Genomic DNA, 55,871 nt, shown 5'->3' with positions numbered 1-55,871 from the left:
CTCTGCGTCGCTTCAAGCGCACCATTGAAAAATTGGGTCTGTTGACCGACTTGCGCGCTCGCGAGTTCTACGAGAAGCCAACCGCTGAACGTAAACGCAAAAAAGCAGCAGCCGTGAAACGCAACTACAAGCGCATCCGCAGCATGCAGTTGCCCAAGAAGCTGTACTAAGCAGCCTCTGCCCCGAAAAAGCTCGCTAGGGACGCCTCAGCGGGCTTTTTTTTCGAACAACTTTTCTCCCAAGGAACACACCATGAGTCTCAAAGCACAAATCACCGAAGACATGAAAACAGCCATGCGCGCCAAAGACAGCGTGCGCTTGGGCACCATCCGCCTACTGCAAGCCGCAATGAAACAAAAAGAAGTTGACGAGCGCGTGGAGCTGGACGACGTCATGGTGATCGCCATCGTGGACAAGCTGATCAAGCAACGCAAGGACTCGGTGGCTGCGTATGTATCAGCACAGCGCCAAGACTTGGCTGACATCGAAAGCGCCGAAATGAAAGTGCTGGAGGTGTATTTGCCTCAGCGTTTGAGCGCCGAAGAAATCACCGCTGCTGTGAAAGCCATCGTGGCTGAACTGGGCGCCACGGGTGCTGGTGACATGGGCAAGGTCATGGGCGCTGTGAAGGCGCAGTTGGCGGGCAAGGCTGATATGGGTCTGGTGTCTGCTGCTGTGAAGGCTGCGTTGGCGGGCTAAGGCTTAGCCGCTGCCCTTGTCTAACTGTTGTGGCTGAGGGGGAAGGACTCCCCTGCTCTTACTGTTGAAGGGGCTAGGCCCCCACAACCCTAGGCTCCTCTTCGCTGCGCTCAGAATGTCGCTACGGATTGCGGGGGCCTAACCCCTTCAACAGCGGTTTGTGTGTGCTTAGCGGTTTCGCGCCAGCTAGTGCTGTCGAAGTAAGGGCTTTGAGCGCAGCGACAAAGCTCATGCAGAGCGCCTAAAGCGAATGCGGTTTGGCGTGACTGTCCGTAGCGACATTCTGAGCGCAGCGAAGAGGAGCCTAGGGCAGTTACGCCACACCGCATTCGCGCAGAGACAAACTACAAAATCAAAATCGCAACGAACCGCAAAAGCAGCAAATTAACTGCCAGCCACCTTCATGCGATTGATAAGCACAGAACCAATCGTCTTAGCACCCATCGTGTAAGCATCCGAGCCAATGGCCTCAATACCTTGGAACATGTCTTTCATATTGCCCGCGATGGTGATCTCTTGCACAGGATAAGCAATGCGCCCGTTCTCCACCCAAAAGCCGCTGGCTCCACGTGAATAGTCGCCCGTCACGTAGTTCACGCCTTGGCCCATCAGCTCGATCACAAACAAACCGGTGCCTAGTTTTTTGAGCATGGCATCGAGGTCGTCTGCGCTTTGTGTGAGGCGTGAAGACATCACCAAGTTGTGCGAGCCGCCTGAGTTACCCGTGGTGGGCATGCCCAGTTTGCGGGCGGTGTAGCTGCTGAGGAAATAACCTTCTACGCGACCAGCATCCACCACACGACGTGCGCGAACGGTCACGCCTTCGTCGTCAAACGGCGAGCTGCCTTTGCCACGCATGACAAACGGATCTTCTGAAATATCAATGTGTTTAGGGAACACCGTGGTCCCCAACGAATCGAGCAAGAAGGTGCTCTTGCGGTACAACGCACCGCCGCTCACGGCTTGTACAAAACCGCCCAGCAAACCAGCGGCCACGGGCGCTTCAAACAACACAGGACATTCAATCGTGGCAATCTTGCGAGATTTCAAGCGGCTCAAGGCACGCTCGGCTGCGTAGCGGCCGACGGACTCGGGTGAGGCCAACTCATGGGCATCGCGCATGGAGCTGTACCACGCGTCGCGTTGCATGCCGTCGCCCTTACCCGCAATGGGCGCCACCGAAATGGTGTGACGTGAGCTGGCATAGCCACCTCGAAAACCATGAGTGTGGGCACTGAAGAAATGGCTTTGTTGCGCCGACACCGCAGCACCTTCGCTGTTGGTAATGCGTTTGTCGGTTTGCATGGCCGCGGCTTCGCAACGCAGGGCAAGCGTGGCAGCATCAGCGCTGGTGATGTTCCAAGGATGGAACAAATCTAAATCGGGGTGGTGGGTGGCAATGTCTTTTTCGTCGGGCAAGCCAGCCACGGGGTCTTCGGCGGTGAAGCGGGCAATGTCGTAGGCCGCTTGCACGGTGCGCTCAATCGCGGCTTGCGAGAAGTCAGACGTGCTGGCATTACCTCGGCGGTGGCCCAAGTACACCGTCACACCCAATGATTTGTCGCGGTTGCGCTCCACGTTTTCTAGCTCGCCTTTGCGCACCGACACGCTCAAACCGCAGCCCTCAGACGCATCGGCCCCCGCATCAGTGGCTCCCAGCTTTTTGGCGTGCTTCAGGGCTGCATCGACGAGCGACTCGAAGTGCTCGCGGCTGTAGCTGAAACCTTGGGCAGGCGTGTGGGATGAGGCTTGGGTTTTAGAGGCTTTGGTCATATCGAAGGCTATGATACTGGCCACTGCGTTTGCTCTTTGTGTTGAAGGGCAAACCGACCTATTTAAAGCTCCCCAATTTATGTCACGTAAACCCAAAAAAGGTTACTTTGTCCGAGGCCAGTTTGTGGCCGAAGGCAGCGAACTCGACCTCGAACTCAAAGCCGAACTCAAAGGCACTGAGGGCCTGAGCCGCACCGACCGCAAAAAAGACAGCGACGACCGCCAAGACTTGGGCGTCGAGCTGCTGACACTGCGCACTGAGTTGATGGACCGCCTGAACACCCAAGGCCACATCACCGACCTGCTGCGAGAAGCACTGGCCGAAGCCCGCCGCATCACCAACTTTGAAGGTAAGCGCCGTCAAATGCAGTTTGTCGGCAAGCTCATGCGCAAGCTCAGCGAAGAATCTGTGGAGGCCGTCAAAGACGCGCTCAACGAGCAACGCATGGGCAGCACCAAAGACACCTTGGCCCTGCACCTGGCCGAAAGCTGGCGTGATCGCCTGATGGCAGACGACGCAGCCTTGCAAGAGTGGATGAACGAATACCCCAGCACCGACAGTCAGCAGCTGCGTGCACTGGTGCGTCAAGCACGCAAGGATGACGTCACCACCAAAGCCGACATTGCCAAAGGTTTGCTGCCACGCCAAAGCCGCGCGTTCCGCGAAATTTTCCAGCTCATCAAAGAGCAGTTCAACCTCGTGGACGATGTGTTGCACACGCCCGATGACGACGAAGAAAGCTACAAACCATGACAGACTCCACCTTGCCTACCCCAGATGCCCGTTGCGACACCATCAAGGTTGGCATCGTGTCCATCAGCGACCGTGCCTCTAGCGGCACTTACGAAGACAAAGGCCTGCCCGCTTTGCGCGATTGGTTGGGCCATGCTTTGTACAACCCGATTGAATACGTCGAGCGCCTGATTCCCGACGAACAAGCCACCATCAGCCAAGCGCTGATTGAATTGGCGGATGCCGGTTGCGCCTTGGTTCTGACCACCGGCGGCACAGGCCCCGCAAAGCGCGATGTAACGCCTGAAGCCACATTGGCCGTGGCCCACAAAGAAATGCCAGGCTTTGGCGAACAAATGCGCCAAGTGAGTTTGAAATTTGTGCCCACCGCCATCCTGTCACGCCAAGTGGCGGTGATTCGTGACGAGTGCCTCATCATCAACTTGCCCGGTCAACCCAAATCCATCCAAGAAACCTTGGGTGGTTTGAAAGACGCAGAGGATAAACAAGTGGTGGACGGTATCTTTGCTGCGGTGCCCTACTGCATCGACTTGATTGGCGGACCGTACATTGAAACGCGCGATGCGTTTTGCAAAGGCTGGCGTCCTAAGACCGCGTTGAAATCTAAACGCGTGTGACGCAACACACGCCCACAAAAAAGCCCGCTGACTCAGCGGGCTTTTTTACTTCTGGGTGCTGCCTGCACCGATCTTTTGCACAACCGGCTCATCACCCGACATATCAAAGTAGATGCCATCAAAAAATAGTTTCACCATCGGCAGATCGTTGCCAGGTGCGCTGCGGCTAGGCATGAACTGCAACACCTCAAACACATAGTGATTGAGCGTGTCCACAAACTTGTCAAAGTGCGGCATCTCCACGTCAAACATGGGCTTCACCAGGATCTTCCACTGCCCAACCATCAGCGGGTCTTCACAAACCGTCACATCACACACGATGTCACTGGTCACCAAACCGTATTGCTCTAAGTCAAACGTGAACTGGCCCTCAAAAGCCCCAACAGGATTCAAAGTCGCCCACAAGCGCTTGGGGTACACATTCAAAAAACGCATCGTCAATCCAACAGTTGGTTGATGCGTGCCGCCTCAAAGTGCTCTTGTCGAGCAGCATCTGTAGGCACGCAATCGGGTTTGGCTTGACCTGCAGAGAGCTGTTCAATGGCTTTCCACAACAAAGCAATTTGGTGTTCTTGTGACGTAGCGTTGTCAATCAAGCCACGCATGGCTTGGCTCACAGGGTCGTCGTTTTGCGTCACGCCATAGGCTGAGAAGCCCATCTTGGATGCGGCTTCTTCACGCTTGGCATCGGTCTCGGCTTGGATGATGCGTGCGGGGTTGCCCACTGCGGTCGCGCCTGCAGGCACGGGCTTGGTCACCACAGCATTGCTGCCCACTTTGGCACCGTCGCCCACGGTGAAACCGCCCAACACTTTGGCGCCTGCGCCAATCACCACGTCTTTACCCAACGTGGGGTGGCGCTTTTCGCCTTTGTAGAGCGAGGTGCCGCCCAAGGTCACGCCTTGGTAAATCGTGCAGCCGTCACCAATCTCGGCGGTCTCGCCCACCACCACGCCCATGGCGTGGTCGAAAAACACGCGGTCGCCAATCTTGGCGGCGGGGTGAATTTCAATGCCGGTGAACCAGCGCGAGATGTGAGAAACAAAGCGGCCCAACCACTTGAAGCCGATGTTCCAGCAGCCATGCGCCAAGCGGTGCAGCAGCACCGCATGCAAGCCGGGGTAGCAAGTCAGCACTTCCCAGCGGCTTCGAGCGGCGGGGTCGCGGTCCAAAATGCATTGAACATCAGAGCGTAGGCGTGAAAACATAGTGGCGTGATTATCGTTGCCTGAATAGATGCTTTTGGGGCTGCATTTTTAGGCTTGTTTTTGGTCCGCAGTTTTGGCAGCTTGCGACATGGTTTTGGCAATGCCACGCAAGATGTGAATTTCCTCTTGCGTCACCTGCGCGCGGTTGAACAACTGGTTCAGGCGAGGCATGAGTTTCTTCGGCGCTTCTGGGTCTAAAAAGCCAATGTCCGTCAGCGACTGTTGCCAGTGATCGAGCAAGCCTGCAAGCTGTTGGACATCGGCCAAAACTGCACCGCTGCCGATACCACTACCAAGTGCGTCAGCCGTGCTCGCTTTGAGCGAAGCCGCATCCTCCGTCGATGAGAGCTCTAACACCTCTTGCGCCATGCTGGCCAAGCCGCCTATCGCCTCCCGCCAGTCATAGGCCAACACCTGCACGGCAGCGCCTAAATTGAGCGAACCGAATTGTGGGTTGGTCGGAATACGCAGGCAGGTGTGGCAGCGGTACACGTCTTCGTTGCGCATGCCAAAGCGTTCGGAACCAAACAAAAAGCCCACGCCAAAGTCGGCGTTCTGCTTGTGCTCGGCTGCCAAGGCGGCAAAGTGGGGGCGCGGCTCCAAAGTGGGCGGGCCAAAGTCGCGGGGCGTCATGGCAGTGGCGCACAGGTGGTGCAGGCCATCAATCGCTTCATCCAAGGTGGCCACCACGCGGGCATTGGCCAGCACGTCTAGAGCGCCGCTGGCACGCTGGATGGTCTCTTCACGGCGCAGCACGTTGTCCCAACGGGGCGCAACCAGCACCAAATCGGTGAAACCCATCACCTTCATGGCGCGGGCCGTGGCCCCCACATTGCCGGCGTGGCTGGTGTTTATTAGGATGAAGCGGGTTTTCATAGATGGTTTTGTAAGTCTTAGCGCGTAAAATCTGCCCCATTGTCGCCGCCCGCATCGCCGGGCGTTCATCTTCGGTCTGCCAAGGCCAGCTCTTCACAAAATCTATGTCGTCCTCTTCTTCTGTACACCCCATGCTCAATGTGGCCGTCAAGGCTGCACGCGCCGCAGGCGCCATCATCAACCGCGCCGCGCTCGACGTGGAAGCTGTTCGTATTTCACAGAAGCAAGTGAACGACTTTGTGACTGAAGTTGATCAAAACAGCGAACGCATCATCATCGAGACCCTGCTCACCGCCTACCCCGACCACGGCATCTTGGCCGAAGAGTCAGGCACCATGCACGGCAACCCCAACGCCGACCACATCTGGATCATCGACCCACTCGATGGCACGACCAACTTCATCCACGGCTTCCCCTACTACTGCGTGAGCATCGCCTTGCAAGTGCAAGGCCGCTTAGAGCAAGCCGTCATTTACGACCCCACCCGCAACGACTTGTTCACCGCCACCAAAGGCCGTGGCGCGTTCATGAACGACCGCCGCATTCGCGTGAGCAAGCGCACCCGCTTGGAAGAGTGTTTGTTGGCCACGGGCTTTCCGTTCCGTCCCGGTGACGACTTCAACAAATACCTCAGCCTGATGGGCGACATCATGCAACGCACCGCTGGCCTGCGCCGCCCCGGTGCTGCTGCGCTTGACTTGGCCTATGTGGCCGCGGGCTTTAGCGATGGTTTCTTTGAACTCGGTTTGAAGCCTTGGGACATGGCCGCAGGCGCATTGCTCATCACCGAAGCCGGTGGCTTGGTGAGCAACTTCACGGGCGAAGGCCCTTACCTTGAGCACGAAGAGTGCTTGGCCGCGCCTCCCCGCATCTACGCACAGTTGGTGCCCATCACGCAAAAATATTCCAAGTTTGCAGGCGCAGACGACAAGCGCGCGGCCAGCACAGCAGCCAAGACTTTGAGCATTTCACGCCAAGCGCCAGACGCGCCGCTGTAACTCGTTCAACACTTTCTGGCAGGCACTGCGATGCGTGATTTGTCTGGGCACACCCCCATGATGCAGCAGTACTTGGGGCTCAAAGCTGACCACCCCGAGACGCTGTTGTTCTACCGCATGGGCGACTTTTATGAGTTGTTCTTTGCGGATGCAGAGAAGGTCACGCGCCTGCTCGACATCACGCTCACCCAACGCGGCCAGTCCAACGGCGAGCCTGTGGTGATGGCCGGTGTGCCATTTCATTCACTCGAAACCTATCTCTCACGCCTCATCAAGCTAGGCGAATCCGTGGCGATTTGCGAGCAAGTGGGCGATGTGGGCGCGAGCAAAGGCCCCGTCGAGCGAAAAGTGGTGCGCGTGGTCACGCCAGGCACGCTGACTGACAGCGCCTTGCTCAGCGACAAAACCGAAGCCTATGTGCTGGCCATTCACCAGAGCGACCGCGCCGGTTGCGGCTTGGCCTGGCTCAGCGTCACGCAAGGCTTGGTGCACTTGGCCGAGTGTGAGACAGCAGAGCTGCCCAACTGGATTGCCCGCGTGGCCCCCAGCGAAATCATTTACAGCGCCGAGGTCAGCCCCGCGTTTGAGCAACAGCTGAAAAACTTTTGCAGCAACCTTGGCCTGCCCGCTCAAGTGCGCCCCGCATTTCAGTTTGATGCCGCTTTGGGTGGCCGCAAGCTGCTGGAGCATTTGCAAGCGGCGTCACTCAATGCGTGGAACGCACAAGACGTGGTGCAAGCCCACGCCGCCGCCGCTGCACTGCTGGCCTACGCCGAACACACCCAAGGCCGCGCCCTCACGCACGTGCATGGCCTGTACGTGGCGCGCAACGATGCGCTGATTGACCTGCCGCTCACCACCCGTCGCAACTTAGAGCTGACCCAAACACTGCGCGGCGAAGACTCACCCACTTTGTTCTCGTTGCTCGACACCTGCATGACGGGCATGGGCAGCCGCCAGCTCAAAAACTGGCTGCTCTCGCCAGAGCGCGACCGCACGCAAGCCATACACCGCTTGGCCGCTATTGAAGCCCTGCAAGACAACCGCACCCAAAGCTACAAAGTGCTGCGCGACGCCCTCAAAGGCTCGGGCGATGTGCAGCGCATCAGCGCCCGCGTGTCGCTGCGCCAAGTGCGTCCGCGTGAATTGGTGTCCTTAGGTCAAGCGCTGCAAAAGGCGTTGCGCATTCAGCCGCTGATTCCCAGCAGCCCCTTATTGGCGCAAATCGCACAAGACATGGGCGTACCGCCTGAATGCGGTGCATTACTGGAGCGCGCATTGCTGCCCGAACCCGCCGTCTTGGTGCGCGATGGTGGCGTCATCGGCCACGGCTACGACGCTGACCTGGATGAGCTGCGCGCCATCCAAAACAACTGCGACGGCTTCTTGCTCGAACTCGAAGCCCGCGAACGCGAACGCACCGGCATTGCCAACCTGCGTGTGCAGTTCAACAAGGTGCACGGCTTTTACATTGAGGTCACGCAAGGCCAGATCGACAAAGTGCCGGCCGACTACACGCGCCGCCAAACCTTGAAAAACGCCGAGCGCTTCATCACGCCCGAGCTCAAAGCCTTTGAAGACAAAGCCCTCAGCGCCCAAGAACGTGCCTTGGCCCGCGAGAAGTTTTTGTTCGAGCAACTGCTCGACACCTTGCAGCAGTTCGTGCCCGCACTCACCCGCTTGGCGCAAGCCGTGGCCACGCTCGACGCACTGTGCGCCTTGGCCGAACGCTCGCTCACGCTGGGCTGGTGCGCACCTGAGTTTGTGAAAACACCGTGCATTGAAATTGAGCAAGGCCGCCACCCCGTGGTGGAAGCCCGCTTGGCTGAAACGCATGGCGTGGTGGCTGGCGGCGCAGCCAAAACCTTCATTGCCAACGACACGCGGCTGGGCCATCTGCACCGCATGCAAGTCATCACCGGCCCCAACATGGGCGGTAAGTCGACCTACATGCGCCAAGTGGCCATCATCGTGCTGCTCGCCAGCATTGGCAGCCATGTGCCCGCAACGGCTTGCCGCTTAGGCCCGATTGACGCCATCCACACCCGCATTGGCGCAGCCGACGACTTGGCCAACGCGCAATCGACCTTTATGCTCGAGATGACCGAGGCCGCGCAAATCTTGCACGCCGCCACACCGCACAGCTTGGTGCTGATGGACGAGATTGGCCGCGGCACGTCCACCTTTGACGGCTTGGCCTTGGCCAGCGGCATTGCCACCCACTTGCATGACAAGACCCAAGCCTTCACGCTGTTTGCCACGCATTACTTTGAACTCACCGAATTCCCTGCCAACCACCGCGCCGCGGTGAACGTGCACGTGAGCGCGGCCGAGAGTGGCGCGAGCATTGTGTTCTTGCACGAAATTCAGCCTGGCCCCGCCAGCCGCAGCTACGGTATTCAAGTGGCCCGCTTAGCTGGCATGCCTTCTGCTGTACTCAGTCACGCACGCCATGCGCTGGCCTCGCTTGAAGCGGGGGCTGACGCATCGAAGGTACAAGTCGACCTCTTTGCCCCACCGCCGTTGCAAGACGATGTGGGCCCCAGCCCCCTACAAGCCAAGCTGGCAGAGATCGACCCCGACAAACTCAGTCCACGCGATGCGTTGGACGCCCTGTATCAACTGAAGAAACTTTTATGACCTACTGCGTCGGCATCAAACTCAAAGCGGGCCTCGTGTTCTTGTCTGACTCGCGCACCAACGCGGGCCTCGACCAAATCAGCACCTTCCGCAAAATGATCGTGTACGAGAAGCCGGGCGACCGCTTCATGGTGTTGTTGTCGGCAGGCAATTTGTCCATCTCGCAATCGGTGCGTGAGATCTTGCAAGTCGAGCAACTCAAAGACACACCCGAAAGCGAACCCATCACCATCTGGAACGCCAAGAGCATGTTTGATGCGGTGCGCGTCTTGGGCGCTGCCATTCGCCGTGTGCACGACCGTGATGCCGCGGCCCTCAAAGCCTCGGGCGTGGACTTCAATGTGTCGCTCATCTTTGGTGGGCAAATCGCAGGCGAAGGCATGCGTTTGTTTCAGGTGTACTCGCCCGGCAACTTCATCGAAGCCACAGCCGAAACGCCTTACTTTCAAATTGGCGAATCCAAATACGGCAAGCCCGTGCTCGACCGCGTGTTGCACCCCGACACCCCGCTGGACGAAGCCGCCAAATGCGCGCTGGTCTCGATGGACTCCACCCTCAAATCCAACTTGTCAGTCGGCTTGCCTTTAGACATGGTGGTGTACGAAGCCGACAAGTTTGAAAGCGACAAGGTGGTTTGCATTGACGAAAACAATCCGTATTTCCAAATGATGCACAACACGTGGGGCGTCAAACTGCGCGAAGTGTTTGACGGCATTGAAGATCCCGTGTGGGACGGTGCAGCCACCGCCACGCCACTACTGCAACCTGCACAGCGCGTGCAAGCCTTGAAGAAAATACAAACCCCAGACGAAAAGCTGATCTGAACGGCATGACACAACCGCTCATCGTTTTCTCGCACGGCAACAGCTTCTCCGCCAGCACTTACCGCGTCATGCTCGACGCTATTCGTGCACGCGGCTTTCGTGTAGAGGCCATCGATAAATTTGGCCACGACCCACGCTACCCCGTCACAGACAACTGGCCGCACTTGGTGCAGCAGCTGACCGACTTTGCCTCGCCATTGGCTGCGCAAAGTGGCCCCGTGTTTTTGGTGGGCCACTCGTTGGGCGGCATCCTCAGCATGATGGTCGCTGCCAAGCATCCCGAGCTGGTACGTGGCGTGGTGTTGCTCGATTCGCCCATGCTGGGCGGCTGGAAAGCCAAGCTGCTCAAAACGGTCAAGCGTGTGCCTGGCGCTGAGGTGTTTTCACCGGCGGCCATCAGCCGCAAACGCCGCACCACTTGGGCCAGCGAAGCTGAGGTGATGGACCACTTTCAAAGCAAAAAACTGTTTGCCAAATGGCATCCACAAGTGCTGCAAGACTATGTGAAATACGGCACGCACGACGAACAAACCGCCCAAGGCACACGCCGCGTGCTGAGCTTTGACCGCGACGTGGAAAGCGCCATTTACAACGGCCTGCCCGACCATTTGGAAACCTATTTCAAACGCCACCCGCTCAAATGCAAAGCTGCCTTGGTTGGCGGCTTGCAATCGCGTGAGTTGAAACAAGTGGGCTTAGATTTCAGCCGTCGTGTCACGCACGGCCGCGTGATGAAGATAGATGGCACGCATCTGTTTCCGATGGAGCATCCATTGGTGGCAGCGGCGGCTGTAGAAACCGCGCTGCTGAATTTGATTGGCTGATTAAGCCGCCCAAGTCACCGTGCCGGTCCACGCAGTGGCCAGCACCACAATGCCAAACACAATGCGATACCAAGCAAATGGAATGAAGCTGTGGCTGGCGATGTAGCGCAGCAACCAACGCACACAAATCCACGCGCTGATGAATGAGAACACCAAGCCCACGGCAAACACAGGCGCATCGGCCATGCTCAGCAGATCGCGTTCTTTGTAAAGGCTGTACGCACCCGCGCCAATGAGCGTCGGGATGGCCAGATAAAACGAAAAATCTGTCGCTGCTTTGCGCGACAAGCCCAGCAACATGCCACCAATGATGGTTGCGCCGCTGCGACTTGTGCCGGGAATCATGGCCAAGCACTGCACCAGGCCCACTTTCAAAGCGTCGGTAGCCGACATGGCTTCCACCGTTTCAATGCGCGCTGGCTCAACTGCTGGCTCTTCTTCGCCCTCAGGCTTGGCACGGCCCCAGCCTTCGGCCCACAAAATGATGAAGCCACCCATGATGAAGGTGCTAGCCACCACGGTGGGCGTGAACAAATGCGCTTTGATGAACTTACCAAACAACAAGCCCAACACCACGGCGGGCACAAAGGCGATGAACACGTTCAATGCAAAGCGGCGGGCCTCGACCTGCGTAGGCAAAGCCACCACGGTGCTGAAAATCTTTTGCCAATACACAATGATCACGGCAAAGATCGCGCCGGTCTGAATGGCGATGTCAAACACCTTGGCTTTGTCATCGTCCATGCCCAGCAACGCGCCAGCCAAGATCAGGTGGCCTGTCGATGAAATAGGCAAAAACTCGGTCAAACCTTCGACCACACCCATGGCTGCAGCTTTGAGCAATAAAACGATATCCATACAACTCCTTAAACTTGCTCAATTATCGAGGGTATGCCCGCCTAAAATCACCCTATGACGAAACCCGCCAACCCCGCGACAGAACAAGACCACAAGCCCAGCAACTTTTTGCGCCAAATCATCGAAAACGATTTGGCCCAAGGTACTTACGCCAGCCGCCGCTGGGCGGGCAGCCCAGGGGACGCAGCGCATCACGCCAAGGGCGAGCCAGACCCTGCCAAGATTCGCACGCGTTTTCCGCCAGAGCCCAATGGCTACTTGCATGTGGGCCACGCCAAAAGCATTTGCATCAACTTCGGTTTGGCGCGTGACTACGGTGGCGTGTGCCACCTGCGCTTTGACGACACCAACCCCGAAAAAGAAGACACCGAATACGTCAACTCCATCATCGACGCGGTGCAATGGTTGGGCTTTAGCTGGAGCCAGCCCGGCAACGATGCGGCTTACCAAGCCAGCGACTACTTCGACTTCATGTACCGCGCTGCCGAGGCCTTGATTGAAGCGGGCCACGCCTATGTGGACGAACAAACACCAGAAGAAATGCGCGTCAACCGTGGCGACTTTTCTAAGCCCGGCGTCAACAGCACTTTCCGCTCACGCACACCCGCTGAAAACCTCGCACGCTTTCGCGAAATGCGCGATGGCAAGCTGGCCGACGGTGCAGCCGTGCTGCGTGCCAAGATTGACATGGCCTCGCCCAACATCAACCTGCGCGACCCAGCCATCTACCGCATTCGCCGCGCCACACACCACAACACGGGCGACACCTGGTGCATCTACCCGATGTACACCTTTGCCCACCCCATCGAAGACGCGCTGGAGCAAATCACCCACAGCATTTGTACGCTGGAGTTTGAAGACCAACGCCCGTTCTACGACTGGTTGATGGACCGCCTGTGCGAGTGCGGCCTGCTGGCTGCACCTGCACCCAAGCAATACGAGTTCTCGCGCCTCAACCTCACCTACGTCATCACCAGCAAACGCAAACTCGCGCAACTGGTGAACGAAGGCAAGGTCAACGGCTGGGACGATCCGCGCATGCCCACCATCGTCGGCCTGCGCCGCCGTGGCTACACACCCGAGAGCCTGCAGCTGTTTGCCGAACGCATTGGCGTGACCAAGAGCGACAGCTGGATTGACTACAGCACGCTCGAAGGCTGCTTGCGCGAAAGCCTAGAAAACACTGCACACCGCGCCATGGCCGTGCTGGACCCCGTCAAACTCGTGCTCACCAACTGGGACGACGTGATGGGTGCGGGCCACTTAGAGCCGTGCACACAACCTGCACTGCCCCACGCAGAAGAAGGCGCTGAAGTACCCACACGCCATTTCAAAATTGGCAAAGAAGTGTGGATTGAGCGTGACGACTTCGCCGAAGTGCCGCCCAAAGGCTACAAACGCCTCTACCCCGGCAACAAAGTGCGCCTCAAAGGCGGCTACGTCATCGAGTGCACGGGCTGCACAAAAGATGCGGCTGGCAACATCACAGAAGTGCAAGCTACTGTCATCCCCGACACCAAGAGCGGTACACCCGGCAGCGCCACCGTCAAGGCCAGCGCCGCCATCACCTGGGTGGGCGTGAACGATGGCCTGCAAGCCGAAGTACGCATGTATGACCGCTTGTTCACCGACGCACAACCCGACGCAGGCGGCAAAGACTTCCTTGCAGCCCTCAACCCCGACAGCCTGAAAGTGGTGACCGCGTATGTAGAGCCGTCATTGGCACACGTACCCGCCGGTGCGCACTTTCAGTTTGAACGCCACGGCTATTTTGTGACTGACCGCGTGGACCATGCGGGGGGTAAGTTGGTGTTTAACAAGATCACGGGCTTGAAGGACACCTGGGCGAAGTAAACCTCCAAGAGTTGTCCCATGCCTATGTGCATGAACCTGTGGGCAACATCTTGGATATCTCTTCAAGCCTAGATCCCATAAGGCTTGGCAAGCATTGCCTTGAAAACAGGCAATCAAACACCACCTACTGATACCAAACAACCCAATATCTCCAAGCTAGCAAACCACTGCTGGCTTGGCTATGCTTCCCCGACGTAAAGGAACTTATTCAATGTCTACTCTTCTCGATAAATTGCAATGGCGCTACGCCGCTAAAAAAATGGATGCCACCAAAGTGGTGCCTCAAGACAAAGTGGAGCGCATCATCGAAGCGGCTCGCTTAGCACCTACATCGAGCGGCTTGCAGCCGTTTGAAATTGTGTTGGTCACCAACCCCGAAGTGCGCGCCAAGATTCAAGCCAGCGCACACGGCCAAGCGCAGATCACCGAAGGCTCACACCTCTTGGTGTTTGCTGCGTGGGACAACTACACGGCTGATCGCATCAACATGATGTTTGACCTGACCAACGCCCAACGCGGCGGCACCAACGAAGGCTGGGAAAACTACCGCCAAATGTTGTTGGCCAACTACCCTGCGCGTGACGCACATGTGAACTTTGAACACGCCGCTCGCCAGGCCTACATTGGCTTGGGTGCATCGTTGATCGCTGCAGCGTTTGAAGAAGTGGACGCTACGCCAATGGAAGGTTTCGACCCGAAAGCCGTGGACGAAATTTTGAACTTGCACGCACGCGGTTTGCGCAGCGTGGCCATCATGCCTTTGGGCTACCGCTTGGCTGAGCAAGACTGGCTCGCACCACTCAAAAAAGTGCGCCGCCCACGCGAGCAGTTCGTAACCGAAGTGAAGTAATTACTTCTTCTCGACGGGATTGGCCGTCAACAAGTTAGCCGAGTAAGCGCGCATAAATTCGCGGGCTTTCTCAGGCTTCGTATTGAGCCACGCGTCATACGCGCCCTCGCCCAAGATGACGGGCATGCGCTTTTCGTTGCCGTTTTGTTGGTAGCGGTGCAGCAAGGCGTGGCTGTTGGCATTGACTGTCAGCAGCGTGAAGCTGATGATTTCTGTGCCGTCCTTGGCCCACCGCTCCCAAATACCCGCCACGCCCATGGGCTTGCCGTCCACACGGGTGATGCGCGTGGGCACAGCTTTGCCGGTGCGCCAGTCATCTTCAAAAAACGCCATCATGGGCACGATGCAGCGCTGGCCTGCGAGCCATGCATCGCGAAAGTTGTTGGACGTGGTGACGGTTTCGGAGCGGGCATTGACCATCTTGGTGGAGCGAAGCTTGGCGTCCGATGCCGACTTGACCCACTGGGGCACAAAACCAAACTGACCCACAGCCAATTCGCGCACCGGCGCTGCAAGCGCCGTTTCATCAAGCGATGCATCGGGTACAGCGCCTTCAACCGCAGGCGCATTGCGCACAAACACGCCCAGTTTGCGCGGCCACAGGTCGCGCTCAAAGGCAATTTCGGGGGCTGCCACATCAAAGGCATCGGGGTACATCGCGGCGTTTTGCACGCTTTCAAAATGGGCAGTCATGCGGCCATGGTAGCCGCGTGCACCAAAGCACTGCAGCGCGCCTGATACGCTCTAGCCTTCGTTCGCTTTTCATCTTCCATGCTGATTCGTTTTAACAAGCCCTACGGCGTGCTCAGCCAGTTCACCCCCGAGGGGAAATGGCGCGGCCTGAAAGATTTCATCACCCTGCCCGGCGTGTATGTGGCCGGCCGCTTAGACGCCGACAGCGAAGGCCTGCTGCTGCTCACCGACGACGGCCAGCTGCAAGCCAGCATTGCCGACCCGCGCTTCAAGATGGAGAAAACCTACCTCGCGCAAGTCGAAGGCATGGCCGACGAAGCCGCGCTGCAAGCCCTGTGCAACGGCGTGATGCTCAACGACGGCATGACCCTACCCGCTCGCGCCCGCGCAGCAGAAGCCCCCACCTACCTGTGGGAGCGCGACCCGCCCATCCGTGTGCGGCAAACCAAACCTACGTCTTGGATAGAGCTGACCATCCGCGAAGGCCGCAACCGCCAAGTGCGCCGCATGACCGCCGCTGTGGGTTTGCCCACCCTGCGCCTGATACGCACAAACATCGGCCCCTACAGCTTGATGGACCTGCCGCTGGCAACTTGGCAAGAAACACGATAAAACCCAAATAGGGTACGATATACCCCATTATGGGTATTTCAAACATTTCCAATCTGGCAGATGCGCTGTTCCCGAAAGTGCGCCAACGCGTGCTGGCAGTGCTGTTTGGACAGCCCGACCGAAGCTTTTATGCGAACGAGGTGATTGCACTCGCGCAGTCAGGCACAGGCGCGGTGCAGCGCGAGCTGGCAGATATGGCACAAGTCGGCTTGATCACCGTCACCAAGGTGGGTAACCAAAAACACTTCCAGGCCAACACGCAGTCACCGGTGTACAACGAGCTGCGCGGCTTGGTGCTTAAAACCGTGGGGCTGGCCGATGTGCTGCGCAGCGCCCTAGCCCCTTTGGGCAATCGCATAGACACCGCATTTGTGTATGGCTCAATGGCCAACCAACAAGACACCGCTCAAAGCGATGTGGATGTGATGTTGATCAGCCCCAACCTCAGCTACGCCGATGTATTTGGCGCACTGGAAAGCGCCAGCCAGCAGCTCAAGCGCAACATCAACCCAACGCTATACACACCCGACGAATTTGCCCAACGCCTAGACCAAGATCAGGCCTTCATCACCCGCGTGATGCAGCAGCCCAAGATTTGGTTAATCGGCAAGTTGGAGCAAATGAATGGACAACACCGCACTTGAGAACCTCAGTGGTCCCGGCAAAGCACTCAAAGTAGAAGCACCCGACGAGGCAGAGCTTGCGGGCCTGATACGCACCGGCACAGCCCGCTTGCACGATGCACACAACGAAGACCTGGCGCTAGAAAGCCAATTCGACTTGGCCTACAACGCAGCGCACGCGCTTTGCTTAGCCGCACTCAGGCGCAAGGGCTATCGGCCCAGCAACCGCTTTATCGTGTTTCAGGTGTTGCCCCACACACTGGGCCTTGGCCCAGAGGTTTGGCGTGTGCTTGATAAATGTCACAACACGCGCAACCTCGGCGAGTACGAAGGCATGCTGGATGTGAATGCGCGCTTGGTGGCCGACCTGATCACCGCCACACAGCGCGTGCTTGACGCGCTGAACGCGCAGCCTTGCTGATGTGACTTACCATTCCACTATCTCAATCCGAGACAACTACAACGAAGGTGATATGGCCAAAGGCGAACAACACAGCAACAAAATGACAAAGAAGCCTAAAAAGGACACGTCACCTCCTAAGACCTCCACCTCGGATCGTCCCAACCCTCCCACTACTTACGTCGCGCCACGCGGCAAGATTAAGAACAAGTAATGTCTGCCACCCTTGCTCTCGCCACCCTTCGCATTGCACTGACCGATTTGCGCAACAACGCGCTGACCGACCGTGCGTTCATACAAACCGCCCGCTCGCAAGAGGCATTGTTCAAAGCCCTGCCGCCCAAGTTTGAAGAGGTGTGGTTAGAGCTGGTAGACCGACTGGAATCGAGCGCTTTGTTCAGCGAAGAAAGCTGCTCATTCAGCCAAACCGATTTGCTAGACAACCTCGCGCTGGTGCTGGACAAAGCCGAAGCGAAATTAACTGCCTCGAACTGACAGCCTGACCATGACTGCCCCAGAGAATTTTGAAATCTTCACCGTCAAGGTGGAGCCCGCTGGCCTGCAATACGACGTCGAGGGTGACCTCACCCTGCTAGAAGCCGCTGAAATGTCGCGCATCGAGCTGCCCAGCTCTTGCCGCAATGGCACATGCCGCACCTGCGTGTGCCGCCTTGTGAGCGGCGAAGTGACCTACACCATCGAGTGGCCAGGCCTGAGTGCCGAAGAAAAAGCCGAGGGCTATGTGCTGCCCTGCGTGGCTAGACCCACCTCTAATGTGGTGCTAGAGCAAACACAGGCTCGCGCTACATAAAGCCCATTTAAGCCACTCACACATGAACCCGATTTACGAAGACGAACACCTGCTGGTGCTCGAAAAACCCAGCGGCCTGCTGTCTGTGCCGGGCCGTGGCCCTGAAAAGCAAGACTGCCTATCCAAGCGCGTGCAAGACATTTACACCGACGCGCTGGTGGTGCACCGCCTCGACCAAGACACCTCGGGCCTCATCGTGATGGCGCGTGGCATTGAGGCGCAGCGCCGCATCAGCCGCTTGTTTGAAACACGTCAGGTGAGCAAGCGCTACATGGCGGTGGTAGCAGGCAACCCGCTGCTCACCCAAACGCATGTGCCTACCAATGAAGAAGGCTGGCGAGCGATTGAGGGCAACATCATGCTCGACTGGGAGCGTCGCCCCATTCACATCATTCACCCTGACGGCAAACCCAGCCTGAGCCTATGGCGCATGGTGCAAACGGGCGACACAGCCAGCTTGATTGAACTAGAGCCCTTCACTGGTCGCACACACCAATTGCGCGTTCACATGCAAAGCCTTGGGCACCCCATGCTGGGCGATTCGCTGTATGCGCCGCCAGAAATCAAAGCGCTCACACCGCGCCTGATGCTGCACGCGCAAGACATTGGATTTCCACACCCGTTTACAGAAGAACCGCTGTTTTTCAGCGCACCCGTGGCTTGGTCTGCGGCAAACCCCTACGTTTTAGGGCCTCAAACGTAAGACATCTGTAGCCCAAACGGCGCAAACTCATTTGGTTCTAACTTTTATAACTGGAGACAGAAATGCGTGAAGTAGTTGTGGTCAGCGGTGTTCGTACAGCAATTGGTACTTACGGCGGCAGCCTGAAAGACATTCCCCCCACCGAGCTGGCCGCCCAAGTGGTGCGCGAGTCATTGGCACGCGCTAACGTCGAAGGCAAAGATGTGGGCCATGTGGTGTTTGGCCATGTGGTCAACACAGAACCCAAAGACATGTACCTGTCTCGCGTGGCAGCCATCAACGGCGGTTGCGCCGAAGGCACGCCAGCTTTCAACGTGAACCGTTTGTGCGGTTCAGGCCTGCAAGCCATCGTGTCTGCCAGCCAAGCCATCATGCTGGGTGACTGCGACATCGCCATTGGCGGCGGCGCCGAAAACATGAGCCGCGGCCCTTACGCCTCTCTCAGCGCACGCTGGGGCGCACGCATGGGCGACACCAAGATGGTCGACATGGTGGTGGGCGCTTTGCACGACCCCTTCCAAAACATCCACATGGGCGTGACTGCTGAAAACGTGGCCGCCAAATACGGCATCACCCGCGAGATGCAAGACGCAGCTGCGGTAGAGAGCCACAACCGCGCCCAACGCGCCACTGAAGCTGGCGTGTTCAAAGACCAAATCCTGCCTGTGATGCTAAAGAGCAAAAAAGGCGACGTGGCGTACGCCACCGACGAGCACTTCCGCCCCAACTGCAAGCTCGAAGACATGACCAAGCTGAAGCCAGTTTTCATCAAAGAAAACGGCACAGTCACTGCAGGTAATGCATCGGGCATCAACGACGCCGCTGCCGCAGTGGTGTTGATGGAAGCTAAAACTGCCCAAGCACGTGGCGCTAAGCCATTAGCACGTTTGGTGTCCTATGCCCACACCGGCCTCGACCCAAAAATCATGGGCATGGGCCCTGTGTCGGCGTCTCGCCTTGCTTTGCAAAAAGCAGGTCTGACCACCAACGACATGGATGTGATTGAAGCCAACGAAGCCTTTGCAGCACAAGCTTGCGCCGTGAGCAAAGAGCTCGGCCTCGACCCCGCCAAAGTAAACCCCAACGGTTCTGGCATTTCTTTGGGTCACCCCATCGGTGCAACCGGCGCTTTGATTACAGTCAAGGCCCTGTACGAACTGCAACGCATCAACGGCAAGTACGCTTTGGTCACCATGTGTATTGGTGGCGGCCAAGGTATCGCTGCTATTTTTGAGCGTCTTTAAACCCACATGAACCGCCCTACCGACGACAGCTTTATCCAACGCGAAGCCAACCAGTTCGCCCTGTTAAATCAACGTCGGTTTGGGCCGTTCTTCTGGACGCAATTTTGCGGTGCGGCGAACGACAACCTGTTCAAGTTCGCCTTCACCGTGATGGTGACCTACCAGCTCAGCGTGAGCTGGTTGCCCGTCTCTTTAGCGGGCTTGGTGATTGGGGCGCTGTTCATCCTTCCCTATTTGTTGTTCTCGGCCACCAGTGGGCAACTGGCTGAAAAGTATTCAGACACGACCATCATGCGGTGGGTGAAGAACTGTGAAATCGCCATCATGCTGCTCGCAGCTGTGGGTTTTATGACCCAGCAAGCCGCCGTGCTGTTGGCCTGCACTTTCTTGATGGGCCTGCACTCCACCGTGTTTGGGCCTGCTAAATATTCGTACCTGCCACGCGTGCTAGACGAGCATGAACTCACAGGTGGCAACGGCATGACGGAGATGGGCACGTTTGTAGCCATCTTGCTGGGCAATGTGGCGGGTGGTTTGTTGGTGGCTATTCCTGACATTGGCCACGCCTCAGTGGCCGTGGCTTGCGTGGCCGTAGCGGTGTTTGGCCGCTGGATGAGTGGGCGCATGCCTGCGCTCACAGCAACGCACCCAAATGAGGCCATCAACTGGAACCCCATCACCGAAACCATGCGCAACCTGCGCTTGGCACGCGCCAACGCCAAGGTGTTTCAAACGCTGCTGGGCATCAGCTGGATGTGGTTTTTTGGCGCTGTGTTTTTAAGTCAGTTTCCTAGCTTTGCCAAAGAGGTGTTGCACGGCGATGCACAAGTGGCTTCGCTGTTATTGGTATTGTTCTCGGTTGGCATTGGCGCGGGTTCGCTCTTGTGCGAATACCTCAGCCGCGGTCGCGTGGAGATGGGGCTGAGCCCTTTGGGCGCAATCGGCATGACACTGTTTGCCGTGGACTTGTATGTGGCCGCTAGCAATTTGCCTGTGTCTGAACTGATGGGCGTCAGCGCCTTTGTGGCACAAAGCGCGCACTGGCGCATCATGGCTGACTTGCTGCTGCTGAGCCTGTTCACCGGCATTTACAGCGTGCCCATGTATGCGCTCATTCAAATCGAGAGCAAAGCTCATGAAGTGGCCCGCATCATTGCAGCCAACAACATCATCAATGCCATCTTCATGATTGCCAGCTCGCTCATTGCAGGGGCCATGCTAAGCGCTGGCATGAGCATTCCCGACATCTTCTTGTGGACCGGCGTGGCCAACGCGGCGGTGACGCTGGCCATCTTCATGGCCGAGCCCAGTTATTTGTACCGATTTGCAGCTTGGCTGCGCGGGGTTTGACGCAGCGCAAGGATGTGGCAGCTTCTTACAATTAATATTGTTGCAATTCAAGCATCTTGCGATGATCGTGCGACACCAACTTAGCGCATGGCCTATTTGCCAACGCTCAAGCAAGCGCTAAACGTAACCTCTCTCAAAAGCTCTTATGACCGACACACTCACCGCCACACTGCCCACCCGCGAAGTCACTCTCGCTTGGTCTGACGCCTTGTCACTCGAGCTGGACTTCATGGACGACACGCACCGTGAGTTTGTCGACTTGCTGGCCGCCACCGAACTGGCCGATGACGACACCTTGACCGAGCGTTTTGCTGCTCTGATCGAGCACACCGAAGAGCACTTTGGGGGTGAAGATAAGTGGATGAAAGACACCAAGTTTTCATCCAGCAACTGCCACACCATGCAGCACAACGTCATCCTCGAAGTGATGCGCGAAGGCTTGCGCCGTGGCCGAGAAAAAGGCGACATGGCGGTGATGCGCCAAATGGCACATGAGCTGGGCATTTGGTTTCCGCAACACGCGCAAACTATGGATGCCGCTTTGGCCCTGCACCTGCGCCGTGTGGGCTACGACGCTGAGACTGGCATCGTCTCAGCGCCTGAGGCATTGCCTGAAGATGAAATTCACGGCAGCGGCAGCTGCGGTGACAGCGGCTGCGCTTAACTGCTCTTTGTTGCTGCTGTTGTCTTCGTTGGCGTTAGACGGCTCACGCATCTTGGGCGCCTTGTTACGCTCATGTCCCCCGAGAGGCGCTAAGCGCCCCTCTCCTCCTTGACTTCGCTTCACAAGACACCCAAGCTGCATGAGCCTTTGGGCTGGTGGACGACTGTCAGTAAGCAAAAACGTTGGCTGCAAACAGGGAAGTTTGACGCTTGCAAAGCCAAAGGCGAGCAAGCATCTTCGTGAGCGAAGAGAGGGGTTTGGGTATCTGTTGTAGCGAAGTCAAGGAGGAGATTCAGGCTCCGCCTGAATCGGGGGACATGAGCGTAAACAGGTGCCCAAACCCCTCGCCCCCTAACTAAGAAAAAACATCAGGCGTAACGCGTACGCGCCAACGCAGCCCCAGCCGCCAGCGCTTGCAGCTTCTTCATCGCCACCTCGCGGCTCATATGCGCCAAGCCGCAGTTGGTGCACGCAATCAAACGGTTTTTAGGTACGTATTTCAACGCCATGCCAATGGTGTCGGCAATTTGCTCTGGCGTTTCAATCACATCGCTGGCCACGTCGATCACGCCCACCATCACGTCTTTGCCTTCTAGCAACGCCATCATCTCTGGCGGTACGTGTGAGTGATAACACTCCAAGCTCACCTGTTGGATGCTGCTCTTGGCCAAGGCGGGCAATACTTTTTCGTATTGACGCCATTCGTCGCCCAGTGTCTTCTTCCAGTTGTTATTGGCTTCGATGCCGTAGCCGTAGCAAATGTGAACAGCCGTGGTACAGGTCAAACCTTGCGCGGCGCGCTCTAGCGCTTTAACGCCCCAATCGGCAGCTTCCTCTAGATAGACGTTGAACGCAGGTTCGTCAAACTGAATGATGTCCACGCCATCGGCTTGCAAAGCCAAGGCTTCTTGGTTGAGCAGCTCAGCAAAAGCAAACGCCATGTCGATGCGGCCTTGCACAGCGTCTTTGCCCTTGCCATAAAAACGATCGGCCACGGTGTCGACGATGGTCATGGGGCCGGGCAAGGTGAACTTGAGTTTCTTCTTGGTGTGGGCACGGGCTAGCTGCGCTTCAAACGCATGCACGCGACCTTTCAACTTCAAAGGCGCAATGACTTGCGGCACTTGCGCGTCGTAGCGGTTGTTGCGAATGCCCATCGTCACTTTGTTTTCAAAGTCGATGCCTTCGACTTGCTCTAAAAAGCCGTGCACAAAGTGTTGGCGCGATTGTTCGCCGTCACCAATCACGTCGAGGCCCGCGTCTTCTTGCGCTTTGATCCACAACAGTGTGGCATCGGCTTTGGCTTGCAAGAGCGCATCGCCTTCGGCCTGCCACTTGGGCCAGAGTTTGTTGGTCTCGGCCAACCATTCGGGTTTGGGCAAGCTACCTGCGATTGCGGTTGAAAACATGGTTTGGTCTCCGTTTTGGTTTTAGGTTGATGTCGTCAATGAAAACTCTTTGGCCAGCAGCTCATACGAGCGGGCCTGTGCTGAAGGCTCGTGCGTCCAAGTGATGATGACCACTTCGTCAAGCTGCAAACGCTCGGCCAACCTTCGCAGTTTATCGGCCACTTGTGGGGCACTGCCTACCAAAGCGCCAGCACGCAGCTCGGCCATGGCCACTTGCTCTGAGGCGTTGTAGTCGCGCACAGCTTGATCGGGTGGCAACAAAGCGCCAATGCGACCTGTGTTGCGGTCCATCTTCCAGCGGGCGCGGCTTTGGAACAAACGCCACGCCTCGTCTTCGGTGTCCGCAGCCAAAGCCCACACGCACACGGTGGCGCGCGGTTTGGGGTTGCGTTCGTTGGGGCGGTAGTTGGCGCGGTAAAGGTTAAAAGCGTTGTCCACACCCTGCCCTTCGGTGATGAAGTAGGCAAAGGCATACGGCAGGCCCAAATGAGCGGCTAGCTGTGCGCCGTAATCTGAGCTGCCCAACATCCACACATCGGGCGATGTGGGGCCGCTGGGGTAGGCATACACGCCGTGGCCGGGGTGGCCTGCGGGAATTGGCTCGCCCGTGACCCAAGCCTGCAACTCCATCACTTGCTGAGGGAAGTTGTCAGAGGCGTGGCGGTCGGGGTTGAGCAGCTGGGCCGTGCGGCCATCGCTGCCAGGAGCACGGCCCACGCCAAGGTCGATGCGACCTGGGGCCAAAGCATCGAGCACACGAAATTGTTCAGCAACTTTGAGGGGCGCGTAGTGCGGCAGCATGACGCCTGCACTGCCCAGCCGAATGCGCGTGGTGCGCGCGGCAATGGCCGCCATCAATACCTCAGGCGCCGTACCCACGATGCTGGGGTGGCTGTGGTGTTCGCTCACCCAAAAGCGGTGATAGCCCCATGCCTCGCACTGAGTGGCAAGGTCTAAGGTTTGACGGATGGCTGCGTCTTGGCCTCGGCCAGTAGCAGCGACAGATTGATCGAGGACAGATAGTTTGAGCACGGGGCAGAGCTTAACTGGCCCTGCATCGTTTAGCTGTCACTCAGGCACAAGTCCTGTGGTTTAAGCAGGTTGAGCGCGTGAGCGACGGTTGATTTGACGCACAGACATCAGCGCATCAAAGAAGCCGTGTAACCAGTCCATGTCGATGGGCTTTTGCAACATTTGCACGCCATCTGGCAAGCCACCCTTGGCACGCACGTCCTCAGGGCTCATGCCGGTCATCACGACCACCGCCAAATTGCTGAACAAATTGTGGGTGCTGAGGGTTTTCAAAAACTCAAAACCGTCGACATTGGGCATTTTCAAATCGGTCAACAGCACTTGCGGCTGCAAGCTGGGCATGTCCAGCAAAGCTTCCATGGCGGATGCGTACATGACCGCATCCAAAGGCAAACCCCACTGATCAAAGTTGGTTTGCAACATCAAGCGGGTACTTTCATCGTCTTCGACCACCAACACGCGCAAGCGGTCTTCGCCTTGCATCATGGAGGCGGGAGCCAAGTTGTGGCGGCGTTGGTAGTCTTGAATGGACTGCAATGAAATGCGGCGGTGACCGCCTTGGGTCTTCCAAGCTTTGAGGTCACCTTTTTCGACCAAGCCTTGGACAGTTCCTACAGAAATACCCAACATTTTGGCTGCATAACTGGTACCACAGTAACCGTCGTACGGTTCTTTTGAAGGGGGCATATTCATTACAAGTTCCTATTCTCTTAACTAATCTGAGGAAAGCTACATACATCAATGCAACCATTTGTATGCATTGTATCGTCGATTAAAACCATCAAAGTATTAAAAATGATGAAGCAAAGCTTTACAAGCTACAAACTCATACCCTCAGAAAGTGCAAAAGCCCAGATGCCTAAGACATCTGGGCTTGCAGTAGCTCAGAAAAAATTACTTCAATGCTTTAAAGCGCACTCGCTTAGGCTTGGCACCTTCTTCACCCAAACGCTTCTTCTTGTCCGCTTCGTACTCTTGGTAGTTGCCGTCAAAGAACACCCATTGGCTATCGCCTTCAGCGGCCAAGATGTGGGTGGCAATACGGTCGAGGAACCAACGGTCATGGCTGATCACCATCACAGAGCCCGCAAACTCCAACAGCGCGTCTTCCAACGCACGCAAGGTTTCCACGTCCAAGTCGTTGGATGGCTCATCGAGCAGCAACACGTTGCCGCCTTCGATCAAGGTCTTGGCCAAGTGCAAGCGACCACGCTCACCACCAGACAACATGCCGACTTTCTTTTGCTGATCGCCGCCGTTGAAGTTGAAGCGGCCGCAATACGCACGGCTTGGCATTTGGAACTTGCCGACGTTCATGATGTCCAAACCACCTGAGATGTCTTCCCACACGGTTTTGTTGTCGTTCAGGTCGTCGCGCGACTGGTCCACAAACGCCATCTTGACGGTTTGGCCAATCTTCACTTCACCGCTGTCTGGCTGCTCTTTGCCAGCAATCAGCTTGAACAAGGTCGACTTACCTGCACCGTTGGGGCCAATGATGCCCACGATCGCACCTGCAGGCACTTGGAAGCTCAGGTTGTCGATCAACAAACGGTCACCAAAGGACTTGCTGACGTTCTTGAACTCAAACACTTCATGGCCCAAGCGCTCTGCCACTGGAATGAAGATTTCCTGTGTTTCGTTGCGCTTTTGGTATTCGTGATCGGACAACTCTTCAAAGCGGGCCAAACGGGCCTTGCTCTTGGCTTGACGACCTTTGGGGTTTTGACGCGCCCATTCCAATTCCTTCTTCATGGCCTTGCTGCGTGCGTCTTCGGTTCGCTGCTCAGTGGCCAAACGGGCTTCTTTTTGCTCCAACCATGTGGAGTAGTTGCCTTTGTAGGGAATGCCGTGGCCACGGTCGAGTTCCAAAATCCATTCAGCGGCGTTATCGAGGAAGTAACGATCGTGGGTAATGGCCACCACAGTGCCTGAGAAGCGGGCCAAGAACTGCTCCAGCCAATCCACCGATTCGGCGTCCAAGTGGTTGGTAGGTTCGTCAAGCAACAGCATGTCAGGCTTAGACAACAACAAACGGCACAAGGCCACGCGGCGTTTCTCACCACCAGACAGTTTGCCAATGATGGCGTCCCATGCGGGCAGACGCAGCGCATCGGCAGCGATTTCCAGCAAGTGGTCTGAGCCGTCACCCGCGCCAGAGGCGGAAATGATGGCTTCGAGTTGGGCTTGTTCAGCGGCCAAGGCATCGAAATCAGCATCTTCTTCGGCGTAGGCGGCATACACCTCTTCAAGGCGAGCTTGCGCTTCTTTGACCTCGCCCATGCCGCTTTCGACCGATTGGCGCACAGTGTGCTCAGGGTCGAGCTGTGGCTCTTGGGGCAAATATCCAATCTTCAGGCCCGTCATGGGAATGGCTTCACCCTCGATCTCTTTGTCGATGCCCGCCATGATTTTGAGCAGGGTGGACTTGCCTGAACCGTTGGTGCCCAGCACGCCAATCTTGGCTCCGGGAAAGAAAGACAGAGAAATGTCTTTCAAGATCTGACGCTTGGGCGGCACGATTTTGCCGACGCGGTTCATACTAAAAACGTACTGAGCCATTTGTTTTTCTTTCGGGTAGCAGAAGCAATAAAACGTCGATTATCCCTGCTATCTGGATCCGTGCGACAATCATGTCCGTTGCCGCCGCCAGTTGCCGCAACATCAGCACTTCTGCTGGAGCTGGTTCCAAACACTTCTGTTTGTGATTTTTGAGCTCACCTGTAAATATTGCCGACCTTTGACTGGGTGGCCTTCGGGCCAAGCGGGTTGGTGTCACGCGCTGACATAAAGCGCTCCATCATGAAATTTGAAGATTTAAATTTGGCTCCGGCCATCCAAAAAGCTGTGGCCGAACAGGGCTACGAAACCCCAACCCCTATCCAAGCCCAAGCCATTCCAGCGGTTCTCGCCGGACACGACTTGTTGGCAGGTGCCCAAACCGGCACGGGTAAAACAGCGGCATTCACCTTGCCCATGTTGCACAAGCTCACCATGAGCCGCAGCAAAGAAAACAAGTTTGGCGTGTACGGCGTGCGCGCCTTGGTGCTGACCCCCACCCGCGAACTCGCGGCCCAAGTGGAAGAGTCGGTGCGCAACTACGGCAAATACTTGCAACTCACCTCCACCGTCATCTTTGGCGGCGTGGGCATGAACCCTCAAGTCGCCCGCATCAAAAAAGGCGTGGACATTTTGGTGGCCACACCCGGCCGCTTGCTCGACTTGCAACAGCAAGGCTTGCTCGATTTGTCCACCGTGGAAATCTTGGTCCTCGACGAAGCCGACCGCATGTTGGACATGGGCTTCATCCACGACGTCAAGAAAATCTTGGCCTTGGTGCCCAAAGACAAACAAAGCTTGTTGTTCTCAGCCACCTTCAGCGACGAAATTCGCGAACTGGCCAACAACCTGCTCAAAGACCCACAAAGTATTCAAGTCACGCCCAGCAACACCACGGTGCAACGCATCACGCAAGTGGTTCACCCTGTGGGCCGCGGCAAGAAAAAGGCTTTGCTCGCGCACATCATCAACGAACACAACTGGAGCCAAGTGCTGGTGTTCACACGCACCAAGTTTGGTGCCAACAACGTGGCCGAGTTCTTGACCAAGAACGGCATCAGCGCCATGGCGCTGCATGGCAACAAGAGCCAAACTGCACGTACCCAAGCCTTGTCGGGCTTCAAGACCGGCGAAATCCGCGCCTTGGTGGCCACCGACATTGCCGCACGCGGCATTGACATTGACGAGTTGCCACACGTGGTGAACTACGAAATCCCCAACATCAGCGAAGACTATGTGCACCGCATTGGCCGCACAGGCCGCGCTGGCTCAAGCGGTGAAGCCGTGAGCTTGGTGTCTTTGGACGAACAAGGTTTCATGCGCGACATCGAAATCTTCACCAAACAACAAGTGCCCGTGGTGCCTGTGGCCGACTTTGGTCCAGACGCTGACGAAAAAGCAGAACCCATTGCCATGGGCCGTCAAACCTTGTGGGGTGGCATTGGCAAGCCCCCAGGCCGCGACGTAATGGCTGCAGCAGCCAAGGCTGCACGCGGCGAAATGATGCAACGCATTCGCGACACCAAAGCCACTGGCGGCGGTCGCAATGGCGGTGGCGGTCGTGGTGGTCAAGGTGGTGCTTCTGAAGGTCGCGCACCTCGCCCTAATAGCCATGTGAGCCGTGACCGTGTGGGCGATCGTCCCGCACGCGATGGTGAACGCGCCCAGTTTGGTGACCGTCCTGCACGCAGCGGTGAACGCCCAGCACGTGATGGCAATCGACCACAAGGCCAAGGTCAGCGTGCACCCCGCCAGTTTGATAACCGTGGCCCACGCAACGATGCACCACGTCCACCACGCGACTTTGACGCACCTCGCGCTCCACGCCGTGACGACGACGACTTCCAGCCCCGCGCCAACGCGCACTTGGGCACCCAAAGCGGCGTGAACGCCTTTGGCCACAAAACACAAGGTGGCGGTCAGCGCCAGCCTGACCCCACACGCACCAGCGTGGACCTTATGACCGAACGCAAACGCGGTGGTGGTGGCGGTGGTTATGGCCGTCGTCCTAGCGGCGGCGGTGGTGGTGGCAATCGCTCAGGTGGCGGTGGCCGTTCAGGCGGTGGTTTCGGTGGTGGTGGTGGTGGCGGCGGTTACAGCCGCTAAGCTTCTCACGGCCCTTGGAGGCAAACGAGAAAAGCCAGCTTAAAGCTGGCTTTTTATTGGGCATTTAGGTGCAAAACCTCAAGCACAACACTCCGGCACCGGGGTCAGCAGAGGTTTCTTTTGATAAAAAGCGGCCAAATTGGCCATCGTCAGCGCAGCCATGGCGCGACGCGTTTCCTCGGTGGCGCTGGCAATGTGCGGCGTGAGCACCACATTGTTCAAACGACGTAACTCTGGGTCAATCACAGGCTCGTCCCAGAATACATCCAAGGCCGCGCCTGCGATCTGTTTTTCTTTCAAGGCCAGCACCAACACCGGTTGATCCACCACCGAGCCACGCGCGATGTTGATAAGGTATCCCTTGGGGCCCAGTGCTTGGAGCACAGAAGCACCAATCAAATTCTTAGTGCCGTCACCGCCGGGCACCGCCACCACCAAATAGTCCACCTCGGCCGCCAAGGCCGTGGCAGTTTTGTAGAAGGCGTAAGGCACATCGGCCTTGGCTTCACGACCGGTGTACGCAATACGCATGTCAAATGCGGCCGCACGCTTGGCAATGGCACGGCCAATGCGGCCCATCCCCACCACACCTAAGCGTGCACCCGAGACTTTGCGGGTCATGGGAAACGTGTCGTTCACCCAATCACCGTTGCGCACAAAGCGATCGGCTTGTGGAATACGACGGCCAATCGACAACACCAAGCCCAACGCCAAATCGGCCACATCGTCGGTCAGCACGCCTGGCGTGTGCGTGACCATGATGCCTTTTTCTTTGGCAGCAACCACGTCTACACCGTCGTACCCGACGCCACAAATGGCAATCAACTTCACGTTGGGCAGCATGCTCAGCAATTTCTTATCCACCACCGCCGCACCTGTGCCGACCAGTGCTGTCACTTTGACCAGCGCGCCTGGGTCTTTGATGTGGGTGTGGTCGTGCACGATGTAATCGGCTTCTTGCAGCGCGTTCATCATGAACGGGGGCAAGGGCGACACTTGCATGATCTCTTGTGTCATGGCGGAATCCTCCAGCAGTCTTTTGTACTGACCCTTACTCTACTCCGTGATTGGCTAACATCACAGACTATGACTGAAGGCACCCCTCTCCTCGACATCTCTGGCGCTGTGGCCACCCTCACCTTGCGCCGTCCCTCGCAGCGCAACAGTTTGACGGACGATGACCTCAATACCTTGCTGGCTCACTTTGAAACCATCAACCGCAATACGGCGATACATGCGGTGGTTTTACGCGCTGACACCAGCACACAAAAACAAGCCGTGTTCAGCGCAGGCTACAACGTGGGTGGGTTTGACAACGACCCCATGGCGCCTTTGTTCTTTGAAAAGATCCCAGAGGCTCTGGAGCGTTTACGTCCTGTGACGATTTGTGCCTTGAATGGCAGCGTGTATGGCGGCGCGACAGACTTGGTGCTTGCCTGCGACTTCACTGTGGCGCAGCGCGGCTACACATGGCGCATGCCTGCAGCCGCACTGGGCCTGCACTATTACCCCAGTGGCTTGCGCCGATACGTCAATCGCTTTGGGTTACAGGCCAGCAAACGTGCGTTTTTGCTCGGGCAATCCATGCCGTACGAAGTCTTGGAGTCGCTGGGCATTTTTGAAGCCTTGGTCGAGGCCGATGCGTTTGAAACCCACGTCCAAAGCTTGGTCGACGCCCTCAGCCAAATGGCCCCCTTGGCTTTGGCTCACACCAAAAAAAGCTTGAACGAAATCGCTGCTGGGCTGTACAACGAGCCTGCGCTCAAAGAACGTTCCCGCCAATCGGTGTACAGCCACGACTTTGCAGAAGGCCGTGCCGCATTTGCCGAACGGCGTACGCCTAAATTCACGGGCGCTTAAACGGGTACCGAGCATAAAAAATGGGAGCCTGTGGGCTCCCATTTTGTTGCAGCCTTTGAAAAGGCCAAGGCTGAAATTAAGCCTTCTTGGCGTAAGCCGAACACCAACCTTTGCCAGCCACTTGCTTACCTGCAAACAAGGGGCAGCCGCCTGCGGCGTCTGCTGCTTTGCCTTGGTACAAAGCGCAGTTGCTGCACTGTTGGCCAGCCGCGTATTTAGGTTGTTTGGCTTTGTCCACTTTGGTGGCATCAGCTTTGTAGCTCAAGCCAGCGGCTTGTGGGTCTTTCTCGTCCACCATCGCTGCTTGTGCAGCAGTTGTTGCAAAGGCGGCAACGCCAGCAACAGAAATGGTTTGCATCATGAATACGCGACGGTTGGTAGGTTTGTTCATCAATGTCCCCTTGGGAAAGTTTGAAATTGGGCCAGAAGATACTGGCAGCGCGTATCTTAACGAGTGTTCCTAACGTTCAATTGACAGACATCAATTGGCACCACCTTTTTGTATACCTCTGTCTTGAATACGTAGTTCAGCAAGCGCTAAGGCGTCGACCGTGTCTACATCCATCACACACCCCTCATCGTCAACGTCTAGGCGGAACACGGTGTGATGCGCGACCACCGCACGCGCCCCAAAGTCACCCGTGAGCTGCAACAAGGCCGCACAGCACGACAAACCAAATCCCACAGGGTGGCCCTGTTGTCCTTGGTAGCGCGGTACCACTACCTCATGGGCTTGCAAGGCCTTGGCAACGGCCAACAAGGTACCGGCTTGAATCAACGGCAAATCAGCAGGCAAGATGAGCCAGCCATGCGCATCAGGCGTTGCAGCCACACCGCAGGCGATGCTGTCGCCCATGCCCGGGTTTGTTAGATCCGCCGTATGTGTTCGCGCCACCACGTGCCAGGGCAAGCCACTGGCACGCACGGCTGCCAACACGTGTTCGCGCACAGGTTGACCACACAACAAAGATTGGAGTTTGTCTTGCGTGGCACCCGACGCCTTGAAGCGTTCGCCCTTGCCAGCCGCTAAGACGATGACCGTCGGCAGCGCTGTCACGCTTTGACGCAGGAAGATTCAGTCGCTACGGGCGCTGCCGCTGCCGCGTTTTTGACTTGCACGATTTGCGCAATGATGGACACCGCAATTTCGGCTGGCGTTTTGGCACCGATGTTCAAGCCGACAGGGCCGTGCAAACGCTCAAGTGCCTCGGCACTGATGCCAAAGTGCTCCATCAACCGCTGCTTGCGTGTGGCTTGGTTGCGGCGCGACCCTAAAGCGCCCACATAGAACGCATCTGAATTCAAGGCCTCCATCAAGGCCATGTCATCCAACTTTGAATCATGCGTTAAGGCCACGATGGCGGTGTGTGCATCAGGCTTCAGCTCTAGCACCACGTCATCAGGCATGCCCATGACACGGGTCACGCCTTCGAGTCCAAGCGTGGCTGCGTATTCTTCACGCGGATCACACACCAGCACCTCAAAATCCAGCAGCTTGGCCATGTGTGCCACGGCTTGGCTGAGCTGACCAGCGCCAATCAACAACAAGCGCCAGCGCGGGCCAAACAAACTCGTGAGTGTGATGCCGTCAAACTGCAGTGCATCGGTGCGAGCAGCTTCGCGCAAGGTCACCTCACCCGTTGACAGCTTGACGGTACGTGCTACCAATTGGTGTGACGAGGTGCGTTGCAACACCTCTTCAATCCAAGTCACATCTTTGACTGGCTCTTGCACCAAACGCAAGGTGCCGCCGCAGGGCAAGCCAAAGCGTGCGGCCTCTTCTTTGCTCACGCCATAGGCCACCATGGATGGGTGCTCGAGCGCGGCGTATTCGCCAGCTTTGATGCGGGCAATCAAGTCGTCTTCGACACAACCACCCGACACCGAACCACTGACCACGCCGTCGTCACGCACCGCGAGCAAAGCCCCAGGTGGGCGTGGCGCACTGCCCCACGTTTCCACCACCGTGACCAAGGTGACGCGCCGCCCAGCTTGTCGCCAAGCCAGCACATCCCCTAATACACGCAGGTCTAAGCTCTCCATGTCACGCCTTAAGCGACAGCGGTTTGCTTGAGTGCTTCAGCCGTGATGGGCAAGCGACGCACACGTTTGCCTGTCAACTTGGCCACCGCGTTGGCAATGGCAGGTGCCACCACCGCAGTGGCAGGCTCGCCAATGCCACCAGGCTTCTCGGTGCTCTTGACCAACACGATATCAATCTTCGGCGCCTCGTTCATGCGCACGGGCTGGAAGTTGTGATAGTTGGTCTCTTGCACGCGGCCAGCGGTCATGGTGATTTGGTGCTTGAGTGCCGCGCCCATGCCAAAGATGATGCTGGACTGAATTTGCGCTTCCACCGTATCGGGGTTGACCATGTGGCCCAAGTCTGCTGCGACCGTCACACGATGCACCTGCACCTCGCCGCTGTCGTTCAGGCTCACCTCGGCCACTTGGGCCATGTAAGTGTCATAGCCTTCCATCAGGGCGATACCCAAGGCACGGCCTTTGGCCAGTGGCTTACCCCAGCCTGCTTTGTCAGCGGCAAGTTTGAGCACATGGGCAAAACGTGGCTTACCGGCGAGCAAGCTCATGCGGTACTCGTAGGGGTCTTTGCCTGCGGCTTTGGCTAACTCATCCATGAAGCTTTCGTTTGCGAAAGCATTCATGTTGTGGCTCACAGCACGCCAGTAGCCCACGCGAATGCCAGTGTCGTGAATCACCAAGTCGTGTTGGGTGTTGGCAATGTTGTAACCAGTCACAGCAGCTTCGGCCATGAAAGGGTCCATCGTGTCTTTGGGCAAACCAAAGGCGCGTTGCGTGACCGACTGAGAAGCCACTTTGAAATGCATCGCCACAGGCTTGCCTGACGCATCCAAACCGGCCTTGAGTTGGTTCACACCAACTGGGCGGTAGAAGTCGTGGGTCATGTCGTCTTCGCGGGTCCACAGCAGCTTGACAGGCTTGTTGACAGCCTTTGAAATTTCTGCCGCTTGCACGATGAAGTCGAGCTCCAAGCGACGGCCAAAGCCACCGCCCAAGAAGGTGGTTTGCAGCGTGACGTCTTCAGGCTTCAAACCCAAAGCGCCAGCCACTGCGCCTTGTGCGCCTTGTTGGAACTGGGTCGGGCCAATCAGCAATGCTTTGTTACCTTGCACATGGGCCGTGAAGTTCATCGGCTCCAGCGGCGCGTGCGCTTGCATGGGGATGACGTACTCGGCTTCCAGCACTTTGGCAGCGCCTTTGAGTGCTGCTGCCACATCGCCTTGGGGCTTGGTGATTTCCAACACCTTGCCAGTTTTCAAAGCTTGGCGTGTGCCATCAATCACGCTGGCATCGCTCAAGGCAGCACCTGCACCCTCGTCCCACTGAATGCTCAGCAGGTCGCGAGCCTTCTTCGCTTGCCACCAGCTGCTGGCCACCACGGCCACGCCGTCGCTGATTTGCACCACGTCAATCACGCCAGCAGACGCTTTGGCTTTAGCGCCATCAAAGCTCTTGACCTTGCCGCCAATCACGGGGCACTGTGCCAGTGAGGCGTACACCATGCCTGGCAACTTCACGTCAATGCCAAACTCGGCTGTGCCGTTGACCTTGGCGGGTGTGTCCACGCGCTTGGTGCGCTTGCCCACGATTTTGAAATCTTTGGGGTCTTTCATCGGTGGTTTGTCTGGCACGGGCATGCGTGCTGCAGCCTCGGCCAATTCACCATAGGTGGACTTCAAGCCCTTCGGGCCATAGACCATGCCTTTGTCGGCGCGGATCAAATCTCGGTCCACCGCCCAACGTGCAGCAGCAGCGGTGATCAACATTTCGCGCACTTGCGCACCTGCGACGCGCAGCTTGAGCCAACCGTCACGCACCGAGGTAGAACCCCCGGTGATTTGCGCACCCAACAATGCGTTGACATACACCGCATCAGGCGGCGCAGCAGCCACTTTGATTTGACTGATGTCGACATGCAGCTCTTCGGCGATCAGCATGGGCATGGAGGTGTACACGCCTTGACCCATTTCAGAGCGCGCCGACAGCAAGGTGATGACGTTGTTGTCGGCAATGTGCACCCACGCATTGGGCGTGTGCACCGTGCCTGCGGCCATGGCTTCGCCAAGTGTGCCGGGCAAGTTAAAGCCGAGCATCAAACCGCCCGTGACGGCAGCAGATGTTTTGAGGAATGAACGGCGAGAGGTATTTGTGTGTGTCATGGTGTGTCTCCGGCGGTTCAAGCTTTGCGCATCGTGGCGGCGGCATCTTTGATGGCGGCACGCACACGGGTGTAGGTGCCACAACGGCACAGGTTGGCACTCATGGCTTGGTCAATTTCTGCATCGCTGGGGTTTTTGTTTTTGGCAAGCAACGCAGCCGCGCTCATCAACTGGCCCGATTGGCAGTAACCGCACTGAGGCACGTCGTGTTTGATCCACGCCACCTGCAGTGGGTGGCTGTTGTCTTTGGAGAGGCTCTCAACCGTAGCAACTTTTTTACCAGAAACACTGGAGAGTGGGGTTTGGCACGAGCGCACAGGCTGACCATCCACATGCACGGTGCAAGCACCGCACAACGCCGCGCCACAACCAAACTTGGTGCCTGTCAGGCCCAGCTCATCGCGAATGACCCACAACAAGGGGGTATCTGTTTCGGCGTTGGCCTTGGCGGCTTTGCCGTTGATTTGAAAATCGACACTCATCAACGTCTCCTCAATAAAAGTACAGTCGAGTATCAAGGAAAAATCTTTACGATGCGTGAGACCTCGTGTCGGGTTTTCCTTTTAACTGTCACACAAGACACACAGATTGACCATGAGCCACATTTCCAACCTTCGCAAAAGCTACGAACGCGCCGAGCTCAACGAGTCGGCCTCTGCAGCTGACCCCATGCAGCAGTTTGACCAATGGCTCAAAGAAGCCATTGACTCCGAAGTGCCCGAGCCCAATGCCATGACCCTGGCCACCGTCAGCAGCGACTTGCGTCCCAGCACGCGCGTGGTGCTTATCAAGGGTTATGACGCGCGCGGCATTGTGTGGTTCACCAACTACAACAGCCGCAAAGGTCAGCAATTGGCAGGCAACCCCTTTGCGGCGTTGCAATTCCATTGGGTTGAGCTAGAGCGCGTGGTACGCATCGAAGGCCGCGTGGAAAAAATCAGCGATGCCGAGAGTGACGACTATTTCAACAGCCGGCCACTTGATTCGCGCATCGGCGCATGGGCCAGCCCGCAAAGCCAAGTGATTGACGGGCGCGGCACCTTGGTCGCCAACGCTGCCAAATACGGCGCACAGTTTTTGCTGCAACCCCCTCGCCCGCCGCATTGGGGCGGCTATCGCTTGGTACCTGAGCAGTGGGAGTTTTGGCAAGGGCGCAAGAGCCGTTTGCATGACCGCTTGCGTTATCGCCAATCGGCTGATGGCGATTGGATTCGCGAACGACTCGCCCCATAAATCTTCAGCCCACACAACGTGACACAAAACAAAAGCGGCACTGAGGCCGCTTTTTTTTTGGTGCTTCTGAGTCTTAGAAGCTCACTTGAGCGCCAACCTTCAAGCTACGCCCAGCAATAGGCGGGGCATTGGTGCCCATGGTCTGCGTCAACACAGACGTGGACGAGTACGCCAGCTTGTTGGAGATGTTGTCGAGCTTGGCAAACAACAGCCAGTGCGTCGGGCCATAGGTGTGTGCGTGGTAGTTGATGCCCGCATTCCACAGCGTGTGGCCTGCCGTGGTGACGCCACCATCAGGCACTCGGTTTTGAGCCGCTGCATGCATGAAGCCAAAACGTGCACCCCATGCGTTGCGTGACCACACAGCATCCGCCCCCAAGCGCATCGGCGCTATGCGTGGCAAGTAGCTGTTGTGCGTGAGGTCTTTGGCACGCACCACATCGGCACGCATCTCGAGGTCCATCGCACCATGAGTTGCATTGGGCGACACCAATGCAGATTGACCGCCGACCATGCGCAGTTTGGCGGTGGACTCTATGCCGTAGAAGCGCGCGCGGACGCCTTCAAAGCGGTAGGCCGGCATTTCTGTACCAACGGGCGTCACAAAGCTTGTGCCATCCCAACCCTCACCTGTTGGGCGCAACGCCAAATAGTTTGAGAACTGCGAAGCAAAACCAGTGATACCAAATTTGTGTGGCCCTTGCTTCCACTCGCCACCCATATCCAGTTGCGTACCTTTTTCTAAACCATTGCTAGGCTGACCAATCTCATAGGCTGCTGTGGCCACGTGCGCACCATGGGCAAACAATTCGTAGTCTTTGGGGGCGCGCTGACTGGCACTGAAGTTGGTGGTGAGCTGCCAACCGTTTTGCGCCTCACCCACACGCAAGTTGCGCATGGCACCCAAAGCAAAACTGAGGGGTTTGAATTTTTTAGATTGAGCCGCATTGTCATTGTTCGGGCCAATGTCCTCGAACGAGGCCACCTCCACCGTTTCAGCTCGCGCACCCGCACTGAGTTGACCCCATGATGTTTTCAGCGCTTGATAGGTAAACAAGCCTGTGCTTTGCGTGCGACTGGTTGGCAAAAACCGCTCTGCGCCTGTGGCACCCAATTTGTTACGTTCGCGTTGAAGCCCCACAACCCCCTCAAGCTGCATGCCATTGCTCAATCGAACAACACGCTGGCGACCTTCCAATCTCAGGTCATGCCCCTTGTTGTCAAAACGTGTACCTGCGTCCGCACCTTCGTATTCGGTGTGCGTGTAGTTGGTGTTACCCAGTTGAAATTTGAGATCTTGAAATACGCCTACATTTCGCAACAAACCTTCTAATACCTGATGACGGCGCAGCAAGCCAATGCGCACTTCAGGCTCTGCCACCGTGCCGTAGGTGCTGCGGTATTCGCTGGTCGACAAACCCAAATAACCACGATCAAACAACAATGTGCCGCCCACTGCGCCACCTTTGCTATCGCTGGCTGAGTTACACACGCGACGACCGTTGGGTGTTGCGGCAAGACCTTCTCCGCAATTCATGTCTTTGGGCACACGTAAGTTTTGGGTGCTGCGGTCAAACGCATCGACGTGCAACACCAATTTGTCGTTACCCGCTTCCACCAGAGCGCCGGTACTGCGCTCATCAGCTGCGCCACCCACGCGCACTTCGGCTTTACCCATCACGCCACCTTTGGCATCAAAGATGCGTTCACGCGCGATGCGGTTGTCGATCACATTCACCACACCGCCGATGGCACTGCCGCCGTACAGCAAAGTGGCAGGACCACGCAACACTTCAATCCGCTCGGTGGTAAGCGGATCGATCGGAACGGCGTGGTCATTGCTGAGGCCCGACACATCCATGTTGGCACCACTGTTTTGCAAGATGCGTATGCGGTCACCTTCCATGCCGCGAATGATGGGGCGGCCCACATTGGGACCGAAAGAGCTGTTGGCAATGCCCGGCAAGTTGTCCAGCGTTTCGCCCAAGGTGCTGCCCTGGCGCTGGGTGAGCGCTGCACCTGAAAGCTGCTGCGCGGGCACCAACACACCGCCACTGTCTAGGTTACGAGCGGTGATGGTGACCTCATCCAAACGATGGACCTCATCGGTATGCGCCGTTTGCGCCCATGCGTTGCCAATCGAGAGCGAGAACAATGAGTAAGCAGCGGCAGCCACGGCGCTGCGTTGAAAAACGTGTGTCATGTGATGTTCCTGCGGGGCATGCACTTAGCCCCTATGTTTTGCAATGAGAAGTCAGCACGCCCGATCTAAGCTGGGTGCGCTGATGGGGTGTTCAAAGCAAATCAGCAGGTGGCCCTCGGGCCGCATAAAAGCGTTCAAACAGCGCAAAGCGCTCGCGCAACACAGCAGTCACCCAAGTGGGCACGGCTGATACAGCTGGCAACGTCCAAGCAGGAGCGTGCAACAAATCGGGGCAGGTTTGGTCAAACAGTTGGCACTCGGCCGAATTGCTGTGATCACCCCAAATGGCAGCCAACACACTCACATCGTCTTGCGCCACAGCAGGTGCAACATGAGAAAAAACACTCGCGCTTTGCTGCGCATGCGCCACACGGTGCAACACGCCCACCGTTTGCACCATGATCAAGGCAGCGAGCAACACCAACACCACTCGCTGCAAGCTGCGCAGGGTCAGCGCGATGGGCCAGTAGCGCAGCGCGTTAGTCACGGCGGACCTTGTCTGCAAAGGACTGCACAAACTTTTGCACCTTGGGTGCCACCACGAAGGCGCAATAGCCTTGGTTGGGGTTGTACTGAAAATAGTCTTGGTGGTAGTCCTCGGCCGCGCAATAGTTGTCCAAAGCTTGCAGCTCTGTCACCACACGGCCAGACAGTGCGGCATTGACCTCGTCCAACACTTGCTGAGCCACAGCATGGTCGGCTTCGTCCGTCCAGTAAATACCGCTGCGGTATTGGGTGCCCGCATCATTGCCTTGACGGTTCAGGGTCGTGGGGTCGTGGATGACAAAGAAAATTTCTAACAACTCACGCAAGCTGATGACCTGCGGGTCGTACACCAAACGCACCACCTCGTTGTGGCCGGTGTCGCCCTCGCACACTTGCGCATAGGTGGGGTTGCGCGTGTGGCCGTTGCAGTAGCCAGACTCCACATCCACCACCCCTTTGACACGCACAAAAACCGCTTCGGTGCACCAAAAGCAGCCACCGCCCAAGGTGATGATTTTGTGCGTGTGGGTGGGCTCGGTGTGTGTGGTCATAGCGCTTGATTCTATGATTGCGTGCGCCACAGCACAGATGCCCGCACCGCGGGCAGGCACACTGGAAACTCATGGACACATTGCTCGCTCTCAAAGCTATTCTCACCACGCTGGTCTTGCCCGCGACCAGCGGCTTGTTGGCCATCTTGGCCTTGTTGGTTTGGGCTTGGCGACGCAGCGCGCGTGCGCACAGTCGTTTGCCAGTTGCGGTCGCAGGTGTCACTACATTGGTGCTTTGGCTTTTGAGCTGCCAAGCCGTGGCCATTTGGCTGTCGTTGCATCTGCTGCCACAAGTCAGCCCTATCCACCATGAAGACTTGAAGCGTCTGCAGGTGCAAGCCATCGTGGTGCTGGGCGGTGGCGTTGAAAACGAAGCGTTGGAATACAACGGCCCCACCTTGTCGCCCGATGCCATGTCACGCCTGCTGTATGGCGTGCACTTGTCGCGCAACACACAGCTGCCGATAGCCTACACGGGCGGCATCGGTTGGGCGGGACAAAGTCGGCAAACCTCTGAAGCCGAAGTGGCCGCTTTGGCGCTGACTCGCCTAGGTGCCCCCGCATTGCGCTGGCAAGAAAACCAATCACGCGATACGCGCGAAAACGCTTTGCTCACTGCCGCTTTGCTGAAAAACGATGGCATCACACGCATCGCCTTGGTCACCCATGCTTGGCACATGCCACGCAGCGTGCGCCAGTTTGAAGCGGCAGGCTTGCAAGTCACGCCCGCACCCATGGGTTACATCCGCAGTGACTCATCGCCTCTGCTGCAATGGCTGCCCAGCGGCAAAGGCCTGCGCGACACGGGTTGGGTCATTCGCGAATGGCTGGGTCTTTTGCTCACCTAAGTGCTTCTAAAGGATTAAGCTGGTACATTACTAACCAATCAGTCATTAACAGCTTATGACCACCGACACCCTCATCCAACGCGCAGAACAGACGCCCAAACGCGAGCGCCGCAAAGAAGCGCGCCCAGGCGAATTGCTGGATGCGGCGTTGGACTTGTTTGTTGAAAAAGGTTTTTCTGCCACCCGCGTGGAAGAAGTGGCTGCACGTGCTGGCGTGTCTAAAGGCACGCTGTTTTTGTATTTCCAAAGCAAAGAAGATTTGTTCAAAGCGGTGGTGCGTGAAAACATTGCCAACAAATTTCCAGCGTGGCAAGAAGAGTTCGTCACGTTCAAAGGCACCAGCGCAGACATGCTGCGCTACGCCCTGGTGTCGTGGTGGGAGCGCATTGGTAAAACACGCGCCAGTGGCATCACCAAACTGGTAATGAGCGAGGCGCAGAACTTTCCTGAGATTGCGGCCTTCTACCAAGATGAAGTCATCAAACCGGGCAACGCCATGATCCACAGCATCTTGGAACGCGGCGTGCAAAGTGGCGAATTTCGCGACATGGATCTAGAGCAAGCCGTTCATATCATCGTGGCCCCGATGATTTTTCTGATGATGTGGAAACACTCCATGGGCGCCTGCGCGGCCTCGGCCAAGATCGTTGACCCCGAACAATTCATTCACATGCAAGTCGATGTGCTGCTGCACGGCATGACTGCAAAGAAAAGCAAATGAAAAACATCAAACCCCGTTGGATCGTCATTGGCGTCATCGTCTTGGCCTTGGTTGCCGGTGTGATTCGCGCCATGAGCAACAAACGCGCACAACAAGTTGCGGCAAGTGCCCCAGCCAGTGCCGTGACACAAGTGGAATTGACCAACACCGATGTGCTCAAAGCCGAGTTGCGCGACATCACCCAAGGCTTGGCTGTGTCGGGCACTGTCAAAGCAGTCAACTACGCAGTCATCAAAGCCCGCGTGGCCGGTGAGCTCAAAGAAGTGTTGGCGCGTGAAGGCGATGCGGTCAAAGCTGGTGATGTGCTCGCCCGTATCGACCCCACCGAGTACCAACGCCGTTGGCAGCAAGCAACCGAAACTGCCAGCGCCGCCAAGTCACAAATGGAAATTGCGCAGCGTCAATGGGACATCAACAAATCCTTGGTCGACCGCGGCTTCATCTCCAAAATTGCCATGGACAACTCAGACGCTTCCTACCAAGGCGCCGTGGCCAGCCACAAAGCCGCCATCGCGGGGGCCGACGTGGCCCGCAAAGCGCTGGACGACGCCACCTTACGCGCGCCTTTTGCTGGCATCGTCTCTGGCCGTGCCGCGCAAGTAGGCGAACGTGTGGGTGTTGACGCCAAGATCATGGAGTTGGTCGACTTGAACCAACTCGAAGTCGAAGTGCCTTTGAGCCCCAGCGAATCTATGGATGTACGCGTGGGCCAAGTGGCCGCATTGCAAGTGGAAGACCGCAAAGACACCATCGGGGCCAAAGTCAAACGCATCAGCCCCAGCGCCCAAACCGGCAGCCGCAGCGTGTTGATTTATTTGGCACTCGACAAAGCCGAGGGTCTGCGCCACGGCTTGTTTGCCAAGGGCATTTTGGGCATGGGCAAAAGCCAAGTGATGGCCGTGCCTTTGTCTGCTGTACGCACCGACCGCGCACAACCTTATGTGCAAGTGGTGGAGCAAGTGGGCGGCCAACTGCAAGTGATGCACAAAACCGTCACGCTGGGCGTGCGCGGCATGGACTTGGCTCAGCCCGAATCCGAAACCATGGTGGGTGTGACCGGTTTGACTGAAGGCAGCACCGTGCTCAAAAGCCATGTGGGTGCCTTGCGTGAAGGCATGGCTGTGAAGTACACCGCAGCTGCAAGTGCGCCAATCGCCAGCGCCAGCAACGCCAACTGAATCGACTGACACAACATGTGGTTCACCAAAGTCAGTTTAAAAAACCCGGTCTTCGCCACCATGGTGATGCTCGCCTTTGTGGTGCTGGGTTTGTTCTCGTACCAGCGCCTCAAGATTGACCAGTTTCCCAACATCGATTTTCCCGTGGTGGTGATCACCACCGAATACCCAGGTGCATCGCCTGAGATTGTGGAAAGCGAAGTCAGCAAGAAGATTGAAGAAGGCGTTAACGCCATAGCCGGCATCAGTGCCCTCACCTCGCGCAGCTACGAAGGCATGTCGGTGGTGGTGATTGAGTTTCAACTCCACATCGATGGCCGCAAAGGCGCTGACGATGTGCGCGAAAAAGTGGCCGCCCTGCGCCCCACCCTGCGCACCGAAGTGAAAGAGCCCAAGGTGTTGCGCTTTGACCCATCCAGCCGTGCCATTTGGTCGCTGGCTGTGGTGCCCGAAACGCCACAAGGCGGCAAGCCACTCTCAGCAGTTGAACTGACCAACTGGTCGGATCAAGTCTTGAAGAAGCGCATTGAGAACGTGCGCGGCGTGGGTTCGGTGTCGTTGGTGGGCGGAACAAAACGCGAAATCAATTTGTACTTGAATCCGCAAGCCATGGAGTCGCTCGGCATCAGCGCCGATCAGGTGGTGAACGCGGTCAAAACCGAAACCCAAGACTTGCCCGTGGGCAGCCTGCGCTCGCTGCAACAAGACCGCGTGATTCAAATTCAAGGCCGCATGTTGCGCCCAGAAGACTTTGGCCAAATCATCGTGGCACGCAAAAACACCACACCGATTCGCTTGAACCAAGTGGCTACGGTGAATGATGGTGCGCAAGAGGTAGAGAGCTTGGCGCTCTACAACGGCCAACGCACGCTGTTGATGACGGTGCAAAAAGCACAAGACGAAAACACCATTGACGTGATTGACGGCCTCAACAAAACCGTGGCCGAAATGAAAGCGCAGCTACCCCCAGGCCTGCGCCTAGAGCAAGTGCAAGATGGCTCACGCCCCATCCGTGTGGGTGTGGCCAACGTGCGTCAAACACTCATTGAGGGTGCACTGTTAACGGTGTTGATCGTGTTCTTGTTCTTGAACTCATGGCGCTCCACCGTCATCACAGGCCTCACGCTGCCCATTGCCATCATCGGCACGTTTTTGTTCATGTACATCTTTGGCTTCACCATCAACATGATCACGCTCATGGCCTTGTCGTTGTGTGTGGGCTTGTTGATTGACGACGCCATCGTGGTGCGCGAAAACATCGTCCGCCATGTGCAAATGGGCAAAACGCCTTACCAAGCGGCGATGGACGGCACACAAGAAATTGGCTTGGCCGTTTTGGCCACCACGCTATCGATCGTGGCGGTGTTTTTGCCGATTGGTTTCATGGGCGGCATCATCGGCAAGTTCTTCCACGAGTTTGGCATCACCATCGTGGCAGCGGTGCTCATCTCCATGTTTGTGAGCTTCACGCTCGACCCCATGTTGTCGTCTATCTGGCACGACCCCACCATTCATGCGCACGGCAAACACGGACACAGCAACAACTTTTACGACCGCACCATCGGCCCAGTGACGGCTTGGTTTGAAACCACCACCGACAAGCTCATTGCGCTGTACCAACGCATTTTGAAATGGTCTCTCATTCATAAGCGTGCAACTGTTGGTCTGGCTATCGGCACATTTGCGTTAAGTATTTTCATGGTCCCACTCCTTGGCACTGAGTTCGTACCAAAAGCAGATTTCTCAGAAACCAGCGTTAGCTTTTACACACCAGTCGGCTCTTCACTCGAAGTGACCGAGACCAAAGCCAAACAAGTCGAAGCCATCATTCGTGAGTTTCCAGAAGTGCGCTACACGCTGTCCACCATCAACACGGGCTCAGCCAATGGCAAGATCTACGCGAGCATCTACGTGCGCTTGGTCGACCGCAAAGACCGCAAGCGTAACGTCGACCAAATGTCGGCCATCCTGCGCGAACGCCTGCGTCAAGTGCCGGGTATCACCGTCACACATGCGGGCTTGCTTGATGCCGTGGGCGGCAACAAACAAGTGGAGTTCTCGTTGCAGGGCAGCGACCTGCGCGAGCTCGAACGCCTGACCACCCAAGTGATGGACAAAATCCGCAACGTTCCCGGCTTGGTCGATTTGGACTCCAGCGTCAAACCCAACAAGCCCACGATTGAAGTCAAGGTCGAGCGCGAAGCAGCCAGTGACCTTGGCCTGTCGCTTGGCAGCGTGACCAACCAACTGCGTATCTTGGTAGCCGGCTCCACCCTCACCAACTGGCGCGCTGCAGATGACCAAACCTACGACGTGAACGTGCGCTTGGCCCCCAACGCCCGCAACGCCATACAAGACCTTGAGCGCCTGCCCTTCACCATCGGAACCAACGCCGACGGCAGCCCCCGTGTGGCCCGTCTGAACCAAGTGGCACGCGTGGAAGAAGGCACAGGCCCCAACCAAATCAACCGGCGCGACCTGATGCGCGAAGTGGCCATCAACGCCAACGTGTACAACCGCTCCGCTGGTGAGGTGTCGGGCGACATTCGCAAAATCATGGACGGCATGCAGCTGCCTCCCGGCTACCGCTACCAATTTGGCGGCTCCACCAAGAACATGGCCGAGTCATTTGGCTACGCCATCTCGGCCTTAGTCTTGGCCATCGTGTTCATCTACATGATTCTGGCCAGCCAATTCAAAAGCTTCTTGCAGCCCATGGCCTTGATGACGGCCTTGCCTCTCACCCTCATTGGCGTGGTGCTGGCCTTGCTGATGTTTGGCTCTAGCTTGTCGATGTTCTCCATCATTGGCGTCATCATGCTGATGGGCTTGGTCACCAAAAACGCAATTTTGTTGGTCGACTTTGCCATCCGCTCGCGTGAGCCCCAAGAGCAACCCGATGGCTCCATCAAACCGGGCCTGAGCCGTCACAATGCCTTGCTGTTGGCCGCTGAAGTGCGTTTACGCCCTATTTTGATGACCACACTGGCCATGATTTTTGGCATGGTGCCCTTGGCATTCGCACTGTCCGAGGGCTCAGAACAGCGCGCCCCCATGGGCCAAGCTGTGATTGGCGGGGTGATTACCTCGTCCTTGCTTACTTTAGTGGTCGTGCCCGTGGTGTACTGTTATTTGGACGATTTGGCCGAATGGATGAAACGCAAATGGTCGTCAGGCTCTGACAGCCCCGCCCGTTAAAATTTTGCCCAGCTTTAACTGAATGATTTCGGAGTTTTGAGATGAATACCCAACAAGCCCGCTTCAACATGGTCGAACAACAAATCCGCCCTTGGCAGGTGCTCGACCCACAAGTGCTGACCGTGTTGTCTAACGTGCAGCGTGAACTGTTTGTGCCACAGGCTTATCAAGCCTTGGCTTACACCGACACCGACATTCCTTTAGGCCACGGCGAATTCATGGCGCCTCCCCGTGTGGCTGCGCGTTTGATGCACGACCTGCACTTGACTGGCACAGAAAAAGTTTTGGAAATCGGCACGGGCAGCGGCTACATGGCTGCTTTGTTGGCAGGCCGCGCCCAACGCGTGGTGAGTTTGGAAATCAACCCCGAGCTGGCCAGCAACGCCCGCAACAACCTGCAACGCGCTGGCATCACCAACGTGGACGTGCGCGTGGCTGACGGCAGCACCGGTGCGTCTGGCGATGCTCCGTTTGACGCCATCGTGCTCGGCGGCTCTGTGGCCGAAGTGCCGCAAGCTTTGTTGCAACAAATCAAAGTCGGTGGTCACTTGTTGGCCATCGTGGGCCAAGACCATGTCATGGTCGCCACCCTCTACACACGCACCGCTGACGCCGCATGGAGCAGCAAAGCCTTGTGGGACCACACTGCCCCACGTTTACAAGGCTTTACAGAGCCTACACGCTTCAAGTTCTAAAAGCGCGGCATGATTGATCAAGTCCAACCCGCTCAGTTGCAAGACTGGATCGCATCACAAGCACCCAACGGCTCGACCGTGGTGCTCGATGTGCGTGAAGCATGGGAAATCCAAACCGCCTGCGTGACTGCGCAAGGCTTCGATTTGGTGAAGATTCCCATGCACCTCATCCCGCCTCGCTTGGCCGAACTGGACCAAGATCAACCGATTGCGGTGTTGTGTCACCACGGTGGCCGCAGCATGCAAGTGGCGGCGTTTTTGGTGCAACAAGGCTTTAGCCATGTGGCCAACATCGCAGGCGGCATCAACGCATGGTCTTCGCAAGTGGACACCTCTGTGCCCACGTATTGATTTTTGAAAGAACTGAATGTCGCTCTCTCGCACTGTGTTTCGTACCCTCCCCCTCACCGCTGCGGTGATGATGGCTTTTGCGTCAAGCGCGCAAGCACAAAGCTTGGTTGAGATGTACGACGCAGCGCGAGGCTATGACGCCGGTTTTATTTCAGCCAAAGCGCAGTTTGAGGCGAACTTGGCGAAGGCCAATCAAACGCTGGGCGGCATCTTGCCCAACATTGCGGTATCGGTGAGTCAAGTCAGAACAGACTTTCAGCGACAAGCAGAAGGTGCCGCTAAATCTGCAATCACAGAGCTAGAAACTAAAACCACAGCTGCCACGTTGGTGCAACCCATTTACCGCCCTGCGGCATGGGCCACTTACCGACAAGGTGGCCGCCAATTGCAACAAGCCGCTGCGCAGTATGAAGCCGCTGAGCATGATTTGTTGGTTCGCGTGTCGCAGGCTTACTTTGATGTGCTCACCAGCGAAGACAACTTGGAGCTGGTACAAAACCAAAAGAAAGCCGTCAGCGAACAACTGGCGTCGGCCCAGCGCAACTTTGAAGTGGGCACGGCCACCATCACCGGCGTGCGCGATGCACAAGCCCGCTTTGACTTGGCCAACGCCCAAGCCATTGCCGCTGAAAACGAGCTGCGCACCAAACGCTTAGCGCTGAATATGGTGGCGGGTCTGAGCGATGCCAAACCTAGACGCCTAGCGAAAAGCACCGTCTTGGTTGAGCCCCCCAAAGAAGACGTCAATGCGTGGGTCAGTCAAGCACAGACCAACAGTCCTGCTGTGCGCCAAGCGCAACTGGCAGTGGAAGTAGCCGATTACGAAATGGACAAAGCCACTGCCGTCCATAAGCCTACGCTGGATGCACAGATGACCTATGGCCGCACTGAAAACTTAAAAGGTTCGTTTGTTGGAACAACCTATGCGTCAACACCAACAACCACTTGGAACCCATCCGTCGGCCTCGTCTTGAATGTGCCGTTGTTCACCGGTTTCAGTGGCGTTTACAAAGTCAAAGAAGCGATTGCTTTGAAAGACAAAGCCCAATCTGATTTAGAAAATGCACGTCGCGGTACCGAGCAAGCCACACGCAACACCTACTTCGGTTTGCTTGCCGGTTTGAGCCAAGTCAAAGCCTACGAAGCAGCAGAGGCATCTAGCCAAAGCGCATTGGATGCCAACAAGCTCGGCTACTCAGTCGGCGTGAACATCAACATCGATGTGCTGAACTCGCAAAGCCAGCTCTACCAAACCAAGCGTGACTTGGCCAAAGCCCGTTACGACGTGTTGGTGACCAACCTGAAACTGCGCCAAGCCGCAGGTACGTTGACGCCTGCAGATTTGCAGCCGATCAACGATTTGCTCGTCCCTTAATTCGTTTTCAAATAAGGCAGCAACGCCTGCGCGGTTCGCTGCGCTGCGCCTCGGTGGGCTTGAGAAAAAGTCATGCACGCTTGCACGTGTGCATTTTCATCAGGGGCGAAACGCACCATTTGCAACGCAGTGGTCACAGCTTGCGCCATGTCTTCGACACGCAAAGCGGCCCCCACTTCTTCGGCCAACTGCGCCGCTTCTGCAAAGTTAAACGTGTGTGGTCCCATGATGACGGGGCAGCCACAGGCGGTGGACTCAATCAAGTTTTGTCCGCCCAAGGGCGCAAAGCTGCCACCCAACAAAGCAGCATCGGACAGGCCGTAATACAAAGCCATTTCACCCAACGAGTCGCCCAGCCAAATGGTGTTTGCATCGTCTGGTTGGTCGGCATCTGGTCCGTCCATCCATTGACTGCGGCGTGACACGTGCCAGCCTCGCTCTTCAATCAAGGCGGCCACTTCATCAAAGCGTTGTGGATGACGCGGCACGACCAACCAATGCACGGCATGGATATGGTCTTGATGATCGCGCGGTACGTCTTTCAAGGCTTGCAGCGTGTCTAGCCACATCACCTCTTCGCCTTCGCGTGAGCTGGTGAACAGCACCACGGGGCGCTTGAACTTTTGCTTCCACGTCTTCGCCAATGTCAGTTGTTCAGCATCAGGCTTGGCATCGAATTTCAAGTTCCCCAGCACCGCATCCACCTTGGCTCCCAAGGTTTGCAAACGATCGGCGTCCGCCTGCGTTTGTGCAAGTACGGCCGACAAGCCTTGGTAGGCGGGGCGTGACAACCACGACAAGCGCTGCGCTTGATGCATGCTCTTCTCGCTCATGCGTGCATTCACCAGCACCAGTGGCACACGGGCCTCGTTGCACTGTGCGACCCAGTTGGGCCACAACTCGGTTTCTAAGATGATGCCCACGCTTGGCTTGAACTGCGTCAAAAAGCGTTGCACGGCGGCAGGGCTGTCCCACGGTTGCCACACTTGCACATCACCTTCTTGCAGCAAGCTCACGCCTTGCGCACGCCCTGTGGCTGTGCCGTGGGTGAGCAAGATGCGAATGCCAGGCTGCGCAGCACGCAGAGCTTGCAGTAATACGGCAGCGGCGCGTGTTTCGCCCAAAGACACGGCATGCACCCACACATAGCCGCCATCAGTAGAGACTTGTGTGTAATGGCCAAAGCGCTCTTCAATCGCGTGCAAATAGCCTGCCTCTTCTCGGCCCCGGCGTTGCAGCTTGCGACGCAACAAAGGCTGCAAGGCCCACATGACCGCGCTGTAAATTGGCAGCATCACGGTTCTGAACCTTCAGCGTGCAGGCACGCTTGCCACGCATCCCACACGGCATCCACGCTGGGCGTGGGGCAATCGACCACGCTGCGTTGACGCGTCAAACCTTCGGGGCCTGTGCGCCATGCGGTGTCGAAGTTGTAAATCTGAACGTGCGGCAAATCCAGCGCCACAGCGATATGGCTCAAACCGCTGTCCACCCCGATCACACCCGTGCATTGCGCCATCTCGGTGGTGAGTTGGTCCAGCGATAAGCGCGGCCACACCACAGCGCCCGGCAGCATCTCGGCCATGGCCACGCTGCGCAAGCGTTCAGCCTCACTGCCATGGGGCAATGCCACATCAAAGCCTTGTTGTTTCAAACGCAACCCCAAGTCATGCCAATGCGACAAGGGCCATTCTTTGTCGGCACGCGATGTGCCATGCACCAAAGCAACCAAGGGCTTGCGCTGCGTTGCCGCTTGACCCAAGCCATAGTTCAAATGCGTGGGCACGTCGTAGCCCAAAGCTTTGGCGCACAACACACGACCACGCTCAACCGCGTGGATGTGCGGCGTGATGGACACAGCCACATCAGCCACCCAACGTGTGGGGCGCTCGTACCCCGAACCGTCGGTTCGGTTGGCCAAGGCATAGCGCTTGCCACCTTTGGCTTTACGTGCCAGCCATACCACCAAGGCCGACTTGGTCAGGCCTTGTAAATCGAGGATGACGTCATACGCTTCTTGCTGCAAATCAGCTTTGAAGGTTTGCCACTCGGTGCGTGTTTGTGCGCGTGTCTCAGCTTTGAGAAACGCTTTGCGCCAGCGACGTATTTCGCATGGAATGACACGGTGCACCGCTGCACATCGTGCGGCCAATGGTGCAAAGCCACGTTCCACCACCCAATCAATTTGGGCATTGGGAAACGCGGCTTGAATGTCCATCACCGCTGGCATGGCATGTACGACATCACCCAGTGATGAGAGCTTGACGATGAGCACCTTCAAGGGTGCTTGTCGGTCATGCAAGGCAGGCAAGCTCAATGCGCAGCCTCTTGAAACTTCGCATCAGGCTTGACGCGGCGCAACAGCGTCAGCATGTCATGCTCAATGCGGTCCAGGGCAGCTTGGGTTTGGCCTTCAAAACGCAGCACCAGCACGGGCGTGGTGTTGGATGCGCGAATCAAACCAAAGCCATCGGCCCAGTCGATGCGCAAGCCGTCAATCACACAGGCCTCGGGCTTAAATTCGGGTGAAGGCAATTCACCGGAAGACACCAGCTGCTGCAACTCAGCGCTCAAACGATGTGGCTCGCCTTCGGCACAGCCCACGTTCAATTCAGGCGTGGAGAAGCTGGTGGGCAATGCGTTCAGCACCACATTGGCATCGGGGCTGCGGCTCACGATTTCGAGCAAGCGGCAACCGGCGTAGGTGCCGTCGTCAAAGCCGAACCAACGCTCTTTGAAGAAGATGTGGCCGCTCATCTCGCCGCCCAAAGGCGAATCAACTTCTTTCATCTTGGCTTTGATGAGCGAGTGGCCAGTTTTGAACATCAAGGCTTGGCCGCCTGCTTCGCGAATGGCGGGGGCCAAACGCTGCGAGCACTTCACGTCAAACACAATCGCACCGCCGGGCACGCGCGACAGCACATCGCGGGCAAACAAAGCCATTTGGCGGTCGGGGTAAATGTTGTTGCCGCCTTGGGTCACGATGCCCAAACGGTCACCGTCACCGTCAAACGCCAAGCCCAACTCGGCGCCCGAAGTTTTTAGGGCAGCGATCAAGTCTTTCAAGTTTTCAGGCTTGCTGGGATCGGGGTGGTGGTTGGGGAAGTTGCCATCCACCTCGCTGAACAGCTCAATCACTTCGCAGCCCAAAGCGCGGAAGATGCCAGGCGCTGTTGCACCGGCAATGCCGTTGCCGCAATCGACCACCACTTTCATGGGGCGGCTCAAGCGCACATCCCCCACGATGCGGGCCACGTAGTCGGCCGTCACATCCACGTGTTGGATGCTGCCGCCGGCTTTGAGCGTCCAGCTCTCGGCTTGCATGATCTCTCTCAAGCCTTGAATTTCGTCACCATAAATGGCGCGGCCACCGAGGACCATTTTGAAACCGTTGTAGTCCTTGGGGTTGTGGCTGCCCGTGACTTGAATCCCGCTCTTGCACAAGGTGCTGGCTGCGAAGTACAGCATGGGAGTTGTCACAGCGCCCACATCAATCACTTGCACGCCTGCGGCGACCAAGCCACGCATCAGCGCTTCAACCAATGAAGGGCCGCTCAGGCGTCCGTCTCGGCCCACGGCAACGGTGGTTTCGCCACATGCAGCGGCATGTGTGCCAAAGGCTTTGCCGAGGGCTTCGGCGACTTCAACATTGAGGGTGGAGGGAACGACACCGCGGATGTCGTAGGCTTTGAAGATAGAGGCGTTCACTTGCATAGTGATCAGATTGTAGAGAGCCAAGTCATCGCTTTTGCAGGCCCACTATGATGGAGCAAACATCGCCTCAAAGCCCATTTCACCGTGTCCGCCAAGCCCGCAACCCTCATTTACCAAAGACACACCACCTCGCCACTCGGTGATGTGCTGCTGGCAGCCACCCCACAAGGTTTGGCGGGCGTATGGTTTGTGCATCGGCAAGAGCATTTGCCCGACAGCAGCCAGTGGGTCACCGACAACGCACACCCCACCTTGATGGCTGCGGCAACACAACTGTGTGAGTACTTTGACGGCCAACGCCAAACTTTTGAAATTGAGCTGCAACCAGCTTGGGGCACCCCGTTTCAGCGCGCCGTGTGGCGAGCCTTGCAACGCATCCCTTACGGCCACACCAGTACCTATGGCGGCATCGCGCACGACATTGACAAATCCAAGGCCGTGCGTGCCGTGGGTGCTGCGATTGGCCAAAACCCACACAGCATCATCGTGCCGTGCCACCGGGTGTTGGGCGCCAACGGTTCGCTCACGGGCTTCGCTGGTGGCTTAGACCGTAAAAAACATTTGCTGGCACTTGAGGCCACCCACGCATGACCGAACGGCATTTGCATTGGCGCGAATGGGTGCCTGAGTTTGTGCTGCTGGCACTACTGTGGGGTTCGTCGTTTTTGTTCATGCGCGAAGGTGCGTATGCGTTTGGCCCCTTCCCCACGGCTTGGGTGCGCATCACCTTGGCGGCGGTCATCCTCACACCGGTGTTGATGTGGCGACGCGAGGTGGGTGTGTTGCAACAGCACTGGCGCCCTGTGATGTCATCAGGCTTGCTCAATGCTGGGCTTCCTTTCGCTTGCTATGCCTATGCACTGATGCACATCAATACCGGGCTGACGTCGATCTTGAATGCCACCACGCCGCTCTTTGGCGCGCTCATTGCTTGGTTTTGGTTGGGCGACAAACTCAATGCCACGCGTGCGTTGGGTTTGGCATTGGGCTTCACAGGCGTGGTCTTGCTCGCCAGCGATGTGCCAGGTGGCATTTCGTTCAAAGCAGGCGGCTCAGGACTGGCGGTGGTCGCTTGCTTAGTCGCCACGTTTTGCTACGGCATTGCTGGCAGCTTCACCAAACGTTATTTGCAAAACGTGCCCTCGCTGGTCACCACCACCGGTAGCCTGTGGGGCGCAAGTCTTGGGCTCACCATTCCAGCCTTGCTCACGTGGCCCAGCGACATGCCATCGCTACACGCCTGGGGCGCACTTGGCATTGCAGGCCTGCTGTGCACCGCCTTGGCCTATGTCTTGTATTTCCGTTTGATGACGCGCACCGGTCCTGCACGCGCCATGACTGTCACTTACTTGATTCCGGTATTTGCCAATGTGTTTGGCATGGTGTTCCTCGATGAAGTCGTCACCCATTGGATGATGGGCTGCGCCGTGGTCATTGTGATCGGCACGGCCTTGGCCTCTGGTTTGGTCGGGCGTCGACCTAACTAAACAAAAAATCCCATCACCTGTTACAATAGTTGATCGCTTTAGTCGACTTCTAGCACGCTACCTCTACCTTGCGCGTGCCAGCCCCTTAGCAAAGGGGCGTTTTAAGTAAATTCCCACTTCTTCGCGTATTTCAACCAGTTCATGCAGGACTGTGTTTTGTCGTTCTATTTTTAAGATTTTCATGATTTCAGCTATTCATACCCAACATACCGCCATCACAGTTGGCAAATACCGCATCGCGGCCTGCCCGCGTGCCTTACCCAGCGGCCGGTTTGCGGCCCAAGTCTCGGTCGCCAGCGGCCAAGGCAGCGCCAGCACAGCACGCATCATGTCATTCGTTGATGACTTTGCTACCCACGATGACGCAACCCAATACGCCTTGGCTCAAGGCATGGATTGGGTCAACGGCGTCACCCCCACGCATTGACAACGCGTTTCTTATCAAAAAATAACCATAGTTTTTATAGAACATCATCGCAGCGCCACACGCAAACTGAATGTGAGACTTACACTTTCGGTAACTTGAGATTCCGATCAAGTTGAAAGATGCCAGTGCGCAATCTCCACGTCGATCAACCGTTAGTCACCGATGAAGAGCTGAATGCGCTCATGGGCGAGGATGTGCCTGCTGCTTCCAACACCGATACGTGGTTCAAATACCGCAACTTATTTTTGTTGGTGGTGGTGACTTCTCAAGTCATCAAGTTACTGTTCTTCTCACACCTAGCCATCGGAAACTTTGAGCTAGGCACACTAGATCCACAAGCGTTTGAGCGTTACCTCGTTTTTAGAGCTTGCTTCATCATCGGCATCAGCGCTTTTTATCTCTTCAGTTATTTGAAAAACTGGTATTTTGAAAAAGTGTCTTTGCTCTACGTCGGCATCGCCATCACCGCCTTGGTGATGGACTACTTCAATGCCTATGTTTATTTGAGCGAAAACCCCTTGCAATGGATGACAGGTTTGATTGCGCTGAGGTTTATGGCTGTCTACTGCTTGTGGATGAATGCGCTGCGTGCGCCACGTGCACCGGCCATGCCAAGGTACCTTTGGTCATGAATAAATAATTAATAAGAATTAAAATTAGTCAACTTAAATAAACTATTAAGCGTTACTTTCTTTCTCATCACTCTTTGAAAGAAAGTTCGCCATGCAAACGTTACGCAAACACGCCTTGATCGCTTTAGGCGTTTTGACCCTTGCTTCATTTGCCAACATTGCCAATGCCGCCAATCCGCTTGAGCAAATCAACCAAGAAGTTGATAAATACCAGCAACGCGGCAGAGAACGTGCCGATGAGGTTGATCAATACCGCCACCATCGCGAACACGGCCGCAAACGTTACGACCACGAAGGGCAACAACAAAGCGGCGCATCCAGTTCTTGCCGTGATGAACGCAACCTGCGATCCGTGCAAGGCAATGTGCACACCAGCATGAAGTTTTTGAATAACAGCAACCAGGAGGTTCGCACCTACTGGTTGGACTACAGTGGCCGCCGCGTGTTTTACAAAACCATTCCAGCGCACGGCCAATACACACAACCGACCTTCCAAACCCATCCATGGGTGGTGACAGATGCACGCGACAACTGCATCAACATCTTTGTGTCTAACCAGCCTTCGGCTATCGCAGAAATTCGCTGATCACGGATGGATAAATTCCGCATGAATACCCACTGCTAAATTGAAAAAGGCCTTGAAACCGAAGTTTCGAGGCCTTTTAATTTGGCTCAGCACAAAGCTGAGTCAAGAGATCTGCAGGGCTTAGTAACCGCCGCGACCGCCACCGCCGTAACCGCCTGAACGATCACCGCCGCCGTAACCGCCACCGCCTGAGCGATCGCCACCACCGTAGCCGCCACCACCTGAACGGGGAGGACGTGGCTCCATCGGACGGGCTTCGTTCACAGTGATGCTACGACCACCCAATGATTGACCATTCATGCCTTCGATAGCAGCTTGCGCTTCGGCATCGCTGCCCATTTCGACAAAGCCGAAACCTTTTGAACGGCCAGTGTCGCGTTCCATCATGACTTTGGCGCTGGTCACAGCACCGAATTCACCGAAAGATTGCTCGAGGTCGCCATCGCGAACCGTGTATGGCAGATTGCCGACGTAAAGTTTATTGCCCATGGGGACTCCTTAAATACATGAAATAGCGATGGGGTCCCGAAAGCACAACTAACCCGAGAAGTAACGCCGTAGCGCACGAAACTGACCTATCACCAAAATTGCACCGATTATTTAAAACCGGCGCCTGCGGATTATGCGCTTCTTTTTAAGGTTTCGAATATAAAGAGGAGTTTTATTCGAATATAGAGTTATTTCGTAAATCATGCACCAAAGAAAAAAGCCTAAATAGCGAACTATTTAGGCTTTCTCGTTTTGGCGGAGTGGACGGGACTCTACGCAAAACTAAAAAGATCGTTGATTTCAAAGGACTTTTTTGCAGTTCACTCTACAAAAATCTGCTACCACTTGTGCTACCACTGCCTAGCAGGGCCACAGAGACCAGCAGCTTGTTGAATTGCATCCAATAGTGAGCCACTAAACCTAGGTATTTGCATCCAAATTTGACCCACGTAGTCAAACTGTCCTGCTCAGCATTGAGCAGGAGGCACAGGAGTGATCAACGTGGCGTTATTAAGTGTGATCAGGCGGTGGCACCTGAGAGATGGAATGAGCATTCGGGAAATATCCCGACGAACGGGTTTATCGCGCAACACCGTGCGCAAGTACCTAACCAGCGGCGTGGTCGAGCCCAAATATCCGGCACGCTCCGTTGCC

General features: G+C 56.7%; 57 protein-coding genes and 1 pseudogene (1 of these 58 running past the window's edge). 35 read left to right on the top strand and 23 right to left on the bottom strand.

Annotated elements, in window-relative coordinates; genetic code table 11:
• Both rpsU and C5F52_RS14810 read left to right on the top strand, forming a co-directional pair.
• On the top strand, positions 1-170 hold the 3' portion of the coding sequence (rpsU, locus tag C5F52_RS14815) for a 30S ribosomal protein S21 (protein ID WP_006296472.1). 43 nt of this gene lie to the left of the window's left edge; 170 of the gene's 213 nt are visible here — the last part of the coding sequence; its start codon lies off the left edge, out of view; the stop codon is at positions 168-170.
• A gap of 82 nt (positions 171-252) precedes the next feature.
• Positions 253-699, top strand: a complete 447-nt coding sequence (locus C5F52_RS14810) for a GatB/YqeY domain-containing protein (protein ID WP_104799142.1) — start codon at positions 253-255, stop codon at positions 697-699.
• A 384-nt stretch (positions 700-1,083) separates the two neighbouring features.
• On the opposite strand, the gene pmbA is transcribed toward C5F52_RS14810, so the two are convergent.
• Positions 1,084-2,472, bottom strand: a complete 1,389-nt coding sequence (pmbA, locus tag C5F52_RS14805; RefSeq protein WP_104799141.1) for a metalloprotease PmbA — start codon at positions 2,470-2,472, stop codon at positions 1,084-1,086.
• A 79-nt stretch (positions 2,473-2,551) separates the two neighbouring features.
• On the opposite strand from pmbA, the gene yjgA reads away from it, so the two are divergent.
• Together yjgA and mog are read left to right on the top strand one after the other, a co-directional pair.
• Positions 2,552-3,226 (top strand): ribosome biogenesis factor YjgA, encoded by a 675-nt coding sequence (gene yjgA / locus C5F52_RS14800; RefSeq protein WP_104799140.1) that lies wholly within the window; start codon positions 2,552-2,554, stop codon positions 3,224-3,226.
• Complete coding sequence (gene mog, locus C5F52_RS14795) at positions 3,223-3,843, top strand: molybdopterin adenylyltransferase (protein WP_104799139.1); 621 nt, start codon at positions 3,223-3,225, stop codon at positions 3,841-3,843. The genes yjgA and mog overlap by 4 nt, the downstream gene beginning before the upstream one ends.
• A 45-nt stretch (positions 3,844-3,888) precedes the next feature.
• Here the strand turns inward: mog and C5F52_RS14790 are convergent, their stop codons facing one another.
• The 3 genes from C5F52_RS14790 to C5F52_RS14780 are packed head-to-tail and all read right to left on the bottom strand — an operon-like array spanning position 3,889 to position 5,927.
• Entirely contained in the window at positions 3,889-4,278 is a 390-nt protein-coding gene (locus tag C5F52_RS14790; protein ID WP_104799138.1) for a hypothetical protein, read from the bottom strand.
• Positions 4,279-4,280: 2 nt separating this feature from the next.
• Positions 4,281-5,051 carry a serine O-acetyltransferase gene (cysE, locus tag C5F52_RS14785; protein ID WP_104799137.1) on the bottom strand — a complete coding sequence of 257 codons (771 nt, stop codon included), beginning with the start codon at positions 5,049-5,051 and terminating at the stop codon, positions 4,281-4,283.
• A 48-nt stretch (positions 5,052-5,099) separates the two neighbouring features.
• The gene (locus C5F52_RS14780; RefSeq protein WP_104799136.1) at positions 5,100-5,927 is read right to left on the bottom strand and encodes an RNA methyltransferase; all 828 of its coding nucleotides are present in this window, start codon (positions 5,925-5,927) and stop codon (positions 5,100-5,102) included.
• A gap of 104 nt (positions 5,928-6,031) precedes the next feature.
• On the opposite strand from C5F52_RS14780, the gene C5F52_RS14775 reads away from it, so the two are divergent.
• The 4 genes from C5F52_RS14775 to C5F52_RS14760 are packed head-to-tail and all read left to right on the top strand — an operon-like array spanning position 6,032 to position 11,213.
• Positions 6,032-6,925, top strand: a complete 894-nt coding sequence (locus tag C5F52_RS14775; RefSeq protein ID WP_104799135.1) for an inositol monophosphatase family protein — start codon at positions 6,032-6,034, stop codon at positions 6,923-6,925.
• Between the two features lie 30 nt (positions 6,926-6,955).
• Entirely contained in the window at positions 6,956-9,565 is a 2,610-nt protein-coding gene (mutS, locus tag C5F52_RS14770; RefSeq protein WP_236657883.1) for a DNA mismatch repair protein MutS, read from the top strand.
• Complete coding sequence (locus C5F52_RS14765; RefSeq protein WP_104799134.1) at positions 9,562-10,389, top strand: proteasome-type protease; 828 nt, start codon at positions 9,562-9,564, stop codon at positions 10,387-10,389. Before mutS ends, C5F52_RS14765 begins: the two co-directional genes overlap by 4 nt.
• Positions 10,390-10,394: 5 nt before the next feature.
• Entirely contained in the window at positions 10,395-11,213 is an 819-nt protein-coding gene (locus C5F52_RS14760; RefSeq protein ID WP_104799133.1) for an alpha/beta hydrolase, read from the top strand.
• Here C5F52_RS14760 and C5F52_RS14755 read toward each other — a convergent pair whose 3' ends face one another.
• The gene (locus C5F52_RS14755; protein ID WP_104799132.1) at positions 11,214-12,071 is read right to left on the bottom strand and encodes an undecaprenyl-diphosphate phosphatase; all 858 of its coding nucleotides are present in this window, start codon (positions 12,069-12,071) and stop codon (positions 11,214-11,216) included.
• Positions 12,072-12,125: 54 nt separating this feature from the next.
• Between C5F52_RS14755 and C5F52_RS14750 the strand changes: the two genes are divergently transcribed.
• Both C5F52_RS14750 and C5F52_RS14745 read left to right on the top strand, forming a co-directional pair.
• Positions 12,126-13,925 carry a glutamine--tRNA ligase/YqeY domain fusion protein gene (locus C5F52_RS14750; RefSeq protein WP_104799131.1) on the top strand — a complete coding sequence of 600 codons (1,800 nt, stop codon included), beginning with the start codon at positions 12,126-12,128 and terminating at the stop codon, positions 13,923-13,925.
• A gap of 211 nt (positions 13,926-14,136) precedes the next feature.
• Positions 14,137-14,775 carry an NAD(P)H-dependent oxidoreductase gene (locus C5F52_RS14745; RefSeq protein ID WP_104799130.1) on the top strand — a complete coding sequence of 213 codons (639 nt, stop codon included), beginning with the start codon at positions 14,137-14,139 and terminating at the stop codon, positions 14,773-14,775.
• Here the strand turns inward: C5F52_RS14745 and C5F52_RS14740 are convergent, their stop codons facing one another.
• Positions 14,776-15,468, bottom strand: a complete 693-nt coding sequence (locus tag C5F52_RS14740; protein WP_104799129.1) for an SOS response-associated peptidase — start codon at positions 15,466-15,468, stop codon at positions 14,776-14,778.
• 78 nt (positions 15,469-15,546) lie between these two features.
• Between C5F52_RS14740 and C5F52_RS14735 the strand changes: the two genes are divergently transcribed.
• The 9 genes and pseudogenes from C5F52_RS14735 (at position 15,547) to C5F52_RS14690 (ending at position 21,875) form a co-directional block, all read left to right on the top strand.
• Positions 15,547-16,080: a pseudouridine synthase gene (locus C5F52_RS14735; RefSeq protein ID WP_104799128.1), complete on the top strand. Its 534-nt coding sequence runs from the start codon at positions 15,547-15,549 to the stop codon at positions 16,078-16,080.
• A gap of 29 nt (positions 16,081-16,109) precedes the next feature.
• Positions 16,110-16,724 (top strand): nucleotidyltransferase domain-containing protein, encoded by a 615-nt coding sequence (locus C5F52_RS14730; RefSeq protein WP_104799127.1) that lies wholly within the window; start codon positions 16,110-16,112, stop codon positions 16,722-16,724.
• Positions 16,705-17,124, top strand: coding sequence for a hypothetical protein (locus C5F52_RS14725; protein WP_104799126.1), 420 nt, complete (start codon positions 16,705-16,707; stop codon positions 17,122-17,124). Before C5F52_RS14730 ends, C5F52_RS14725 begins: the two co-directional genes overlap by 20 nt.
• Positions 17,125-17,316: 192 nt before the next feature.
• Entirely contained in the window at positions 17,317-17,598 is a 282-nt protein-coding gene (locus tag C5F52_RS14715; protein WP_104799124.1) for a hypothetical protein, read from the top strand.
• Positions 17,599-17,608: 10 nt separating this feature from the next.
• Positions 17,609-17,914 carry a 2Fe-2S iron-sulfur cluster-binding protein gene (locus C5F52_RS14710; protein ID WP_104799123.1) on the top strand — a complete coding sequence of 102 codons (306 nt, stop codon included), beginning with the start codon at positions 17,609-17,611 and terminating at the stop codon, positions 17,912-17,914.
• 22 nt (positions 17,915-17,936) lie between these two features.
• Positions 17,937-18,617: an RluA family pseudouridine synthase gene (locus C5F52_RS14705; RefSeq protein WP_104799122.1), complete on the top strand. Its 681-nt coding sequence runs from the start codon at positions 17,937-17,939 to the stop codon at positions 18,615-18,617.
• Between the two features lie 62 nt (positions 18,618-18,679).
• Entirely contained in the window at positions 18,680-19,861 is a 1,182-nt protein-coding gene (gene bktB / locus C5F52_RS14700) for a beta-ketothiolase BktB (protein WP_104799121.1), read from the top strand.
• A gap of 6 nt (positions 19,862-19,867) precedes the next feature.
• Positions 19,868-21,199, top strand: a pseudogene (locus C5F52_RS14695) (MFS transporter); the annotation flags it as partial.
• Positions 21,200-21,356: 157 nt separating this feature from the next.
• On the top strand, positions 21,357-21,875 hold the full coding sequence (locus C5F52_RS14690; RefSeq protein ID WP_104799119.1) for a hemerythrin domain-containing protein: 519 nt from the start codon (positions 21,357-21,359) through the stop codon (positions 21,873-21,875).
• A gap of 368 nt (positions 21,876-22,243) precedes the next feature.
• Here C5F52_RS14690 and C5F52_RS14685 read toward each other — a convergent pair whose 3' ends face one another.
• The 4 genes from C5F52_RS14685 to ettA form a co-directional block, all read right to left on the bottom strand.
• Positions 22,244-23,284 (bottom strand): methionine synthase, encoded by a 1,041-nt coding sequence (locus C5F52_RS14685; protein WP_104799118.1) that lies wholly within the window; start codon positions 23,282-23,284, stop codon positions 22,244-22,246.
• Between the two features lie 21 nt (positions 23,285-23,305).
• Entirely contained in the window at positions 23,306-24,316 is a 1,011-nt protein-coding gene (locus tag C5F52_RS14680) for an LLM class flavin-dependent oxidoreductase (protein WP_104799117.1), read from the bottom strand.
• A gap of 60 nt (positions 24,317-24,376) precedes the next feature.
• On the bottom strand, positions 24,377-25,009 hold the full coding sequence (locus C5F52_RS14675) for a response regulator (RefSeq protein ID WP_104799116.1): 633 nt from the start codon (positions 25,007-25,009) through the stop codon (positions 24,377-24,379).
• 201 nt (positions 25,010-25,210) lie between these two features.
• Positions 25,211-26,878 (bottom strand): energy-dependent translational throttle protein EttA, encoded by a 1,668-nt coding sequence (gene ettA / locus C5F52_RS14670; protein ID WP_104799115.1) that lies wholly within the window; start codon positions 26,876-26,878, stop codon positions 25,211-25,213.
• Positions 26,879-27,118: 240 nt separating this feature from the next.
• Here ettA and C5F52_RS14665 point away from each other — a divergent pair, with 240 nt between their 5' ends.
• Positions 27,119-28,981 carry a DEAD/DEAH box helicase gene (locus tag C5F52_RS14665; protein WP_104799335.1) on the top strand — a complete coding sequence of 621 codons (1,863 nt, stop codon included), beginning with the start codon at positions 27,119-27,121 and terminating at the stop codon, positions 28,979-28,981.
• Between the two features lie 78 nt (positions 28,982-29,059).
• Here C5F52_RS14665 and C5F52_RS14660 read toward each other — a convergent pair whose 3' ends face one another.
• Complete coding sequence (locus C5F52_RS14660; protein ID WP_104799114.1) at positions 29,060-29,998, bottom strand: 2-hydroxyacid dehydrogenase; 939 nt, start codon at positions 29,996-29,998, stop codon at positions 29,060-29,062.
• Between the two features lie 69 nt (positions 29,999-30,067).
• Between C5F52_RS14660 and C5F52_RS14655 the strand changes: the two genes are divergently transcribed.
• Positions 30,068-30,841: an enoyl-CoA hydratase/isomerase family protein gene (locus C5F52_RS14655; protein ID WP_104799113.1), complete on the top strand. Its 774-nt coding sequence runs from the start codon at positions 30,068-30,070 to the stop codon at positions 30,839-30,841.
• A gap of 76 nt (positions 30,842-30,917) precedes the next feature.
• On the opposite strand, the gene C5F52_RS14650 is transcribed toward C5F52_RS14655, so the two are convergent.
• The 5 genes from C5F52_RS14650 to C5F52_RS14630 form a co-directional block, all read right to left on the bottom strand.
• The gene (locus tag C5F52_RS14650) at positions 30,918-31,202 is read right to left on the bottom strand and encodes a high-potential iron-sulfur protein (protein ID WP_369952223.1); all 285 of its coding nucleotides are present in this window, start codon (positions 31,200-31,202) and stop codon (positions 30,918-30,920) included.
• Between the two features lie 120 nt (positions 31,203-31,322).
• Positions 31,323-31,898: an NTP transferase domain-containing protein gene (locus C5F52_RS14645; protein ID WP_104799111.1), complete on the bottom strand. Its 576-nt coding sequence runs from the start codon at positions 31,896-31,898 to the stop codon at positions 31,323-31,325.
• A complete protein-coding gene (locus C5F52_RS14640) occupies positions 31,895-32,884 on the bottom strand; it encodes an XdhC family protein (RefSeq protein WP_104799110.1) in 990 nt (329 codons plus the stop codon). The genes C5F52_RS14645 and C5F52_RS14640 overlap by 4 nt, the downstream gene beginning before the upstream one ends.
• Before the next feature lie 8 nt (positions 32,885-32,892).
• Positions 32,893-35,043 carry a xanthine dehydrogenase family protein molybdopterin-binding subunit gene (locus C5F52_RS14635; protein ID WP_104799109.1) on the bottom strand — a complete coding sequence of 717 codons (2,151 nt, stop codon included), beginning with the start codon at positions 35,041-35,043 and terminating at the stop codon, positions 32,893-32,895.
• A gap of 17 nt (positions 35,044-35,060) precedes the next feature.
• Positions 35,061-35,525, bottom strand: a complete 465-nt coding sequence (locus tag C5F52_RS14630) for a (2Fe-2S)-binding protein (RefSeq protein ID WP_104799108.1) — start codon at positions 35,523-35,525, stop codon at positions 35,061-35,063.
• A gap of 112 nt (positions 35,526-35,637) precedes the next feature.
• Here C5F52_RS14630 and pdxH point away from each other — a divergent pair, with 112 nt between their 5' ends.
• On the top strand, positions 35,638-36,276 hold the full coding sequence (gene pdxH, locus C5F52_RS14625) for a pyridoxamine 5'-phosphate oxidase (protein WP_104799107.1): 639 nt from the start codon (positions 35,638-35,640) through the stop codon (positions 36,274-36,276).
• A 73-nt stretch (positions 36,277-36,349) separates the two neighbouring features.
• On the opposite strand, the gene C5F52_RS14620 is transcribed toward pdxH, so the two are convergent.
• The 3 genes from C5F52_RS14620 to msrA form a co-directional block, all read right to left on the bottom strand.
• Entirely contained in the window at positions 36,350-38,479 is a 2,130-nt protein-coding gene (locus C5F52_RS14620) for a TonB-dependent receptor (protein ID WP_104799106.1), read from the bottom strand.
• A 91-nt stretch (positions 38,480-38,570) separates the two neighbouring features.
• The gene (locus tag C5F52_RS14615) at positions 38,571-38,966 is read right to left on the bottom strand and encodes a hypothetical protein (RefSeq protein WP_104799105.1); all 396 of its coding nucleotides are present in this window, start codon (positions 38,964-38,966) and stop codon (positions 38,571-38,573) included.
• The gene (gene msrA / locus C5F52_RS14610) at positions 38,959-39,516 is read right to left on the bottom strand and encodes a peptide-methionine (S)-S-oxide reductase MsrA (protein ID WP_104799104.1); all 558 of its coding nucleotides are present in this window, start codon (positions 39,514-39,516) and stop codon (positions 38,959-38,961) included. The genes C5F52_RS14615 and msrA overlap by 8 nt, the downstream gene beginning before the upstream one ends.
• A 71-nt stretch (positions 39,517-39,587) precedes the next feature.
• Between msrA and C5F52_RS14605 the strand changes: the two genes are divergently transcribed.
• From C5F52_RS14605 to C5F52_RS14575, 7 genes are read left to right on the top strand one after another with little or no spacing between them, the layout of a single operon-like run.
• A complete protein-coding gene (locus C5F52_RS14605; protein WP_104799103.1) occupies positions 39,588-40,364 on the top strand; it encodes a YdcF family protein in 777 nt (258 codons plus the stop codon).
• 55 nt (positions 40,365-40,419) lie between these two features.
• Positions 40,420-41,085, top strand: a complete 666-nt coding sequence (locus tag C5F52_RS14600) for a TetR/AcrR family transcriptional regulator (RefSeq protein WP_104799102.1) — start codon at positions 40,420-40,422, stop codon at positions 41,083-41,085.
• Complete coding sequence (locus C5F52_RS14595; protein WP_104799101.1) at positions 41,082-42,263, top strand: efflux RND transporter periplasmic adaptor subunit; 1,182 nt, start codon at positions 41,082-41,084, stop codon at positions 42,261-42,263. The genes C5F52_RS14600 and C5F52_RS14595 overlap by 4 nt, the downstream gene beginning before the upstream one ends.
• 15 nt (positions 42,264-42,278) lie before the next feature.
• On the top strand, positions 42,279-45,461 hold the full coding sequence (locus C5F52_RS14590) for an efflux RND transporter permease subunit (protein WP_104799100.1): 3,183 nt from the start codon (positions 42,279-42,281) through the stop codon (positions 45,459-45,461).
• 41 nt (positions 45,462-45,502) lie between these two features.
• Complete coding sequence (locus tag C5F52_RS14585) at positions 45,503-46,156, top strand: protein-L-isoaspartate O-methyltransferase (RefSeq protein WP_104799099.1); 654 nt, start codon at positions 45,503-45,505, stop codon at positions 46,154-46,156.
• Positions 46,157-46,165: 9 nt separating this feature from the next.
• On the top strand, positions 46,166-46,507 hold the full coding sequence (locus C5F52_RS14580; protein WP_104799098.1) for a rhodanese-like domain-containing protein: 342 nt from the start codon (positions 46,166-46,168) through the stop codon (positions 46,505-46,507).
• 16 nt (positions 46,508-46,523) lie between these two features.
• Positions 46,524-47,882, top strand: a complete 1,359-nt coding sequence (locus tag C5F52_RS14575; protein ID WP_104799097.1) for a TolC family outer membrane protein — start codon at positions 46,524-46,526, stop codon at positions 47,880-47,882.
• Here the strand turns inward: C5F52_RS14575 and C5F52_RS14570 are convergent.
• The 3 genes from C5F52_RS14570 to C5F52_RS14560 are packed head-to-tail and all read right to left on the bottom strand — an operon-like array spanning position 47,879 to position 51,596.
• On the bottom strand, positions 47,879-49,177 hold the full coding sequence (locus tag C5F52_RS14570) for a 3-deoxy-D-manno-octulosonic acid transferase (RefSeq protein WP_104799096.1): 1,299 nt from the start codon (positions 49,175-49,177) through the stop codon (positions 47,879-47,881). The two genes, C5F52_RS14575 and C5F52_RS14570, sit on opposite strands and share 4 nt — an antisense overlap.
• Entirely contained in the window at positions 49,177-50,199 is a 1,023-nt protein-coding gene (waaC, locus tag C5F52_RS14565) for a lipopolysaccharide heptosyltransferase I (RefSeq protein ID WP_236657882.1), read from the bottom strand. The genes C5F52_RS14570 and waaC overlap by 1 nt, the downstream gene beginning before the upstream one ends.
• Positions 50,196-51,596: a phosphomannomutase/phosphoglucomutase gene (locus tag C5F52_RS14560; protein WP_104799095.1), complete on the bottom strand. Its 1,401-nt coding sequence runs from the start codon at positions 51,594-51,596 to the stop codon at positions 50,196-50,198. The genes waaC and C5F52_RS14560 overlap by 4 nt, the downstream gene beginning before the upstream one ends.
• Before the next feature lie 84 nt (positions 51,597-51,680).
• On the opposite strand from C5F52_RS14560, the gene C5F52_RS14555 reads away from it, so the two are divergent.
• The 5 genes from C5F52_RS14555 (at position 51,681) to C5F52_RS14535 (ending at position 54,728) form a co-directional block, all read left to right on the top strand.
• Positions 51,681-52,187, top strand: coding sequence for a methylated-DNA--[protein]-cysteine S-methyltransferase (locus C5F52_RS14555; RefSeq protein ID WP_201747027.1), 507 nt, complete (start codon positions 51,681-51,683; stop codon positions 52,185-52,187).
• Positions 52,184-53,083, top strand: a complete 900-nt coding sequence (locus tag C5F52_RS14550; protein WP_104799094.1) for a DMT family transporter — start codon at positions 52,184-52,186, stop codon at positions 53,081-53,083. Before C5F52_RS14555 ends, C5F52_RS14550 begins: the two co-directional genes overlap by 4 nt.
• 181 nt (positions 53,084-53,264) lie before the next feature.
• A complete protein-coding gene (locus tag C5F52_RS14545) occupies positions 53,265-53,510 on the top strand; it encodes a hypothetical protein (protein WP_236657881.1) in 246 nt (81 codons plus the stop codon).
• Between the two features lie 119 nt (positions 53,511-53,629).
• Entirely contained in the window at positions 53,630-54,142 is a 513-nt protein-coding gene (locus C5F52_RS14540) for a hypothetical protein (RefSeq protein WP_104799093.1), read from the top strand.
• 91 nt (positions 54,143-54,233) lie between these two features.
• Positions 54,234-54,728 carry a hypothetical protein gene (locus tag C5F52_RS14535; protein ID WP_104799092.1) on the top strand — a complete coding sequence of 165 codons (495 nt, stop codon included), beginning with the start codon at positions 54,234-54,236 and terminating at the stop codon, positions 54,726-54,728.
• Between the two features lie 120 nt (positions 54,729-54,848).
• Here the strand turns inward: C5F52_RS14535 and C5F52_RS14530 are convergent, their stop codons facing one another.
• Entirely contained in the window at positions 54,849-55,217 is a 369-nt protein-coding gene (locus C5F52_RS14530) for an RNA-binding protein (RefSeq protein ID WP_104799091.1), read from the bottom strand.
• 492 nt (positions 55,218-55,709) lie between these two features.
• On the opposite strand from C5F52_RS14530, the gene C5F52_RS14525 reads away from it, so the two are divergent.
• Positions 55,710-55,871, top strand: a 162-nt coding sequence (locus tag C5F52_RS14525; protein WP_146100095.1) for a sigma factor-like helix-turn-helix DNA-binding protein, incomplete at its 3' end; no start/stop codon positions are given.

This window comes from Limnohabitans sp. TS-CS-82 (assembly GCF_002943475.1).
Note: the sequence above shows the minus strand (reverse complement) of the source record. Positions and strands in the feature narration are given on the sequence as shown.

Excerpts from the sequence above, each read along its gene's own strand:
- C5F52_RS14660 (WP_104799114.1), bottom strand. The coding sequence starts at position 29,998 with ATGACACAAGAGATCATGCAAGTGTCGCCCTTGCCCCCGTTCATGATG.
- C5F52_RS14650 (WP_369952223.1), bottom strand. The coding sequence starts at position 31,202 with ATGATGCAAACCATTTCTGTTGCTGGCGTTGCCGCCTTTGCAACAACT.
- C5F52_RS14760 (WP_104799133.1), top strand. The coding sequence starts at position 10,395 with ATGACACAACCGCTCATCGTTTTCTCGCACGGCAACAGCTTCTCCGCC.
- C5F52_RS14705 (WP_104799122.1), top strand. The coding sequence starts at position 17,937 with ATGAACCCGATTTACGAAGACGAACACCTGCTGGTGCTCGAAAAACCC.
- C5F52_RS14710 (WP_104799123.1), top strand. The coding sequence starts at position 17,609 with ATGACTGCCCCAGAGAATTTTGAAATCTTCACCGTCAAGGTGGAGCCC.
- yjgA (WP_104799140.1), top strand. The coding sequence starts at position 2,552 with ATGTCACGTAAACCCAAAAAAGGTTACTTTGTCCGAGGCCAGTTTGTG.
- C5F52_RS14585 (WP_104799099.1), top strand. The coding sequence starts at position 45,503 with ATGAATACCCAACAAGCCCGCTTCAACATGGTCGAACAACAAATCCGC.
- C5F52_RS14750 (WP_104799131.1), top strand. The coding sequence starts at position 12,126 with ATGACGAAACCCGCCAACCCCGCGACAGAACAAGACCACAAGCCCAGC.
- C5F52_RS14740 (WP_104799129.1), bottom strand. The coding sequence starts at position 15,468 with ATGACTGCCCATTTTGAAAGCGTGCAAAACGCCGCGATGTACCCCGAT.
- C5F52_RS14675 (WP_104799116.1), bottom strand. The coding sequence starts at position 25,009 with ATGAATATGCCCCCTTCAAAAGAACCGTACGACGGTTACTGTGGTACC.
- C5F52_RS14630 (WP_104799108.1), bottom strand. The coding sequence starts at position 35,525 with ATGAGTGTCGATTTTCAAATCAACGGCAAAGCCGCCAAGGCCAACGCC.
- pmbA (WP_104799141.1), bottom strand. The coding sequence starts at position 2,472 with ATGACCAAAGCCTCTAAAACCCAAGCCTCATCCCACACGCCTGCCCAA.
- C5F52_RS14725 (WP_104799126.1), top strand. The coding sequence starts at position 16,705 with ATGGACAACACCGCACTTGAGAACCTCAGTGGTCCCGGCAAAGCACTC.
- C5F52_RS14775 (WP_104799135.1), top strand. The coding sequence starts at position 6,032 with ATGTCGTCCTCTTCTTCTGTACACCCCATGCTCAATGTGGCCGTCAAG.
- C5F52_RS14595 (WP_104799101.1), top strand. The coding sequence starts at position 41,082 with ATGAAAAACATCAAACCCCGTTGGATCGTCATTGGCGTCATCGTCTTG.
- C5F52_RS14540 (WP_104799093.1), top strand. The coding sequence starts at position 53,630 with ATGCCAGTGCGCAATCTCCACGTCGATCAACCGTTAGTCACCGATGAA.
- C5F52_RS14635 (WP_104799109.1), bottom strand. The coding sequence starts at position 35,043 with ATGACACACACAAATACCTCTCGCCGTTCATTCCTCAAAACATCTGCT.
- C5F52_RS14640 (WP_104799110.1), bottom strand. The coding sequence starts at position 32,884 with ATGGAGAGCTTAGACCTGCGTGTATTAGGGGATGTGCTGGCTTGGCGA.
- ettA (WP_104799115.1), bottom strand. The coding sequence starts at position 26,878 with ATGGCTCAGTACGTTTTTAGTATGAACCGCGTCGGCAAAATCGTGCCG.
- C5F52_RS14600 (WP_104799102.1), top strand. The coding sequence starts at position 40,420 with ATGACCACCGACACCCTCATCCAACGCGCAGAACAGACGCCCAAACGC.
- C5F52_RS14530 (WP_104799091.1), bottom strand. The coding sequence starts at position 55,217 with ATGGGCAATAAACTTTACGTCGGCAATCTGCCATACACGGTTCGCGAT.
- C5F52_RS14560 (WP_104799095.1), bottom strand. The coding sequence starts at position 51,596 with ATGCAAGTGAACGCCTCTATCTTCAAAGCCTACGACATCCGCGGTGTC.
- C5F52_RS14655 (WP_104799113.1), top strand. The coding sequence starts at position 30,068 with ATGACTGAAGGCACCCCTCTCCTCGACATCTCTGGCGCTGTGGCCACC.
- C5F52_RS14580 (WP_104799098.1), top strand. The coding sequence starts at position 46,166 with ATGATTGATCAAGTCCAACCCGCTCAGTTGCAAGACTGGATCGCATCA.
- C5F52_RS14765 (WP_104799134.1), top strand. The coding sequence starts at position 9,562 with ATGACCTACTGCGTCGGCATCAAACTCAAAGCGGGCCTCGTGTTCTTG.
- C5F52_RS14685 (WP_104799118.1), bottom strand. The coding sequence starts at position 23,284 with ATGTTTTCAACCGCAATCGCAGGTAGCTTGCCCAAACCCGAATGGTTG.
- C5F52_RS14545 (WP_236657881.1), top strand. The coding sequence starts at position 53,265 with ATGATTTCAGCTATTCATACCCAACATACCGCCATCACAGTTGGCAAA.
- C5F52_RS14755 (WP_104799132.1), bottom strand. The coding sequence starts at position 12,071 with ATGGATATCGTTTTATTGCTCAAAGCTGCAGCCATGGGTGTGGTCGAA.
- C5F52_RS14735 (WP_104799128.1), top strand. The coding sequence starts at position 15,547 with ATGCTGATTCGTTTTAACAAGCCCTACGGCGTGCTCAGCCAGTTCACC.
- C5F52_RS14605 (WP_104799103.1), top strand. The coding sequence starts at position 39,588 with ATGGACACATTGCTCGCTCTCAAAGCTATTCTCACCACGCTGGTCTTG.
- C5F52_RS14535 (WP_104799092.1), top strand. The coding sequence starts at position 54,234 with ATGCAAACGTTACGCAAACACGCCTTGATCGCTTTAGGCGTTTTGACC.
- pdxH (WP_104799107.1), top strand. The coding sequence starts at position 35,638 with ATGAGCCACATTTCCAACCTTCGCAAAAGCTACGAACGCGCCGAGCTC.
- C5F52_RS14570 (WP_104799096.1), bottom strand. The coding sequence starts at position 49,177 with ATGCTGCCAATTTACAGCGCGGTCATGTGGGCCTTGCAGCCTTTGTTG.
- C5F52_RS14550 (WP_104799094.1), top strand. The coding sequence starts at position 52,184 with ATGACCGAACGGCATTTGCATTGGCGCGAATGGGTGCCTGAGTTTGTG.
- mog (WP_104799139.1), top strand. The coding sequence starts at position 3,223 with ATGACAGACTCCACCTTGCCTACCCCAGATGCCCGTTGCGACACCATC.
- C5F52_RS14790 (WP_104799138.1), bottom strand. The coding sequence starts at position 4,278 with ATGCGTTTTTTGAATGTGTACCCCAAGCGCTTGTGGGCGACTTTGAAT.
- C5F52_RS14810 (WP_104799142.1), top strand. The coding sequence starts at position 253 with ATGAGTCTCAAAGCACAAATCACCGAAGACATGAAAACAGCCATGCGC.
- C5F52_RS14590 (WP_104799100.1), top strand. The coding sequence starts at position 42,279 with ATGTGGTTCACCAAAGTCAGTTTAAAAAACCCGGTCTTCGCCACCATG.
- cysE (WP_104799137.1), bottom strand. The coding sequence starts at position 5,051 with ATGTTTTCACGCCTACGCTCTGATGTTCAATGCATTTTGGACCGCGAC.
- C5F52_RS14730 (WP_104799127.1), top strand. The coding sequence starts at position 16,110 with ATGGGTATTTCAAACATTTCCAATCTGGCAGATGCGCTGTTCCCGAAA.
- C5F52_RS14715 (WP_104799124.1), top strand. The coding sequence starts at position 17,317 with ATGTCTGCCACCCTTGCTCTCGCCACCCTTCGCATTGCACTGACCGAT.
- msrA (WP_104799104.1), bottom strand. The coding sequence starts at position 39,516 with ATGACCACACACACCGAGCCCACCCACACGCACAAAATCATCACCTTG.
- C5F52_RS14780 (WP_104799136.1), bottom strand. The coding sequence starts at position 5,927 with ATGAAAACCCGCTTCATCCTAATAAACACCAGCCACGCCGGCAATGTG.
- bktB (WP_104799121.1), top strand. The coding sequence starts at position 18,680 with ATGCGTGAAGTAGTTGTGGTCAGCGGTGTTCGTACAGCAATTGGTACT.
- C5F52_RS14575 (WP_104799097.1), top strand. The coding sequence starts at position 46,524 with ATGTCGCTCTCTCGCACTGTGTTTCGTACCCTCCCCCTCACCGCTGCG.
- C5F52_RS14620 (WP_104799106.1), bottom strand. The coding sequence starts at position 38,479 with ATGACACACGTTTTTCAACGCAGCGCCGTGGCTGCCGCTGCTTACTCA.
- mutS (WP_236657883.1), top strand. The coding sequence starts at position 6,956 with ATGCGTGATTTGTCTGGGCACACCCCCATGATGCAGCAGTACTTGGGG.
- C5F52_RS14745 (WP_104799130.1), top strand. The coding sequence starts at position 14,137 with ATGTCTACTCTTCTCGATAAATTGCAATGGCGCTACGCCGCTAAAAAA.
- C5F52_RS14690 (WP_104799119.1), top strand. The coding sequence starts at position 21,357 with ATGACCGACACACTCACCGCCACACTGCCCACCCGCGAAGTCACTCTC.
- C5F52_RS14665 (WP_104799335.1), top strand. The coding sequence starts at position 27,119 with ATGAAATTTGAAGATTTAAATTTGGCTCCGGCCATCCAAAAAGCTGTG.